The sequence below is a fragment of the Streptomyces sp. NPDC056222 genome (assembly GCF_042264065.1).
GTDB lineage: Bacteria > Actinomycetota > Actinomycetes > Streptomycetales > Streptomycetaceae > Streptomyces.
In genome coordinates this window covers 1-51,094 of the sequence record NZ_JBHJTL010000058.1, presented here as the reverse complement: position 1 = coordinate 51,094, position 51,094 = coordinate 1, and the positions used below count along the sequence as shown (strand labels likewise).

Below are 51,094 nucleotides of genomic sequence, written 5' to 3'. Positions count from 1 at the left end.
GGTGGTTTGTTTAGACTATACTAACCCCCCCGGTTTCGCCCCCCGGTACACCCGCCACACGTGTTAACCCGCCATTGTTATAACGGGGCCCGGCCGGCCCCACCGCGGCTACGCGGACGACCCTGCCGGACCCGTGAACTCCCTTGCGGTGACGGTCGACCCGGCGGGCCTGGGCGCGCAGCAGGCACACGTAAGGAGTGCGACGGGGCGTCGTACCGCTGCCGGGCGCTTCGGCGAAGTACAGGCTGTGCTCGATGACGGCGTCGTGCAGGGGCGCCGGAACAGCAGCCGGCTCAGGCGGGCCAGGCCGGTGCCCCGCATCGCCAAGGTGCGCCGCAGCACGATGCGTTCGGCGTCCCGGGCGGACGCCTCAGTGTTCGGAGCCCGGCTCCGCTGCCCCCGACGACGCGACCGCCTCGACCACGGCACGCGCCCGTCTCTCCGGCACTCCGGCCGCGACGAGGGTGGAGACGGCCGCGCGGGTCCCGTCGTCCTCCAGCTCCCCGGAGGTGACCTCCTCCAACAGGGCGACCGTCATCGCCTCCAGTCCGGCGCTCAGTACGGCCGGCGGCAGCAGGGTGTGGAACGCGCCGTCCCGCTGTCCCCGCTCCAGGATCGCCGTGGCCTCGCTGCGGGCCGGTGCCAGGACCTCGGCCACGCGGTCCGACCCGAGGTCCCGCCGGGCCAGCGACAGCAGGAACCGGTAGCGGTCCCCCAGAGACCACATCGAGAACACGAAGTGCGCGAGCGCCTGCTCAGCAGGCTCCTCGGGCCGCGCAGCGGTCGCCAGAGCGCTGTCGAGAGCCTCCGAGGCTTCGTCGGCGAGCGCCTCGAGGAGGGCCGTACGCCCCGGGAAGTGACCGTACAGGGTGCGGCGCACCACGCCGGAGGCTCGCGCGAGCTCCTCCAGGGTGAGATCCGGGTTCCGTCCCAGCTCCTGGCGGGCCGTGGCCAGGATGCGTGCCCGGTTGGACCGCGCATTGCTTCTCTGGGGAACGCGGCCCACGGGCTTGGTCACGGCAACCTCGGTGCGTCAGTGCGGTGAACGACGGAGAACGACAGAGAAACCGACGAACGGCCGGCCCATTCTGACACGCAGGTCATCCAGCAGGTCATCCACGCGATCCGAGCCCTGGGACCGAGTCCCCGGGGGCCCGGCTCTACACCGAGTCCCACACGGGGAATTCGGCGGACTCCGACAGTTCGGCCCACACCGTCTTGCCCTGACGGGCATGCCGCGTTCCCCACCGCTCGGCGAGCTGGGCGACCAGGAGCAGGCCACGGCCGCCCTCGTCGGAGACGGCGGCGCGGCGCAGATGCGGCGTGGTGCTGCTGGTGTCGGAGACCTCGCACATGACGGCGCGATCGTGGATGAGGCGCAGCCGGATGGGAGGCCGGCCGTAGCGGATGGCGTTGGTGACGAGTTCGCTGACCACCAGTTCGGCGGTGAAGGCGAGCTCTTCCAGCCCCCAACTGCTCAGTTGCCGGGTGACGTTCGACCGGGCCCTGGATACGGCGCTGGGGTCGGCTTCCACGTCCCAGTCGGCGACCTGGCGGTCACCGAGGGTGCGGGTGCGGGCGATGAGCAGTGCGACGTCGTCGTCCGGACGTGGCGGCAGCAGCGCTTCGAGCACGCTGTCGCAGGTGTGCTCCAGGGAGGGAGCCGGCTGGGCGAGCGTTCGACGGAGCAGGGCGAGGCCCGTCTCGATGTCACGGTCACGCGCTTCGATCAGGCCGTCGGTGTACAGGGCGAGGAGGCTGCCCTCGGGCAGGTCGAACTCGGCGGCCTCGAAGGGCAGACCGCCCAGGCCCAGCGGAGGGCCAGGCGGCAGGTCGAGGATTTCCACGGTGCCGTCCGGGGCCACCAGGGCGGGCGGCGGGTGCCCCGCGCGGGCGAGGGTGCACTGGCGGGTGACGGGGTCGTAGACGGCGTAGAGACAGGTGGCTCCGATGTCCCCCGCGGATTCGCTGTCGCCGGCTGCGTCGGTGCCTTTGTCCGGGGCGGCGTCCAGGTCGGCGTCCGGGACGGCGTTCAGGCCGGCGTCCGGGACGGCTTCCCCGTCCGGCTCGGCGTCGGGCACGGCTTCGGCCGACAGGCGCAGGACGACGTCGTCGAGGTGCGTGAGGAGTTCGTCGGGCGGCAGGTCGACGTCGGCGAGGGTGCGTACGGCGGTACGCAGCCGCCCCATGGTGGCTGCGGCGTGGATGCCGTGGCCGACGACGTCGCCCACCACGAGCGCGACGCGTGCTCCGGACAGCGGGATGACGTCGTACCAGTCGCCGCCCACGCCCGCCTGCGCGCCGGCGGGCAGGTAGCGGAAGGCCACGTCCACGGCCGACTGCTCCGCGGTGTCGTGCGGGAGCAGGCTGCGCTGCAGGGTGAGGGCGGCGGCACGCGCGTGCGTGTACCGGCGGGCGTTGTCGACGGCCACCGCCGCCCTGGCGGCGATCTCCTGGGCGAGGAGCAGGTCTTCGTCGTCGTAGAGGCCTCGGTGGCGGACGAACTGCGCGACGCCCAGCGTGGAGTCCCGGGCCCGCAGCGGCACCACGATCGTCGAGTGGTTTCCGTCGCCGTCGGCACCGGGGCCGGGTGCAGGGGCTGCCGACCCATCGGTGTCGAGGTGGTGACGCGAGGGCCGGCCCGTGATCAGGGCGCGGGCCGACGGCGTGTCGTCCGCGCAGATGAAGAGCTGCTGCGGCCGGATCGTCGTGTCCCCATCGCCGTCGACCACCGAGCGCCGAGCGGCCCGTCGGAGGGCGAGAGGCGGCTCCATCGGGGTGTCCTGTCCGCGGAGCACCGAGTCGAGCAGGTCGACGGTGACGAGGTCGGCGAAGTGCGCGATGGCGAAGTCCGCCAGTTCCTGCGTGGTGCGGGCGATGTCCAGTGTGGTGCCGATGCGCATACTCGCCTCGTTCACCATCGACAGCCGCCCTTGCAGACGTCGGTCCCGCTCTTCCTGATAGGCCGCGACACCGTACTCGGACGCGAGGTCGACGTACCCGGTCATCGTCGCGATCAGCTTGCGCGCGGCCGCGCTGACCAGCGCGGCGTCGCCGGTCAGCCGGGGCAGCTCCGACAGCATGCCGTCGAGAACGACGCCCTGCCCGATGCGGAAGGCGCGCAGCATCACGCTGAGGGGCGTCCCGTGCCGTGCCAGCCGGCGGGCGCGCTCCAGGTCGGCGGACGGGGATTCGATGCGGTCCGGCTCGATGCCGCGCTTGAGGCCGTCCAAGGCGGCGAGCACGTGCTCGGCGACGTTCTCCGCCGGATCGCCGTCGACGTCCGCGTGCGCCCACATCTCCGGAACGTCACGTCGCAGTGCCCGCTCCACGTCTTGGATCAGCTGATCTGCTCGCAGGCTGAGCTCACGCGCGGCGCGGGACACGAGACTGTCCGCAGTGAAGTCCACAAGGACGACGTTACGCCGGACCGGCGTGCGGGCGCCGCCGAAAGGCTGTCGCACGCTCCACCGATGGTCGCGGCACTCTCCACGAACGGTGACGCCGCGCCGTTCTCCGACGGCTCCGCGCCGCCTCGCTCCCGGCGGACCATGAGCACGAGCGGTCAGTCGGCTTCCGTCAGCGCCGCGCGGGCGGCGGTGAGGATCTCCTCGGAGAGGGGGGAGCCCTTGGTGGCGCGGGACAGGACGAGTGCGCCGACCATGGTGCACAGGCGGGTGATGCCGTCCTCGTCCTCGGTGGTGAGCGACTCCGCGAAGTCGCTCACGCCCTGGCTGTACACCCGGCCCGCCTCCTGGGCGCTCAGGCCGCGCGCCATGTCGGTGGCGAGCGCGGCGGTGGGACAGCCGTCCGCCAGGTCGTCGCGGTGCTCGACGGAGAGGTACGCCTCGATCAGCGCCTGCCGTCCGGCCTCCGGCTGCCCCGCGTACCGCTCCGATCCCGCCGTGCGGCGCTGGGCGAGTTCGGCGAACGCGTGGGCCGTGGCCTCGTCGATCAGCGCTTCCTTGGAGGCGAACTGCTTGTAGAAGCCGCCGTGGGTGAGACCGGCCTCCTTCATGAGGTCGGCGACGCTGACGTGCGTCCCCTGCTCCCGGAAGAGGCGGGAGGCGGTTTCGACGACCCGCCGGCGGTTCTCCTGCGCTTGCGCCTGCGATACGCGGCCCATCGGGCACCTCCACATTTGGATGTCGCTTGGCATCTATTCTAGTGTACGGTTTAGATTGTTTCCGTAATCTAATTGGCGGCCACCCTCACCGGAGCCGCCCCGCCACGCTGGGAGCAGACATGGAACTGACGAACGCGGTCGCACTGGTCACCGGGGCGAACCGGGGGCTGGGGCGTCATCTGGCAGAGCAGCTGGTGCGGCGCGGGGCGAAGGTGTACGCGGCGGCGAGGCGGCCCGAGACCGTGGATCTGGCGGGCGTCGTCCCGCTGCGTCTGGACGTGACCGACGAGGAGTCGGTCCGCGCGGCGGCCCGCATCGCGTCCGACGCCACGCTGCTGGTCAACAACGCCGGGATCTCCACCGGCACTTCGCTCATCTCGGGCGACCTGGACGCGGTGCGGCTGGAGATGGAGACGAACTTCTACGGGCCGCTCGTCATGACGCGCGCCTTCGCTCCGGTCATCGAGAACAACGGCGGCGGCGCCGTGCTGAACGTCCTGTCCGTCCTGTCCTGGTTCCACCCGGCCGGCCTCGGCTCGTACGCGGCGGCCAAGGCGGCCGCATGGGCCCAGACCGACGCGGCCCGCGAGGAGCTGGCGCCCCGGGGCATCACCGTCTCGGCGCTGCACGTCGCGTACATGGACACCGACATGGCGGCCCGCGTCCCCGCCGAGCAGAAGGTCGACCCCGCCGAGGTCGCCGCCCAGGCCTTGGACGGCATCGAGAAGGGCATGCCGGAGATCCTCGCCGACGAGGTCACGCGCCAGGTCAAGCAGGGACTTTCCGCGGCACCGACCCCGGCGTGAGGGACTCCCCGAACCGGTGGCGTGACGCACCTCCGGCTGAGCCGCGAGTACGTCCACCACGTGACCGGGCCCGTCAGCGGCCCGTGCTCCAGCAGTACGTCAAGGCACGGCACCGCCGCACACAGGGTCCGTAAAGGCACTGGGCCGGACCACCTGCTCGGCCCTACCGTCCCCTTCATGGAACTCCCCTTCGTACCGCCGGAGTACCACTCGGCCGGCTCCGTACACGACACGGGCTGGCCCTCGGAAGCGCGTGCCGCCGCCGGTTTCGCCCTGGTGCTGCTCGCCGTGTCCCTCACCGTCGAGGCGGGGAACGGCACGCTGAGCCTGTTACGGGCCCTGCCGTGGTCCGGGCTGGCCGCCCTGGTGTTCGCGATACTCCTCCCGCCTCGGGTCGAGGCGTCACCGGGGCGGCTGACCGTCCGCGGTCTGACGGCCCGAAGAACCGTCCACACCGACCGACTGGCCTCCGTGCGCTGGTCCGACGGTGTCGCGCAGAGACTGATCCTCTACGACACCACGGGCGCACGGGCCGAGATCGACCCGCGTGTGTTCATGGCCAACCCTCCGCTGTGGCACCTGCTGAAGACTGACGCCCGGGTCTCGCTGGCCCGAGGCACCCTGCGCCACGGCAGCGCGGAACTGGAGCGGCTGGCCCGATGCGTCGACCGGGAGACGGCCCTCACCGTCTTCCGGATCTCGGGCCTTCACTAAGACCGCGGCGCGCAGCGTTCACCGTGACTCGGTCCCGAAGTCCGCCGGCAGGCGACTTCGCCAGCCGACCCGGCGCCTCGGCAGCCCTTCCTCGACCACGACCACACGCACGAGTCGACCCCGACGCCCCCGCCTCAGGTGGCGAGCGTCAGTGGGGTGTACGGACTCGATCCATCGCCGTCAAGGTGCCGTCAAAGCCCTGCCCTGGAGGCTGGGCGGCGGGGATAGCTTCGATGACGCCCCGGCCCGCCGACTCGGCAGGCCGGGGCGTCATCAACCGTTCGCGGCTCCTCAGGGAGGGCCCCATGTGTCTGTTCCAGTACGCCGACGATCCCGAGCCCGAAGAACAGGTCCCGGCCGGACCGCTGTACGTGCCCGTCCGGCCGGGAAGCGGCGCGGAAACCGTGATCCGGCTGTTCCGCACACCGCTCGGCACACGTACCGCCGTCGGCTTCACCCGCACGGACCGGCTGACCGAGGTGCTGGGCGAGGCCCAGCCGTACATCCGGCTGTCGGAATCCGTCCTGCGGGCGCTCTGCGAGCCGCTCGGCGCGGACCTGGTCACCGTCGACCCGGCACTGTCCGCTCCCGCGGTCCCCGCGCACACGCCGGACCGCCGGTCGGACCGACAGCCGGACCGGGCCTCCCGGGCCGCCAAGGCCGTCCGGGCCGTCTGAGAACGGGGAGGAGTTCCATGACCATTGCCCTGGTCTCCGAGATCGCCGCGGAAGCGGACGACCTGTCGGTGTGGCCGGCGTCCACGACCCGTCTGCCGCACGGTGGCCTCGCCGTCGGCGGGGTGTCGTTGGCCGACATCGCCGACCGCTTCGACACACCCGCGTATGTGCTGGACGAGGGTGAGGTACGGGCCCGCTGCCGCACCTACCGGGCCACCTTCCCCGACACCGAAGTGCTGTACGCCGCCAAGGCGTTCCTGTCCCGGACCATGGTCCGCTGGGTCGCGGAGGAAGGCCTCGGACTGGACGTCTGCTCGGCCGGCGAGCTCGAACTCGCGGTCACCGCGGGGTTCCCACCGGACCGTATCGTCCTGCACGGCAACGCGAAGTCACCGCACGACATCGAGTCGGCCCTGCGCCTCGGCGTGGGCCGGATCGTCATCGACAGCCCGTCCGAGATCGCGCGGCTGGCCGCGCTCGTGGGCCCCCGCGGCCGGCAGAAGGTGCTGGTCCGCGTGGTCCCCGGTGTATCCGCCGGCGGTCACGAGAAGATCCGCACCGGCACGGACGGCCAGAAGTTCGGTCTGTCGCTCACCGACGGATCCGCGCAGCACGCCATCGCCCGTCTGCTGACCCAGCCTCAGCTCCAACTGGTGGGCCTGCACTGCCACATCGGCTCCCAGATCACGGACGTCAAGCCGTACGTCGCCGCCCTGCGCCGCATGGTGGGGCTGATGGCCCGCGTCCGCGACACCCACGGTCTCGTGCTGCCCGCACTCGACATGGGCGGCGGCCACGGCATCGCGTACCGGCCCGGGGAACCCGCCCTCGACCTGACGGCCCTGGCCCGCAGGCTGCGGATCGAACTCGCCGCGAGCTGTACGGCGGCCGGGCTCGAGCCGCCCCGGCTCACCATCGAACCCGGCCGTGCCGTCGCGGGCCCCGCGGGAGTGGCGCTCTACCGGGTGCTGGCCGTGAAGAACACCGGTGCCCAGGTGTTCGTGGCCGTGGACGGAGGCATGAGCGACAACCCCCGCCCGGCGCTGTACGGAGTGCGCTACGCCCCTCGACTCGTCGGCCGCCACTCCACCGTCGACACCCGCGCGGCCACGGTGGTGGGCCGGCACTGCGAGGCGGGCGACATCCTCGCCGCCGACGCGAAGCTGCCCGGCGACATCCGCCCCGGCGACCTGCTCGCGGTGCCCGTGGCGGGGGCGTACCAGCTGTCGATGGCCTCCGGGTACAACATGGTCGGCCGTCCCCCGGTCGTCGCGGTCGACGGCGGCACGGCCCGCCTCCTCGTACGACGCGAGACACTGGACGACCTCCGCAGCCGGGACATCGGCGAATAGGGCCCGAGCCCGAACACGATCCCGCCGGACGGGTGCCCAGGCACCGGTCCGGCGGGATTTCCGTACGTCCGCGTCGCCCGCCGTCCGCCGGCGTGGACGTGCGGGCGGCGGGCAACGGTCCGGCTCTGCGCCCCGCCCGCCGACGGAACGGCGGGTGGGGCAACCGGGCGCGGCAGACTGTCAGTTCGTCTCGTCGGTGACGCGGAAGCGAAGCCGGCAGATCACGGCATCGGTGTCGCGGCGCACGGCATGCGCCACGACCGAACCGCGCTGGTTCTGGAGCAGGCGCTGCCAGAGGTGCGCGGGCTCGGTCTCCGGGATCAGTACGGTGATCTGGGAGGCGGGCTGGGCGGCGGCGAGCTCGCGGACGTAACCGGAGACGGGGCGGCCGAGGGCGCGGGGCGGTGGGCGAGGACCAGGGAGCCGGCGGCCACGAGGCCGGTACGCCGTCCCAGGTGCCGCTTGGCCACGGCGTACGAGCCGCCGCCGTCCGGGAACGCGGCGATCACCTGCCGGTACGAGGCCACCAGTACGACGAGGAGCGCGGCGATCGCGAGCGTGACGGGGAGCGTGAAACCCATCCCGTACGCACCGGCGACCGCCGGCACGAGCACGATCGACTCCGGCCCGTACGCCACCGATGCCATCGCGTCCAGGGACAGCGCGGCGAGCCCCTGGAGCGCGGTGAGTCTGTGCCGGTGACCGGCTCCGGGGGCACCGGCTCCGGTATCGGGGGGTTCCTCCGTGCCGGTGCCTTCTGCCGCCGTGGTCGGCTTGCCCGTGTGTATGGCCATGGTGCTGGTTCCTCCGAGTGAGCAGGTCGAGGAACAGGTTGGCCGCCGCGCGGTACGGGTCCCGGACTCCTTGTCGCCGTCCATACGCCCACCGGCTGCCTCTTCACGCACCCCTGACGGCCGGGCCGGAAAGGCGAAAGGGGGCTCCGGTCCTTGCGGAGGCCGTTGGGGATGAGCAGGTCGGACCGGGTGGCAACCGCCATGGGTGAGGGCCGATCAGGTGGTCACGTAACGGAGCCTCCCCGCCTTGACCTGTGGTGACGTGACGGGAAAGGCCCCCGGTGGCGGTGGGTGACCGGGCGAGGGGGCGTGGTGTGTGGCTGGCTGGGGGAGGCACGATTCCCACCACCCCGAAGGGACCGCACGGCGATGACCTTCCCCGCCGAAGCCGGGCTGAGATCGGTCTCAACAGCCGTTCGCGTGCCGGCCGAGTAGTGCTGCTGTCAGCGCTTGCCGCGCTCCGAGCCGGCCTGTGCACGCCAGCGGCCATCGCGCCTCTCACACCAATCATCCAGGGACCGAATGATGCCCAGGTGAAGCCTGAACGTGCTTCCTGAGAGTGCAATCATCCGGTCCTGCAAGGAGCAACTCATGAGTTCTGAGCACAGGACCCCCACCGTCATGGGGCCCCTCCCCATAAAGGGCAGGCGGATCGCCGAAGGAGCGATGGCAGCGCTGGCCCTCATCACGCTGGGCCTTTCCAGCCCCCAAGCGGCCGCAGAAACGGCAGAGCGCCCGCCCTCGCACTCGTCGGCGCCGTACGGCGATCACGACAAGTGCAAGGACAAGAGTGACGACAAGCATGTGGGCGCCTCAGGGACGCTCGACGACGCGAAGGACAAGGACAAGGGCAAGGACAAGGACAAGGACAAGTGCAAGGGGGCTACGGGCGCGACCGGGCCGACCGGCCCGCCCGGCCCCGCGGGTGACACCGGAGACACCGGCCCCGCAGGCGACACGGGCCCCGCGGGCGACACCGGTCCCGCAGGCGACACCGGCCCCGCAGGCGACACCGGCCCTGCGGGCGACACCGGTCCCGCGGGCGACACCGGCCCTGCGGGTGCCACCGGAGACACCGGTGCAACCGGAGACACCGGAGACACCGGCCCGAGCCAGTGCGGCGCCGACGTCGACTCACTGCTCCCCAACGGCACCGAAGAGTTCAGCATCATCCTCCGCGACGGCGCCGCATTCGGGGCCCACCGGCCGACCCGCACGGGGCCGGTGTACTACGAGCAGGACCTCACCACCTACCCCAACTACCCCGAAGAGAGCACTGTCTGCGGCGCGACCGTGTCGTCACAGGCCAACGACCTGAACTACAAGGTGACCACCACCACTGGAGCCGTATGGGAGCTCCAGTGCCCGGTGAACAACATGAATCGGATCGACTGCACCGGCAAGTCCTGGACACAGATCACCTTCACGAACGTGCCCGTGGGGCCGTTCAGGAACGGCGAACCCGTGACCGAGGGCCAGCGGTCCGGCGTCGACAAGAGCCTCTCGAAGAGTCTGAAGGGATCGTAGAAACGATCGAGGGGGCGGGCCTGCCATTCACCCGTGCTGCGTCGACACCCGGGACCTGCGGGTACGACGGCGAGTAAGGCGCCCCCATGCAAGTGGCCCCGCGCCGTGCGAAGGGAACGCGGAGCCACCGGCAACCACACCACCATCGGAAGGTGGTGTCACTGTGACCGTACGAGCCGCGCGCCCCGGTGGCCCGCCAGGCGCCCGCGCACGGGTGACCGGCCGAGCCGTTCACCGTCGCGGCCGCCACGGGCAGGGGCGAAGCGGTCGGTGTGTGGCGCTCCTCCCCCATCGGCTCGGGGATCAGCCGGGCGCACCAGAAGTGATGTAAATGCGGTGCATGATCGGCGCGTTCGTGGTGCAATTCCGGTACGCATTGGTCGTCAGGAAGGCATCGCCATGGATCAGCTCCCCGCCCACCCCGACAGCGAGCGGTACTCGGTGACGTTGTGCCCTCCGGCTGTCACCGCGATCGCGGAGCTCACCGCCGCGACCGGCGTCAGCAAGGCCGACGTGATCAACCGGGCGGTCCTGCTGCTCGGGTTCGTCGAAGGCGAACGCGCCAAGGGCAGCGACCTGATGATTCGCGACAGCGCGGGGTCCCTGGAGCGCATCCACATTCTCTGAACCTCGGGGCAACCCCGCTCGGAGGCACCCGGATCGGCTTCCGGCGTCCCCCTTCCGCATGGTCCTGAGGCGGCGCCGGGGGTGGTTACGGGGATTCGGGGTGTGGTGGAGCAATGATTCCCGGGCCGCCGGACGGCGGTGACACGAGATCAGGAGAACGCCATGCCCCGGATCACCCCCAACCTCTGGTTCGACACACAGGGTAAGGAGGCCGCGGAGTTCTACTGCTCGGTCTTCCCCAACTCTGAGATCAAGAACGTGTCCTACTACGGGGAGGCGGGCCCCCGCCCTGCCGGGACCGTGCTGACCGTCGACTTCGTCCTGGACGGCACGCGCTTCACCGCCATCAACGGCGGCCCCGAGTTCACCTTCGACGAGGCCGTGTCCTTCCTCATCGACTGCGCGGACCAGGGGGAGGTCGACTACTACTGGAACAAGCTGTCCGAGGGTGGACAGGAGGGCCCGTGCGGCTGGGTCAAGGACAAGTTCGGCCTGAGCTGGCAGGTCGTGCCCGCCGTCCTGGAAGAACTGCTCAGCGATCCGGACGAGGCGCGCGCCCAGCGGGCGATGAAGGCGATGCTCACCATGGGAAAACTGGACGTCGCCGCGCTGCTCGCGGCCGCGGACGGCTCCTGACCCCACGGCCCCCGAGGACCATGAGGACCCGGCGGACCCGAGGACCCGGATCCCTCCGACGGAACGCGCCTCGGACCGAGCCCCCCGGCAGCCGTTACGATCTTCCTGGGGGAGGAACCATGATCCGGATTCTGCTGGCCGAGGACATGCACCTGATCCGCGGGGCGCTGGTCGCCCTGCTGGGTCTCGAGGACGACATGGAGGTCGTCGCCGAAGTGGCCCGCGGGGACGCCGTCGTCCCCGCCGCGCTGGCCCACCGGCCCACCGTCGCCGTCCTCGACCTGGAGATGCCCGGCGCGGACGGGCTCTCCGCCGCCCGCGACCTCTCCGTCGCGCTTCCCGAGTGCCGGATCATGATCCTCACCGCGCTGGGCCGTCCGGAGGCGCTGCGGTCCGCACTCGCCGCACGGGTCGGCGGGTTCATGCTCAAGGACGCCCCGCCGGACCAGCTCGCCGCCGCGATCCGCCGCGTGGCCGCCGGGGATCACGTCATCGACCCGAAGCTCGCCGCCGCGGCGCTCACCGCCAAGGAGAGCCCTCTCACGACCCGCGAGACCGATGTGCTGCGGCTGGCCGCCACCGGCGCCGAGCTCGACCACATCGCCCGTGAACTGCACCTCACCCAGGGCACCGTACGGAACTACCTCGGCGCGGCGGTCACCAAGCTCGCGGCCCGCAATCGGCTCGACGCGGTGCGGATCGCACGGGAGGAAGGCTGGCTGGGATGACGCGGAGTCATCCTCCGGCCCGCGAGGGCGCCGAGACGGGCTCGGTCACCAGCCGGACGGTCAGGACGTAGCCGCGTCCGTCCGGGGCCGACCCGGCCTCCAGCCGCCCGCCGAGCGCCGCCGCGCGCTCACGCAGATTCCTCAGCCCGTTGCCGCCGACGCCGGCCACCGCGGTACTTCCCTCCGCCAGCGGCCCACCGCCGTCGTCCGCCACCCGCAACAGCCTCTGACCGAACTCCACTTCGCACCGTCGTGCTCCCGGGGCGTGCCGCAGCACGTTCGTCACCGCCTCCCGCAGCACCGTGGCGAACAGCGCCTCCGACACCTCGTCGACGTTCTCCACCTCGCCCCGCACCCGCACCTCGATGCCGGTGGCGGCGAGCACGTTCCGGGCGGAGTCCACCTCCTCGGCAAGCGTGAGCTCCGTGCCGTCCCCCGGGATCGCCCGGAGGTCCGCGAGCGCTCGGCCCGCCAGCGCCGCCGCATCGGCGAGATGGCCGTCGGCTCGCACCGGGTCGGGGTCGCGGTCCGCCAACTCGCCCTTCAGCGCGATCGCCGACAGGCCGTGGCCCAGCAGATCGTGGACGTCCCTGGCGATGCGCCGACGCTCTCGGGCCACCGCCAGCGAGGCGAGTGCTCCGCGGGCCTCCCGCACCTGGTGGACGAGGCCGGTGAGCAGGGCCAGACCGTAGAAGACCAGAGCGATCACCACGACGTCCAGGACCAGGACCGCGGCGCCCCGGGCTCCGGGACCGTCGGTCCGTACGAGCGCCACGACCGCCACCAGGCCCGTCAGCGCTGCTGCCGCGGGCCAGGCGATGCGCCCCGGGAGAACGATCAGCACCGAGGCCGCCGCGAAGGCCACCAACTGGGGGTACGGGCCGTCCGGAGCCGCCAGTACACCCAGGGCGAGGGCGAGTTGGGCGCCCAGCGTCCAGGCCACGTGCCGGGGACGTACGCCCGGCGGACGCGGCAGGGAGTGGTACGCCTGCAGACCGACGACCGCCGTCAACGCGGCCGTGTACGCGGCGAACCGCCCACCCGTCACCCCGTCGTCTAGCAGGAAGGCCACGCCCACGATCAGGTACTCGAGGTGGGTGGCGACGACGATGGGCCACGCCAGCCGGGGCGTCAGGGCGCCCGGTGGGATGTCCGCGCCGTCGGCGGAGTGCGCGGACGGCGCGGCTCGTACCCGATCCGTCGCCGCCCGCGCCACCGTCACCAGCTGCCGCGCTCCCCGCGTTCCCTGTCCGGCCAGCCGGACGATCTCCGCCAGTGCCGTTCCCAGCACCGCGTCGAGGTCCCGGCCGGCGCGCTCCCGCTCGGCCGCGACCCGGGCCTGCGCCAATGCGCCGCGGGTGGCGCGGAGTTCGGTGTAGAGGTCGGTGAGCCGGGTGAGTGCGTAGATGATCAGACCGTGGGCGAGAGCGTTGCCGATGCCGTTGAGTACGGAGTGGACACCGCCGTCTCCGGGGGCGAGCAGCCCGCCGGCGAGCACCACGACCGCGAACAGGGCCCAACGGACCGGCCGTTCGACGACGAGCAGTACGGAGGCTCCGAGGAACCCGGGCAGGCCGGACCAGGGCGCGAGCAGGATCTGCGCGGCCAGGGTCCACGCCCCGCGCAGCCGCCGCGTCGAGGGCAGGCAGGTGACGATCTGGAGCAGCAGCATCGGCACGGCGGCCGGGCGCGGCAGGAGGACACCGGGCTCGAAGGAGAATCCGAGAATGACGACGACGAGGACCACGGAGACGACCGCGGGCGTCGGACCGGCCTCTGAGCCGTCGGCGGTGCTGTCGGCGGTGCGGTCGGCCTGGCGGGCGTTCATGAGGTCACGGTAGACGTACACCTGGGCACCGCACCCGGCCCACCCATGTGAAATACACACAGGTCGATGCGGCTCGCACTGGAGCGGCCCACGTCCGGACGAGATCGTCGACGTATGCGTACGACGCCGATACGGGCCCTCGCCACGATGGCCGCCACGATCATGATGACGGTCACCTCCGCCGCGCTGGTCTCCCTACCCACATCCGCTCACGCGGCCGTTCCGACCAGCCCCGCCACCCTCCCTGACGCCCGTGATTCCCGCACCCCCGGCGCACTCGACTCCCTCGTCGACACCGCCGTCGCCGACTACCTCGCGGACGACCGCATCCCCGGCGCGGCCGTCTCGGTGGTCTCCGGCGGCCGGACCGTCCTGACCAAGGGCTACGGCGTCGCCGACACCGGTACCAGGGCGCCGGTGGACCCCCACAGCACGGTCTTCTTCCTCGGCTCGCTCGCCAAGCTGTTCACTGCGCAGGCCGCCTCCCAGCTCGTCGCCGAGGGCAGGATCGACCCGGACGCCGACGTCAACGACCGCCTCCGCGCGGTCACCGTCCCCGACACCCATCCCGGACGCCCCGTCACCCTGGACCAACTCCTCACCCACACCGGCGGCTTCGACAGCGACCTCGTCGGCCGCAGCAGGGCCCGTGCGCAGGACGTCGAACCGCTCGCGGAAAGCCTTGTGACGCGCCGCCCGCCCCGGGTCCGCGCCCCCGGCACGATCGTCTCGTACGACAACTACGGCTACGCGCTCGCGGGCCAGATCGTCGCCGAGACCTCGGGCCGGTCCTTCCCCTCCTACGTCGACGAGCACATCCTCAGGCCGCTGGGCATGAGGAGTTCCACGGTCGCCCAGCCGCAGCCGGAGCCGATCGCAGAGCGTCTCGCCCACGGCTACCGGCCCAACGGTACGTCCGGCTGGACCGAGGACAAGGGTCAGTACGGTGCGTGGAGCCCGACCGGGCCGGGGGCCGTCAGCACCGCCGCCGACATGGGCCGTTGGATGACCGACCAGCTCGCCGACGCGGCTCCGGCGAACCGCCTGATGCAGCAGGTGCACCACCGGCAGGATCCCCGGCTGCCCGGCGTCGGCTACGGCTTCGAGGAGTGGCGGCGCGACGGACGGACCGGCTGGTTCAAGGACGGCGACATTCCCGGATTCCACTCGAACCTGCTCCTTGTCCCCGGCCACGATCTGGGGGTGTTCGTCGTCTTCAACGGTGACGGCAAGGACGGCCGGGCCGCCTGGGACGGCAAGGACCTGATCAATCGCATCGTGGACGCCCTGGTACCGGGCCGCCCGGCGGCCGCGGCCCCGAGCGCGGCCGGCGATGCCGCCACGGACCCCGCCCTCGACTCGTACACCGGCACGTACCGCCCCGCCCGGGTCAGCCGGACCAGCCTCATGGCGGTCGAAGGCCTGGTCTCGTCGGTCACCGTGGAGAGGGACGGCGCGAACGGACTGCGCACCACCGGTCTCTCCCTCGATCCCGACCGGCCCGCACAGAGCTGGCTCGCCCTCGGTGACGGCCTCTTCCGCGAACGCGGCGGCCATGGTGCGACGCTCGCCTTCAGCAGGAGCGGGGTACTGGTCTCGTCGGCGACGCCGTCGACGGCGTACGAGAGACTGACCTGGCGTCAATCTCCTTCTCTGCACATGGGACTGCTCGCCTTCGGCGTGGGCGGGCTGGTCATCGGCGCGATCGCGTTCCCGGCAACCGCCCTGCTGGGGCGCACCCGTGGCCGGATCCCGCATCCGCCCGCCGCGCGGGCCACCCGGGCAGCGGCCGCGGTGACCGGTCTGATCGCGGCGGCCTTCACCGCCGCACTCGCGGCGGTCGTCGCGGACGGCAACGCGATGATGGAGATGGTCCCCCTGGGGTCGCCGCTCCTGTCCGCCGTCACCATGCTGGGTACGGCGCTGGTGGCCTTGACCCTGGGCGTGGTGGCGGGGGCGGTCGCGGCCTGGCTCCGCGGATGGTGGACCGTCGCGGGCCGCCTGCTGTTCACCATCACGGCGGCGGCCGCAATCGCGACGACGAGCATGTTGCTCCACTACCACCTGGCGGGGTTCCCGGTCGCCTGACCGGCCGGGTGGCCTCGTGCGGCAACCGGGCGTCGTACGTGCGTTGCGCGTGCGGCGGGCAGATCGGCCGCGCATCCTCGAAGTATGTCCCTGGTGACCACGACCGAGCTCTACGAGGTCACGATGGCGCTCTCGTACCTGCGGGAGGACATGCGGGCACCGGCCACCTTCAGCCTCTTCGTGCGCGACCTGCCGCCGGGGCACGGCTTCCTCGTGGCCGCCGGGCTCGAACCCGCGCTCGACCACCTCTCGCGGTTCCGGGTGGGCCTGTCCGATGTGCGTGCGTTCGCGGAGGCCCTGGGGCGGCCGGTCGAGGAGCTCGAACCCCTGCACGGGCTCTCCTTCGACGGCCAGGTCCGCGCGGTTCCGGAAGGGCGGCTCGTCCTCGCCGGTGAACCCCTCCTGGAGGTCACCGCGCCCCTGCCCCAGGCCAGGCTCGTGGAGACGTATCTGGTGGCGCTCGTCTGCCATCAGACGGCGGTCGCCGCCAAGGCGGCACGCTGTGTGCTCGCCGCCGCCGGGCGGTCCCTCGTGGACTCCTCCTCGCGCCGGACCCACGAACCGGCTGCCGGCCTGCAGGCGGCGCGGCTCTGCGCGCTGGTCGGCTTCGCCGGTACGAGCAATGTCGCGGCCGCCGCCCAGTACGGCATTCCCTCGTCCGGCACCATGGCCCACTCGCACATCGAGTCCTTCGCCTCCGAGGAGGACGCCTTCCGGGCGTTCGCGCGCGCCCACCCGGGCCCGGTGACCCTCCTGGTCGACACGTACGACACGGACCGTGGGGTGGCGACGGCCGCCCGCGTCCTGACGGACCTGGGGCGCGGTCCGGGGTCCGCGATCCGCATCGACAGCGGTGACCTGGGAGCGCGCGCTCACCGGGCCAGGGCCACTCTCGACGCGGCGGGGCTGCGGGACGTGCGGATCATCGCGGGCGGTGAACTCGACGAGTACGGCGTGGCCGCTCTCGTACGGGACGGGGCACCGATCGACGTCTTCGCCGTGGGCGCGAAGATCGGCGTCGCCGCCGACGCCCCGTATCTCGATGCTTCCTACAAGCTTGTGGAGTACGACGGGCGTCCGGTCATGAGGCTCGCGTCCGCGCAGACGACGGCACCCGCACCGAAGCAGGTCTTCCGCGGCCCGGGGCTTCGCGACACGGTGGGCCTGGCCAATGAGGAGCCGCCGGACGGTACGGAGCCGCTGCTGCGGACCGTGATGCGCGGCGGGCTCCGCACGGAGCCGCCCGACACCCTGGTTGCCGCGCGTGCCCGATTCGAGGCCGACCTGGCGCAGCTCCCGGAGGCGGCCCGGCGCATCGAGAACCCCGTCGCCCCGGTCCCCGCGACGTCGACGCGGCTCACGGTCCTGACGACGGTCGTCCGCCACCGGATCGAGGCGCGACCGGAGGGCGGGCAGGGGGCGGGGGCGTGAGGACGCCTCCGGCGGGCTCGTGCTCCGGTGGGCCGGAGGGCGGAACGGGGTGATCCTGAAGATGGGGGCACATGACCGGCTCCCGCACGAAACTACCGGTCCGGCGAGGAAGTGACGTTCATGGACACCTCCCGTTCCTACCCTCCGGTCACGGTGACGGCCCGGCTCGACACCCCGCTGTCCCGCTGGTTGTGGCTGGTCAAGTGGCTCCTCGTGATCCCCCACTGGATCGTGCTGATCTTCCTCTGGATCGCGTTCCTGATCGTGACCGTGATCGCGTTCTTCGCGATCCTGTTCACCGAGCGGTATCCGCGACCACTGTTCGACTTCAACCTCGGGGTGCTGCGCTGGTCCTGGCGCGTCTCCTACTACTCGTACAGCGCCCTCGGCACCGACCGCTATCCACCCTTCAGCCTGGGGCCGGAGCCCGACTACCCCGCGCGGCTGGACATCGCCTACCCGGAGCGGCTCTCTCGCGGCCTTGTCCTGGTCAAGTGGTGGCTGCTCGCCATCCCCCACTACCTCGTGATCGCCATTTTCGCCGGTGGCATGAGGGCGAGCTGGTGGAGCGGTGGCCTGATCACCCTGCTGACCCTCTTCGCCGCCATCGCCCTCGCGTTCACCGGCCGGTATCCGCGCGATCTGTTCGTCCTGGTGGTCGGCCTGAACCGCTGGGTCCTCCGGGTCGCGGCCTACGCGGGCCTCATGACGGACGCCTACCCGCCGTTCCGTCTCGACCAAGGGGGCGAGGAGCCCGCCGAGAAGCTCTGGCCCGCCGACGGATCGTGATCCCGCGCCCACCGGACGACGGGCGGGCACGGGTGCGGTGACGTGAGCTAGGGGCAGCTCTCCTCGAACTTCACGGCGGTGAAGGCGATGGGCCGGCCGTCCAGCCCGGCGCCCGCCTTGGGGCTCTGCGTGCACACCTTCCAGTTGGACTCCATGAGCACCATGCGGTCCTCGGCGGCGTCGGTCACCGTGATGCTCGCGTTGGAGGGCAGTGCGCCGCGAGCGACCTTGACCGACTTGCCGACGAAGTCGGGCATGGTTCCACCCGCTTCGGCGTCGGGCTGTGCTCCCACGTCACTCTTCGGGCAGCTCTCCTCGAGCTTCACGGTGCCGAAGTCGATGGTGACGTCGGTCTTGTGCGTTCCCGGCGCGGGTGTCTGGGAGCAGATCTTCCAGTTCCGGTCGAAGGCCTGGTTGCGGCCTCGGCCGAGGGAGTCGTGGGAGCGGAGGCTGTGGAAGCCGAGGGACTGGGCCTCGTCCTGGGCGTACTGGAGCCCCTTCCCCACGAAGTCGGGAAGCTTCCCCGACTCCGCCTTCTGGCTGGGCTCGGCGGCAGGGACACTGCCCTTGGCACTCGGCGTGCTCGCGGAGGTGGCGGACACCGTGGGCGTCGGCTTCTTCGCCGAGGCCTTGTCGTCCGTTGTCCCCTCTCCCCCGGCCACGGCGCCGAGAATCACGAGGAAGGCGAATACGCCACCGAGGCTGATACCGACGACCGCCCCGGTGGACAGGCCCTTCTTCCGGGGCGGCGGCCCGTAGGGACCCGGTTGCCGAGGCTGTCCCCACGGCGGCGACTGGTCGGGCCGTTGCGGCGGGCCGGGGTGCTGCTGACTCAAGGTGTCCCCTCGTGCGCTCTGTGTTGATTCTGTGTACGAGACGTGAAGATACCGTCACACCGATGGGAAGGGGAGGCCTGTCCACCGGAACCGACTCCGCACCGTCGAGAGAAGATCATTTGCGCTTCTGTGAACTGGGGACGACGGACGTGCGGGTGACGGCTCCCGAGAACCCCGGGGCGACGCCGGAGACGGCGGGCGACTGGGTCGGATCCGTGATCTGATGCAGCCAGTCCGTGCCGCAGTCGAACCCGCCTCCGGATGGCCCGATGAGCACTCCGCACACCACGGCGCCGTCGCCCTCGCCCTCGCCCGAGCCCCGGCACGCCGGATGGCTGGAGCTCTTCTTCGACCTGGTGTTCGTCGCTTTCGTCGCCCAGCTCTCGCACGGTCTCCACGGCGATCCCAGCTGGCGCGATTTCGGCGTCTTCCTCGCCCTCTACTTCCCGCCGTGGTGGATGTGGGCGAACCTCACCGTCTCCGCCAACCTCTTCAAGGACGACAGCGCCCGCCGCCGCCTCGCCATGCTGGCCGCGATGCTGTGTCTGGCGTTGATGGCAGCCGCGGTGCCGGAGGCCGACGGCGACCGGGCCCCCGCGTACGCCCTCGGCTACGCGGGGACGCGCCTCGTCCTGCTGGCCCTGTGGTGGCCGGCCACCCGCTTCCCCGCGCCCCAGACGCTGCCGCGCTGGCGGCCGCTGACCTACTGCCTGCTCTCCGCGCTGCTCTGGGCCGGCTCCGCCGCGGTACCGGCGCCCTGGATCTACCCGGTCTGGGCCGGCCTGCTGATCGCGGAGATGATCCTGCTGCTCACCTCGCGGGGCCGGGGGGTCCCCGGCCGGCTGCACACCGGCCACCTTGTCGAACGGGTCGGACTGTTCGTGATCATCGTCCTGGGCGAGTCCGTGCTGGCGCTGATCACCTCCACCGACCACGTCTGGACCGCTGCGGCCGGTGTGGTGGCGGTGCTCGGGTTCGTCCTGCTGGCCGCGCTCTGGTGGTCCTACTTCGACTTCGCCTCGACCGCCGCGGAACGGGTCATCGGCACCGCCGGCGGGCGGGACGCCTATCTGCTCGCCCGTGACGTGGCCGGCTTCCTGCACTTCTTCGTGACCGCCGCCGTCATCTCCATGGCCGCAGGACTGGCCACGGCGGTGGAGGAGTCCGGTCACGACCACCTGGCCCGGGGCGCGGTCTGGGCGCTCTGCGGAGGCCTGGCGCTGTACCACGCGGCGCACGCGCTGATCGCGTTGCGGTTCGGCCGGCCCCTTCGCCAGGTGGCCGTCTGGGCGGTCCCGGGGATCGGGATCCCGCTCCTCGTCGTCCTCGGCGCGGACACGCTCGCGCCCTGGCTCGTGGTCCTGCTGCTCGCGGCCGAGGCCATCGTCCATCTGCTGTACGCCAAGGCCCTGGCGCGCCGACGCACGGCCCTCCCCGGCTAGGTCGGGGCAATCGGGGCCGTTCTCGGCCGTCCGCACTTCTTCGTGGCGGAGCGGTGCTTGGCGACCGCTCGACCGGGTAGCCGCGCCGCAGGCGCCTCCGGCAGACGCGCCCGGCCACTCGATCGGGGGAAGTACCTGGACGGAGGAGGCGGGGACGATGACGGAGACGCGCATTGTCACCGTGTTCGGCGCGACCGGGCGCCAAGGCGGATCTCTCGCACGCGCGATCCTCGGGAAGCACGACGGCGACTTCACGGTGCGTGCCGTGACCCGCAAGCCGGAATCGGAGCCCGCGGTCGAGCTCGAGCGGCTCGGATGCGAGGTGGTCCGGGCCGACATGGACGACGAGGAGAGTCTGGGGCCGGTGTTCGAGGGTGCGTACGGAGCGTTTCTGATGACCAACTTCTGGGAGGGCATGAACGCCGAGCACGAAAAGGCGCAGGCAGAGGCGCTCGCCAGGGCGGCCGGTCACGCCGGGGTCCAGCACGCCGTCTGGTCGACGCTGGAGGACACCCGGGACTGCATCCCGCTCGACGACACCCGCATGCCCACGCTCCAGGATTCCTACAAGGTCCCGCACTTCGACGCCAAGGCCGAGGCCGACCGGTACTTCGTCGAGGCCGGCGTGCCGACGACGTTCCTGCGGACCACGTTCTACTGGGAGAACCTGTTCGACATGTTCGCCCCGCAGCCGGCCGACGACGGCGTTCTGGTGCTCAACTTTCCGATGGCCGAGAGTCGGCTGTCCGGCATCAGCTACGTGGACATCGGCAGGACGGCACTGGCCGTCCTGGACCGCGGTACCGATCTCATCGGCGCGACCGTGAGCATCGCGGGCGAACACCTGAGAGTCGCCGATATGGCCGCCGCGCTGACCGAGCAGGTCGGCGTGCCGTTCGCGTATCGCCCGCTGACCCCGGACGCCTACCGCGCCCTGGGCCACCCCGGAGCGGACGAAGCGGGCAACATGTTCCAGTTCTACCGTGACTGCGAGGAGCCCTTCACCGCAGCCCGCGACCTGGCTGCCGTACGGGCCCTGTACCCCGGACTCCAGGACTTCAGGACCTGGCTCTCGGCCCACCGCAAGGACTTCCCCCACTCCTGAGCGCGACGGGCCACTGTCACGGAGCGACGAGCGTTCCTCAAGAACGAGGTCCCGCTGCGCCCCGCCAGGTTCTGTCCCGGCCGCCTTTCGGCGGAAGTGATCTTTCCTCCTCGCCTACTCGGGCAGAGGCCGGTCGTCGATCACGTTCTTCATGACGAGGGTGGAGGTCAGCCGCTGGACGCCGGGGAGTCGGGCGAGCTTCTGGTCGTACAGCTCCTGGAAGGCGGCCAGGTCGGCGGTCGCGACCCGCAGGAGGTAGTCGGGCTCTCCGAACAGGCGCTGCGCCTGCAGCACGTGCGGGATGACCCTCAGGGCCTCTTCGAAGGTCGTGACGGTGTCGGGGTCCTCCCAGCGCAGGGTGGCGAAGACGACGGCCTCGAAGGTCAGGCCGACGGCGGCCGGGTCGACGACGGCGCGGTAGCCGCGGATCGCACCTTCGCGTTCGAGATCGCGCAGGCGGCGGTGGCAGGGTGAGACGCTCAACTGCACTCGGGCGGCCAGTTCGGTGATCGTCAGGCGGCCGTCGAGCTGCAGCTGGGTAAGAATCTTCCGATCCAGGGCATCCATGGGGAAGATTCTCCCCCACCAGGCGCGATCATGGGGTAAAGACGCAAACACCTTCGGTCATATCCAACCTAGCCTTCCCTCCAGAGCAAGACGCATGAGAGGGAACGATCGATGGACACCACGACGCTGGCGGCCTTCCTGGCAGTGGACCTGCTGCTGGTTTTCACGCCCGGCGCGGACTGGGCATACGCGATCTCCGCCGGACTGCGGGGACGCTCCGTCGGCCCGGCGGTCACCGGTCTCATCGCCGGACACATGGCGTACGCGTTGGTGGCCGTCGCGGGCCTGGCGGTGATCGTGGCGAGCTCTCCGGCAGCGCTCACCGCTCTGACCCTGGCGGGCGCCGGGTACTTGCTGTGGCTGGGCTGGGGCGTGCTGCGGCAGCCGGCCGTCCCGACGGCCGGAGGAGAGAGTGTGGACGCCTCCCGGCTGCAGGTCATGCTCAAGGGGTTCGGGATCAGCGGTCTGAACCCGAAGGCGTTGTTGCTGTACTTGTCGCTGTTCCCGCAGTTCATCGACCCTGCCACGGGCTGGCCGGTCGCCGCGCAGACCGGGCTGCTCAGCACGGTGCACGTGACCGCGTGCGCCGTCGTCTACCTCGCCGTCGCCGTCCTGGCCCGCACGGTGCTGAGCACTCGTCCCTCGGCCGCCCGGGCCGTCACCCGCATCAGCGGTGTCATGATGATCGCAATTGGTGCCTTCCTGCTGGTGGAACGCCTGGCCGGCTGAGGAACCCGCCCCGCTCCACCCGGCACGAATACGAAGGAGAGCACGCACGTGGCAGAGCGAATCCAGGAACAGGCGAGCCGCGCGGTCCAGAAACGTGTTCAGGACAGCTTCGACGTGCAGGGCCTGATGTCCCACCTCGGCGCCCGCCTGACCCGCATCGGCCCTGGCCGCGTGCACATCGTGCTCCCGTCCCGCCCCGAGGTGACCCAGCAGCACGGTTACGTCCACGCCGGTGCGACCAGCGCGATCGCGGACAGCGCCGGCGGCTATGCGGCGCTGACGCTGTTCGACGAGGACTCGGAAGTCCTCACCGTCGAGTACAAGATCAACCTCCTCGCTCCCGCCGCCGGCGATCACCTCGAAGCGGTCGGCACCGTCCTCAAGACCGGACGCACCCTGACCGTCTGCCAGTTGGAGGTCTACGGCGTCCAGCCCGACGGGGCGCGCATGCTGGTCGCCAACGGGCAGCAGACGCTGATCCGCGTGACCAGGCCTGCCCGGTGACGGCGCAGCCGGCCATGGGGTCGTTGCCGTCCTGGCTGACGTGGTGGCAGCGGCCTTTCCCTGACGCCAACACACTGCTCGTGCACGGCCGTCGTCCGGCCATGGTCGACAGCGGGTTCGTCGGCCACGCCGAGGAGACCGTCACCTGGGCCCGCGCGCACGCGGGGAACGTCGACCTGGTCGTCAACACTCACTGGCACTCCGACCACGTCGGCGCCAACGCCCTGCTCCGGGCGGGCGGGGCCGCCGTCGCGGCCGGAGCGCCGGAGGCGGAGGCCATCGCCCGCCGGGACCCGGGGTGTTGCTCGGCCGAGTACCTCGACCAGCCCGTCGCCCCGTACACCGTCGACATCCCGCTCGACGACGCCCGGGCCGTCCGTCTCGGCGACACCGACTGGGAAGCCATCCACACCCCGGGCCACACGCCTGGACACCTGGCTTTGTGGCAGCCGGAGGAACGGATCCTCGTCGTCGGGGACGCGCTGTCCGACTACGACGTCGGCTGGGTCAACCTGGCCCTCGACGGGCCCGGCGCCGCCGGCTCCGCACTCGCCTCGCTCCAGCGAATGGCCGACCTCGCCCCGCGGGTGATCCTGCCCTCCCACGGCCCGGTCCCCGCCGACCCGTCCGCGGCGTTCGCCTCCGCGCTGCGACGCGCGCAGCGGCTCGTCGACGACCCGGCCGGCGCGGTCTGGTACGGCGCCCGCCGTATTCTCGCCTTCGCCCTGATGATCCGCGGCGGCATCCCCGCCGAGGCGATCGAGTCGTACCTCCACGCCCGGGCCTGGCTGACCGACGCCGCCGCGCTCCTCGGCCTTACGCCCGAGGCGCTCGCCGAGGAACTGGTCACCACCATGCTCACCAGCAGCGCGATCGTCTTGCGCGACGGGCGCCTGCACGCCGCCGCCGACCACACCCCCGTGGCGCCTGGGACACTGCGGGTGCCCTACCCGCGCACCTGGCCGGCAGCCACACCCAGCGTGTAGGTGGGGTATGACGCTCCTGGAACCGTGGCAGCCCACACCTGCCAGGCGGACCGGGCAAGGACCTTGGCACGGGCGTTGGGCCGACCGCTGATCAGGCATGAGACCTGGTTCTACGGTGCGCGGCCCCCGAACACCAACTCCCGCCGCCCCAGCACGCACCCGCACCGGAGCGTCGTCCCCCGGACCACTACTTCACCGAGTCGCACGCACCGGCGTTGAAGCTGCGCAAGAGGGCGTGGATCCGGGATTTCGCAGCCCGGTCGCAGCTGCAACGGCACGCGGCCGAGCCCGAGGACCCCGCCGAGGATCGCGCCGAGGCCGTCCGGCGTCCGTCCGAGCTCGTCCGGTGACCGCTCGGAACGCGCCCGTCAGTTCCGCGCCCGGTCGAGGAAGTGGAAGCCGGGACGAGGGTGCATGAGGAAGTCGTGGTGCGAGATGTTCCATGCGTACGCCCCCGCGAGACCGAAGGCGACGCGGTCGCCCGCTCTCAGCCCCGGCGCCGGCACATCCCGGGCCAGGAGGTCCTTGGGCGTGCACAGCTGGCCGGTGAGGGTGATCCCGTTCTGCCGGGCGCTCGGTCGCGGCCAGGGATGAGGCCAGGAGTCCACCGGAAGAACGGTGCAGGGCTGGTCGTGTCCCTTGGTCGCCGGCGTGCGCAGGTGGTGTGTGCCGCCTCGGACCACGGCGAACTCCCGGCCGTGGCTGTGCTTCACGTCCAGTACGTCGGTGACGTACCAGCCGCAGTAGGCGGTGAGCGCACGCCCCGGCTCGATACGCAGGGTCAGCCCCGGGTGCGCGGCGGAGAGACGGGCGAGGCCGGCACCGTAGGCGGCCCAGTCGAACCGGCGCTCGGCCGCGGCGTAGTCGACGTTCATACCGCCGCCGACATTCACCTCGGCGAGCGGGGTCCGGTGCCGTGCGGCCAGGGTCTCGGCCCAGGTCACCACGGACTCGGCGACGGCCACCTGTTCCGCGGCCTCCAGGCCGCTGGCCAAGTGGGCGTGCACGCCCCGCAGTTCGAGCTGCGGGTACGCGCCGCCGCCGAGGAGACCGACGACCTCGTCGGCCTCGGAGGGGTCGAGGCCGAACGGGCTGGGGAGCCCTCCCATCGCCAGGGAGCTGCCTGCGAGCGAGCCGTCGGCGAGCGGGAGGTTGAAGCGGAGCAGCACTCCGATCGGGCAGGGCGACGGCCTTCGGGCGGCGAGCTCGGCGAGCACACGGAGTTCGTGTGCGCTCTCGACGTGGAAACGCGCCACGCCCTGTTCCAGAGCGGCCATGATCTCGGCCGGGGTCTTGCCCGGGCCGCCGAAGGCCAGGGGACGGCCCGGGACCGCCTTGCCGACGTGTGCGAGCTCCCCGCCCGAGGAGACCTCGTAGCCGTCGACGTACGGGGCGAGAGCGGAGAGGATCTCCGGCTCCGGGTTGGCCTTGGCCGCGTAGTACAGCTCCACGTTCCCGGGCAGGGCGTGACGAACGGACGCGGCGTGCTCGCGCAGCGCCGCCAGGTCGTAGACATACGCGGGCAGCTCTGTGGCGGGAAGTGCCAGGGCGTGGGAGCGAACTGCGGCGGTGGGGTCGGTCATCGGGTCCTCGGGCGGTTCTGGCTGTGGACACTGTCGCGCGGCATGTCGTCGGCGAGCGGGGAGGGGAGGCGGACGTAGTCGGCTTCGCGGTCCGCCTTCCGTTCCCAGCGGGTGAGCAGGTTGGCCTTGGCCGGCAGTGGGACGCCGGCCAGGAGCGCGGCGAGCCGCGGCGGGCAGCCGTGCCGGTCCGCGTAGGACCGGAGGGTCGCGCGGACCTGGTTCCAGAGGTCGGGTTCGATCCGCGGGTGCAGGTCGGCGACGGCGGCGAGCAGCTCGGCGATGTGGTTGACCAGCAGGCAGTACAGCACCCGGTCCCACCCTCGCCGGGCGTCGTAGGTCATCGGCCCGGCGACCTCGAAGGGCAGTGCGGCGAGGGCGTCGGCGTGGTGCTCGGGGAGGAGCTTGGTGCCCTCGAGGTCGCGGAAGAGGACCTGGGCGGGCATCCCGTCGTCGTCGACGCAGACGAGGACGTTCTGGAGATGCGGTTCCATGACGACGCCGTGGTCGAAGTAGGCGGCGAGGACGGGCGGGACGAGCAGATCGAGGTAGGCGGCCCACCAGCGGAGGGCGGTCCGCGGGCCGGCCCCGTCCAGAAGCCGGGAGATGTGGCCGGGGCCGGTCGGGTACTCGTCGGCGACCGCGGCCGCGAGCAGCGGGGTGGTGCCGGGCATCAGGCGCCTGGAGAGTCCCTCGCGGACGATCACTCCGAACCCTTCGAGCAGGGCACGGTCCGGGGTGCCGTCCGGGCCGGGAAGGGAGAGGCTGCGGAAGGCGGGTTCGCGGAGCATCCCGCTGCCGGGGAACCGCGTGGCGAGGTCGGCCAGCACCGGATCCAGGACACGGGTCAGGGCGACCGCACCGGAGAGCTCGTAACTGGCGTTCTTGCGCAGGCAGTTGGTGATACGGATGTTCAGGCTGAACTTCAGGAACGACTCGCCGTCGTACACGGTGCGCAGGGAGGACGTGGCCGCGAACCGCCCTCCGCCCGTGCCCAGGTCGTGGATGTCGCCCCGGTCGAACGCCGCGCGCAGCTCCGGGAGTTCGCGCAACATCTCGTACTGCCAGGGGTGCGCGGGCAGCAGCCGGTAGCCGTCCGGGACATCGGGACGCAGTCGGTCGAGTGCTTCGGTTTCGCCGTCTTCGGCGATGAGCTGCTCCCGCACGGCCAGGTGGCGCAGCGGGAAGGACGCCTCGGCCTCGGGGGCGTACGCCGTCCAGGAGGCGGCGTCGCCGCCGCCGCGGGCCTTGGGGGTGGGGTGGAAACGGTGGCCGAACAGCAGGGACTGTTCGGAGGCGACGTATCGGGAGAACACGCCGAGGGGCGTCGGCCGTGGCCGCGCCGCACGCGTGGCGAGAACGGTGGAGACGGCCTCGTGACTGGAGGCGACCTGGTCCAGGAACTCCTCGTTGCGCACCCCGGTGCGCAGCCACAGCTCTTCCTGGGTGTACGCGGACAGGAGCCGCCAGTCGACCGGCGACCAGCCGCCGCCGGGGCGCCGCTCCAGCACCGGCCCGGCGAAGCGGTGCGCGCCCAGCATGGACGTACGCCGTAGGGCGACCTTCAGCAGCACGCCCGCGCGGGGCAGGCGGAGCAGCAGGTGACCGTCGGCGAGCGTGGTCTGCCCCTCGGGGCCGGAGACCTCACGCACCAGGCAGTTGAGAAGGGTGTGGACCACGGCCGTGTCCGCGGTGGGCAGTTCGGTGGGGGAAGCCGGGACCGCGGGGGCAGGGGCGCCGGGAGGCGGCACGGTGTCGAGCGAATCGATGAGCGACATCAGGGGCTCCAGCACGTACAGGGAGAGCGAAGGTTCGGAAGGCATGGGGCGTTCGGCTCGTCGTCTCCACCCTTGGGGCTTCGAACAGAGCGAGAACGGCGACGAGACACGGTGGCACGGCGGAGATCATCGCGAGATGCCGGTGGTGCGGAGGTAGTTGGGGCCAGTGGTGTAGTGCTTGTTGATGTCGATGGCGCCCGAGCGTTCCTTGGTGAGCAGGGTGCCGGCGGAGACCATGGCCTTGACCGGTAGCTCCGGGGCGTCCAGGACGTGGGTTCTCAGGATCGCGCCCGGCTGCCCCGAGTCCGTACCGAGCCGTTCGACGGCTTCCGCCAGCCGGTCGCGGACGAGCCCGAGCAGTACGTCCAGCGGGGCACGGCCGTGCCGGGCCAGACCGAAGGCGAAGGCCCCCGCGCAGAGGTGGACCGTGATGGTGGCGAACAGGTCGATGACGGGCCTGTCCTCGTCGCCGAAGATCCGGGCGTCGTCGAAGGCGGACGGGGCGGGCGCGTCGCCGGCCAGGGCGTCCCGCATACGGGCCGTGTTGATGCGCGGGCCGTCGTTGTCCTTGAGGAGCAGCCGCAGGCGGGGGCGGCCGTCCGGTCCGTCGTCCAGCACCAGAGAGACGTTCTGCTGGTGCGATTCGAGCGCGATGCCGTAGCCGAAGAGAGTGGTCTGCCAGTCGAAGAGCAGGGTCAGAGCGGCATCGAGCAGGGCGACCGGGTCGCCGCGGTAGTAACGGTCGGCGAGGTGGTCGATCAACGGGCGACCGCCGGGGGCCCGGCTCAGAAGGGCAGCCAGGGGAACGACGACGCAGTCCTCGAGACCGGCCGGGTATCGGCGGACCAGGAAGGCGAGAAGTTCGTGCCCGGCATGGGCGTAGGCCGTCTCGTCGGCGACGAGGACCGTGTCGCGAAAGCGCGGCTCGTGCGCGATCACGGTTTCCAGCAACCGCTGGCCGGCGGCGCCGTCGACGAGTGTGCCGGGCTTGATGGTCCGGCGATTGCGCAGGCCCAGGGTGGAGGTGTCCAGGGGCAGTTTGAGGTGGACGGCCGGGTCGGCCGCGAGGGCCACCGTCCGCATCGACAGCGTCGGCACGACCTCGAGGTACGCGGGCTCGGCGAGGACGGCCGCTTCCTCCAGACCGGTGGCGCGCAGGGCCTCACGCAGGGGGGCGCCGACCGTGAGCGGGTGTACGGGGAGCGCGATGTGCGTGGGGAGGAGGTCCGGCAGCCCGAGCGTCGCCGGCGTCGGCCAGTGGAGGGGAAGGCTAGGGTCCATTCCGGGCGCGGTGACGGCCTGCCGGGGTACGACGATCCAGCGCAGGGCGAAGGAGGGGTGGAACTCCGGTGCGTGGGCGCGCAGTTGGGTTTCGCCGAGTCCGGTGCGACCTCGCGCGGTGGGATAGACGGGATGGTCGATGCGGGCGGCGAGGGTGTCGTGGGCCAGTCCCCCCGCGAGGCCGGTCCACTCGGCGGGGTCGGCTCCGTAGCGGGCGGTGAGAAGTTCGGCGACCTCGCCGCGCGTACGGGCGTGCAACCGCATGGTGGCGAGAGTCTGTCGGCATTCTTCGGCGAAGGCCTCGAAGCCGCCCCGATCGGCCGGGTCCGCGCATGCGGCCAGGGCGTCGACGATCTCCCCGGTGGTGGTCAGCTCACGGCCGTCCGACTCCCGTACGAGCAGGGGAAGTCGAGCGGTGGTCGCGCTCTGGAATCCGTCCTCGGCGAGCGGCAGCAGCAAGGCGTCCTCACCGGCGGAGGCGGCGAGCCGCAGCCACGGGCCGTCCGTCCGTTCCACCCTCACGCCGCGGGTGCGCAGACCCACGACGTCCTCCCGCAGGAACGCACCGAGCACACGCAGGAGCAGGTCGCGTTCGCAGGCATCCGGGGCGTCCGGGGTCTCGGGCGTGAAGGAGGTGGCGCCCGGGGTGGTCGTGGCCGTCATGGGGTGATCTCCCAGCGTTGTGCGGCGAGGAAGCCGGCGATCACCTGGTCGACCGCGTCCTGGCCGGGTCCCATCGCGCGGAGCACCCCGAGGTAGTCTCGGTTGGTCCGGTACAGCTCGTGGCGCTCGCCGAGCTCGCGCAGCGGCCGGTACGTCAGCTTCACACCGTCCTGGAACAGGTCGACGGCGGCGGGCGCGGCGGTGAGCGTCCCGGCGCGATCGGCGCACGGGTAGACGAGCCGGGCGGCCCGCTCGGTGCGGGCGCCGAGATCCCGTGGCAGCGGCTCCCCCAGATGCGTCCGCAGGATGTGCTCGAACAGCGGGATTCCCAGGAGCCGGGCGAGCAGCAGGTCGCATTGGTCCCCCACGGCACGGTAGTTGACCTCGATGATGCGGGCCCGCCCCTCGTGCACCACGAACTCGGTGTGACAGACACCGAATCCGACGCCCAGCGCGTCGAGCTGCGCGAGGACCTGCCCGACGACGGGTTCGGGATGCGACGCCACGAAGGTCATGGCCCGCTCGATGAAGTACGGGGGTGGTGACACCTCGGTGTGGAACCCGCCCAGGACATGGCGTGTACGGCCGTCACCGAGCGTCTCCAGGGTGTACAACTCGCCCGTGAGGTACTCCTCGACGACCAACGCCGCCCCCGGCCGCCGCGCCCGGATCTCCTTGCAGCGCAGCACGAGCTCCGCGGGCCCGTCGACGAGCACCACGTCCTCGCTGGCCACACCCTCCCGCGGTTTGAGCACGCACGGGTACGGGACGTCGGCGAACTCCCCTTCGGTGAGTTCGGCCAGGTCCCGCCCCGGACCGATCTCCCTCGACCAGACCGTGTCGGCGCCGGTGGCGGCGAGGTGACGGCGCATCTGCGCCTTGTCCTTGGCTCGGAGCGCGGCCTGCCAGCTCTTGCCCGGCAGACCGAAGTAGTCGGCGGCCAGGGCGGCCTGGGTCTGCAGGTGGTCGCTGTTCGTGAAGATCCCGTCGGGTGCGTGGTGCGTCGAGATCCGGGTGATGACCGCACGGAAGTCACGTACGTCGCACGCCAGGACCTCGATACCGGGACCGCGGTGGCGGTGCGCCGCGGGCTGGTCCGTGAGCACGGTGACGTCCAGGCCGAGCCGGGCGGCGGCCGGAAGGAAACCCTCGGTGACCGAGTCGGTCGGGTTGAGGGCGAGGAGATACAACCGCACGGGCGGCCCCTTCGGGTCGGGTGGTGAGTGGTGTCGGCGCACGGCGCCGGTCGCGGCGTGGCGGTTCGGCGCGCCCCGGTGTCGCCACCGACTGCGCAGCCTAAGTTAGGCAAACCTAAGTTCTCAACTTCCCCCCGCCTTGAGCGACCTGACCCCCGGTCATGAGCTGGATCGACTTCACGTAAGGTGAGGCTTACCTTATTTCAAACTCGCCGACGCGATGCGTCGTCGACACGCGAAGGAGTGGGATGGCCATGGCACCGGGAACCGCGGCGGCGCCTCACGCCGTGAGCTCGACCGCCGCCCTCACCGGCACCTACGGCCGCGTCATCACGCTGTGCGACGCACTCGACGCCCGGACCGCTCTCCCGGGCAGGCCCCCGGCGGACTGCGTCACCGGCGCCGACCTGGCCCAGGACGAACATGCGCTGGACGCCTTCATCCACGCCGAGACGGTCCGCATCCACGAGCGACACGGACACGCCCCCCGCCGGGACGTCGCCGCGTCCCGCGCTCTCCACGACTACCTGTGGTCCGTCAGCCTGCTGATGAGCGGCCCGTGGCATCTGGAGCGTCGCGTGCCGCGCCTTCACCCGGCGGAGGTCCGGCTGGACCTCACGACGGGCGAATTCGAGGTCGTACCCGGTTCCGACTTCGCCTGCCTGCCGGACGACCCGGCGGCCGGACTGCCCGGCGCCCGGGTGATCGGCCACGAGGAGGCGTTGCGCGCCGAGTTGCGCGCCGCCGTCGTCGATCACGTACGCCCCCTGATCGCCGCGATCGGCAGCCACCTGCGGCGCGGGCCGAGGGCTCTGTGGGGCATGGTGGCCGACGATCTGGTCTCCGGCATCTGGTACCTCGGCCGCATGCTCGACCGGGAGGACGAGGCGGTGCGGGCCGCGACGGAGCTGCTCCCGCACGGCATCCCGCCCTTCCCGGGTGGCGCCGACTTCAGGCGGCTGACCGGCCCCGGCGGCCGGGGCCACCACACGCGCACCCGGCTCGGATGCTGTCTCTACTACAAGCTCGACCGGGCTCAGGCGTGCCTGACCTGTCCGCGCACGTGCGACGCGGAGCGCGTCCGGAGGCTGGAGGACGTCGACGAGTGAACGGTGGACCGCTCCTGGAAGCGGTCCACGGTTTCCGTTCCGCGCCGGGTCTGCAGGCCCCCCGAAGAACGACGCAGGCCGTCCGTGGAGTGATCCACCCACGCCGACGGCGTCACGCCGTGCGGTCGCGCGGAGCCGGGTGGGAATTGCCTGTACCGCGCGCCCGGCGCACGCTGGTCGTATGGCTGCCCACGATGGCCCCGGCCCTACGCTCATCACGTCCGTGCAGCGGGCCTTCCGCCTGCTGGAGGCCGTGAGCGCACACGGGAACGGCGCGCCGGCGAAGCAGCTGGCACGGGAGACGGGGCTGCCCCTGGCCACCGCCTACCACCTGCTGCGGACCTTGGTCCATGACGGATATCTGCGGAAGCTGGACGACGGCGGGTTCGTCCTGGGCGACAAGATGCAGGCGCTCCACACCACCGGCCGCGGGCAGGCGCTGCTGAGCCGGATCCGTCCGGCGCTCGCCGCGCTACGCGACGAATGCGCGACCGCCGCCTACCTCACCTTCTACGAGGACGGCGAGATCCGGGTCGCCGAGATCGTGGACAGCCCCCGGGCGCCCCGGGTCGACCTCTGGGTGGGAATGGAGGACGCCGGGCACGCCACCGCGCTGGGGAAGTCGGTGCTGCGGGAGCTGGACGAGGACTCCCGCAAGGACTATCTCTCCCGGCACCATCTGGCAGATCTCACGCCGCGGACGATCACCCACGTTCCGGAACTGCTCCGGCAGCTCGACTCCACTCCCCTGGCCCCGGCCGTCACGGACATGGAGGAGTACAGCCTCGGCACGGTCTGCGTCGCGGTGCCCGTGTACAGCGGGGACACGCTCGGCTCGCTCGGCGTCTCCCTGCCGGCGGACCGGATCTCCCGCCTCGAGGAGATCCGGAGGCGGCTGCTCCCCGCCGCGAGTCGCGTGACCAGGGGCCTCTCGCTCACTATCTGAAAATCATGCCCTTGTGACACGCGGCACTCATGCCCTTTCCTGAATAAAACGGACATAAGCGGAGCGCACGCTCCGCGCACAGGTGAGGACTGCGGGCGATACATGAGTCAAACGCGAGAGCACAGTGGCGCACACGGGCCGACACAGCCGCTCAGGAAGCACGGGGTCGCCCCCGGGGCGGCGGCCCGGAAGCGCGTCGCGGTGCAGCTCGCCTCCGGCACGCCCGTACTGCCCGTGCTCATCGTTTCCGTCATCGTGGTCGTCGACCTCCTCGGCGGAGCCGGGCTGACCTGGCTGCCGCTGCTCGCCGCCGGCCCCGCGCTGGCCGCCACCACCAACGGGCCTCGCGGAGTCCTGTGTGTCGGTCTCCTCGCCGGGGTGCTGGGCGTGACGCTCGGCATCCGCGACGGCGCGCCGGGGCGTGAGCTGGCGGCCGGACTGTCCGCCCTGGGGGCCGTCACCCTGGCCAGTGGCCTGGCCAGCGTGTTGCGGGGGCGTCGCGAGCGGGTGCTCGCGGCCGTCCGCTCGGTGGCCGAGGCCGCCCAGCACGCACTTCTCCAGCCCGTTCCGGCCGTCGTCGGCCCGTTCCAGGTGGCCGTCCGCTACAGCGCCGCGGCCGCGGAGGCCCGTATCGGCGGTGATCTCTACGCCCTCGTGCCCACCCCGTACGGCGTTCGGCTGATCGTCGGCGATGTGCGCGGCAAGGGGCTGCCGGCCGTGGGGGTCGCCGCGCTGGTCCTCGGGGTCTTCCGCGAGGCCGCCTACGAGGAACCCGATCTCCTCGCCGTCGTCGACAGGATCGAGCGGAGTCTGGCGCGCAACCTCCGCTGCGACGACTTCGTCACCGCCGTGGTCGCCGGTCACCCCCGGCCTGGCGTGCTGGAAGTCGTGAACTGTGGGCACGCACCTCCGCTGCTGGTCCGCGGATCCGCGGTCGCGCCCGTCGAACCCGCCCATCCGGCCCCGCCCCTCGGCCTGCGCGCCCTCACGGGCGAGACCCCCGGCCTCCATGTCCTGCCCTTCGCGGACGGTGATCAGCTGCTGCTCTACACCGACGGGGTCACCGAGGCCCGCGACCGCGGACGCGAGTTCTACCCGCTCGCCGAGAGGCTGGCGCAGCACCTGTCCGACGAACCGACGCGTACCCTCGCGGCGCTCCACGACGAACTGCTGGCGCACGTGGGAGGCCGACTGCACGACGACGCGGCGCTGCTCCTGCTCCGCAAGCCCACGGCTCCGGAAGCAGCGATTGTTCAAGCGGTGTCCTCGGCGGAGGGAGAGGTCATCGACGTCCAGAGCCTTCGGTACGGGCAGGGCCGGATCCGACACGGCCAGGACCGCCTGGCGTGACGCCCGGCCGCGCCACCAGCCGAGCACTCTCAGCCGAACGTCGTCGCAGGGGACGCCAGGGTGAGCTTCCAGAAGTCGGCGTAGCGGCCGCCGCGGCGTAGCAGATCGTCGTGGCTGCCCTCCTCGACGACGCGGCCGGCGTCGAGGAAGACGATGCGGTCGGCATGCTGGACGGTGCGCAACCGGTGAGCCACCATCACCACGGTCCGTCCCGCCATCAGGCGTTCGATGCCGGCGTGGACGGCGGCCTCGTTGACGGGGTCCAGTGCGGAGGTGATCTCGTCGAGGAGCACGATCGGCGCGTCCTTCAACAGGGCCCGGGCGATCGAGACGCGCTGGCGCTCGCCGCCCGACAGGCGGGCCCCGCCCTCTCCGACGGTGGTCGACCATCCCTGCGGCAGTCGCTCGATCACCTCGTCCAATCGCGCCGCAGCCGCGGCTGCCCGTACCTCGGCGTCGGTGGCGCCGGGGCGCCCCAGACGCACGTTGTCCTCGATCGTGCCGTCGAAGAGATAAACGTCCTGGAAGACGATGGCGAACCGTGCCATCAGCGCCTCGGTGCGGATGGCACGCACGTCCGCGCCGCCGATCCGCACAACGCCCGCGTCCACGTCGTAGAACCGCGCGAGCAGCTGCAGCAGGGTGGTCTTCCCCGCGCCCGAAGGCCCCACCACGGCCAGCCGCTGCCCTTCGGGGACGGACAGCGACAGGCCGTCGAACACCGCGCGCCCCTCGTGCCGGAAGGCGACCGACGCGAACTCCAGCCCGTGGCCGGCCGGCTCGACCGGCTCGGGGGCCTGCGGCAGCGGCTCCGTACGCAGCACCGCGTCGATCCTGTCCAGCTCGCCGCGCGCGCCACGCAGCCTGCCGCCGAGCTCGGCCAGCGACAGCAGCGGATCCGCGCATCGTGCGGCCAGCACCAGGACCGTCAGCAGCTCCGCGGCCCCGACACCTCCGCCGAGCGCGAGGTACGCACCCAGCACCAGCACCGCGGTGAACACCGCCTGCACCGTCAGCGTCAGGCCCAGCACGCCGGGCAGCGCGACCAGCGTGGACCGGCGGGAGGCACGCTGGACCTGCCGCAAGGCGTCGTCGAGGAGACCGAACCGTTCGGCGGTCCGGCCGCCGGCGCGCAGCACCGGCTGGGCCCGGAGGTATTCGACGACCCTCCCGGTGGCCTCGCGGTCGCGTGCGGCACGCTCCACCTCCTCGGCCGCCGCGGAACGTCCGGTGAGGATCTGGATCGCCACCACGACGGGGACTGCGGCCAGCGCGGCCAGGCCCAACTGCCAGTTGAGGAAGAGGATCACGACGACGATCGTCAGCGGCGTCACGGCGGCGGAGACCATCGGTGCCAGCAGGTGCGCGAGCACGCTCATGGCCCGGAGGACGCCCTGACCGGCCAGGACGGACACCTCTCCCACCCGTGCCGCGCCGTACCAGCCGAGCGGCAACCGGGCCAGATGGTCGCCGAGGCGGTGGTACACGCCGCGCAGCAGCGCGGTGCCGACGCGGAACCCCGAAAGGTCACTGAGGTAGCGCAGCACCGCGTAGGCCGCCACCGTGGCCCCGAACGCGCCCAGCCAGGGCCAGGCGTGGTCCGGCTCGCCCCCGAGCAGAGCCCGCAGTACCGGTGTCAGTAGAGCGTAGGACAGGCCCTCCAGGACCGCTGTCGCGGCCATCAGGGCGAGGGTGCGGAGCATCGGCCGGGCATGCTGGTGGCCCAGCACGCGCAGCAGTACGCGGATCATCGGGAATCGACTCCTCACTGATGGATGGGGGTTCGCGGACACGTCGCCAACGGATCGGCCGGGCCGTGCGTCCGGGGGTTCACGGACACCTCACCCCCCGGATCGACCGGGCCGTGCGCCGTCACGGCCGCTCCCCCGCTCCGGGCGGGCCCGACGGCCCGAGCGCCACAGCGCGGAGAACTTCCCCTCGGTGGCGAGCAGTTCACCCGGCGCGCCGTGCTCGACGACGACTCCGTCCTCCAGGACCGCAACGGCGTCGGCGCCCGCGACCGTCTCCAGGCGATGCGCGACGACCAGGACCGTTCGGTCCTCCCGCAGTGTGTCCAGGGCGCGGCGGATCGCCTGCTCGGTGAGGGGATCGGCGAAGGAGGTCGCCTCGTCGAGCACCAGGACGGGGGTGTCGGCCAGCAGCGCCCGGGCGAGCGCGATCCGTTGGGCCTCGCCGCCCGACAGTCGGGCGTCCTCGCCGATCACCGTCTCGTACCCTCGGGGCAGTTCGAGGATGCGGTCGTGGACGTTCGCCAGACGGGCGGCGCGCTCCACCTCGGCCTGGCCTGCGTCCGGTGCCGACAGCGCGATGTTGTCGGCGACCGAGGCGCGCAGCAGGTGGACGTCCTGGAAGACGAAGGAGACCTGCCGGTACAGCTCCCGGCTGCCCAGCTCGCGCAGATCGACGCCGCCCAGGCGTACCGAACCGCTCGTCGGGTCGACGAACCGCGGCAGCAGCTGGACCAGCGTGGACTTGCCGCTTCCCGACGGTCCGACGAGCGCCGTGACCGTACCCGGTTCCAGCACGAGGTCGATCCCGCGCAGCACGTCGTGACCCGCTTCGTAGGCGAAGCGGACGTCCCGCAGCTCCACCCGGTGGCCCCGGGGCGCGATCGGTTCGGCCGGCTCCGGCAGTGGCGGCACCGCGAGCACGTCGCGGATCCGGCCGACCGCGCGCCGGGCGGCCTGCAGCTCGTCGAAGCCATGCCCGAGCGCCGCCACCGGGGCGGTCAGCCCGAGTCCCAGCAGCAGGAACGGCAGCAGGTCGGCCGGGGCCATCCCCCCGCCGGCGATCAGTGCCGCGCCGCCGATCAGAACGGTCAGCAGAACGAACGGCGGCGAGAGAACGAGCTGCATTCCCGCGGCAGTCGGTGAGATCCCGCGCACCCAGCGACCGAAGACAGCGACGAAGTCGTCGGCGGCGGCACGGAACTCGCGGTGGGCGCGCTCGCCCCCGCCGAAGGCCTTGACCACGGCGATGCCCTGGACGAACTCCACGACGGAGCGTGCGATCCGCGCCATCGCCGTGTCGAAGTCGGCCTGCTCGCGCAGTCGGGCCTGGGTCATCATCAGCGGGACCAACGCCACCGCCGCGACCACCGGAATCAGTGTGATCAGCGTCAGCCGCCAGTCGATGGTGAACAGGTAGACCAGCGACACCAGCGGCACGACGAAGGCGGATGCCAGCTCACCGGGCGTGTGGGCGATGAACGGGTGCACGGCGCCGACGTCATCGCCCACCAGCTTGGCCAGTTCACCACCATGGCGTCGGGAGAGCCAGCCGATCGGCACGCGCCCCAGGCGAGCGGCCAGCTGCCGGCGCAGCGCCAACTGCACCCGCCCGTCGAGCAGATGCCCGACTCCTGCCGCAGCGGCCGTCAGCAGCAGCTTGACGAGAAGGCCCGCCGCGCCCGCGACCACGACGAGCCGGACATGACCCGGGTCGACCGGACCGGGTTCGAGCAGGAGCCGGCCCAGCTCGACGACCGCGAGCAGCGGCGCCAGCCCCGCGACCGCGCCGACGACCTGCAGGACGATCACGGCGGCGAAGCCCCCTGCGTACGGCCGCAGCAGTCCTGCCGCACCCGGCCCCTCCGGGGGCTGCGTCCGGGCGGGACCGGCATCGTCCGGTTGCCGTGTGGGCTCTTTCCTTGCTTCGGCGGGCTCGGTGATGGTCATCGTCCGCTCGTCCTCTCGTCCCCGTCGAGCCTTCGAGGCATCGATTCTTACGATGTAAGGCTGCTTCGGGACGCTATACTTACAGCGTAAGAATCGTCAATCGGTCCGTGATGGGTACGGCGTGGAAGGAGCGGCGCCATGGCGGCCCAGAGGGCTCCCGGGCAGCGTGCGGGGCTCACTCGGCAGGCCGTCCTCGAGGCGGCACTGCGACTCGTCGACCAGGAGGGGCTCAAGGCTCTGTCGATGCGCAGGCTCGGCGCGGAACTGGGCGTGGAGGCGATGACCCTCTACCACCACGTGCCGAACAAGACCGCCCTGCTCGACGGGATGATCGAGCAGGTCGTCGCCGAGGCGGTCCCCCCGGCGTTCGGTGCCGACACCTGGCGGGAGGACCTGAGCACCTACGCCCACGCGCTGGTCGCCGCGCTCGACAAGCATCCGCACGCCGTGCCGTTGCTGCTCTCCCGGCCCGCCATGACACCCCGCAATCTGCGGACACTGGAGGCAGTGGTGGAGATGCTGCACGGGGCGGGCTTCGCTCTGCCCAGGACCCTGGACATTCTCTACTCGCTGACCAGTTTCGTCGTCGGCCACGCAGCCGCCCAGGTGGGCCGTGTCGACGGGGCCGGCAGCCTGGCCTCGTTGGACCCGGAGGCGTATCCACTCCTGGTCGCGGCGGCCCGGGACGCGGGCGAGGACGCGGCCGCGGCACGCTTCGACTTCGCTCTCGACGCGCTGCTGGCCGGATTCGAGAGAGAGCTCGCGGCCACCTCGCCCGCCGGGTGAGGGCGGTCGATGCCTGTTTCACCCGGGCAAGCCCTCACCTATGCGTAGGTGATGACGACCTTCATGCGCGTGCCGCGGGTGCCGGGGGCGGTTCGGCCCCGGCACCCGTTCCGTGCTCACGTCGCGGCGGGAGCCTTCTCGGGCGCGGTCTCGGCCGGCGAGTCCTGCCGGTAGAAGATGTCGATGTCCACCTCTTCGCCCCCGACGATCAGGGTGTCCCACGCCCCGCTCTCCAACAGGGTCCGCAGGGTGCTGGAGCCGAGGGTTTCCAGGTGGTCCCGGAGCGTCGAGTCGTCAGGCATGCCGGGGACGCGTGAAGACAACCGGTCACGAATTCCCCGCAGCCGTTCCATGAGCGCGTCGGTGTCCGCCTTCCTGTCCAGCTCCTGCCCTTCGGACTCTTCGATGCTCCGTGCGATCCTCTCCTTGATCGCGCAGCTGACTCCGTTCTCGTCGGTGGTGATCATCGTGTTCCAGGCTCGGCTCTTGTGCCGGTACTGGAGCATGGACATGGCCGCCTCGTGGCGTGCGAAGTCGGCGTCCCGGAACGGCCTTCCGTTCCATGCTCCGTTGAGGGACCGAGCCAGCGAGATGGCAGAGCCCAGTCCACTGTTGAGCCCGCGGCCCGGCCAGAAATGGATGGCGTTGGCGGCGTCGCCGAGCAGGAACCCATAGGTCCCCGGAGTGGTCGACGTGGCCGAGCGCAGCCGGGTCGTGAACCTGGGCCGCTGCACCATGTCGAGCCGGAAGGCCGTGACGGCGCTCAGGTCCCTCTCGGCGACACCGAACAGCGCCAGCCCCTCCAACACCCGCTTCCACAGGGCCGAACCCCTGACCATCGCGGGCAGGAAGAGCGTGCTGTGCGTCGAGCACTGGAAGTCGCCGTGATCGTCCCGCCCCATGACGCACGGGCGTGAGGCGATGCAGTCCTCGAACACATGCCGCACCGGATCGATACCGACCACTTCCGCGGCCTCGGCATCGGTGAGCCGCATGTTCAGGAACCCCTGGCCGCGAAGGGCATTGAGGAGGAACCGGTTCTGAGCCACGGTCAGCAGGACCGTCATGGGGTCCGTCAGAGTCGATGTGACGCGCAGGCCCAGGACGACATCCTGAATGTGCTGACCGTGCAGCGAGTAGATGGACTTGTCGGCGTTGCCGAACCTGTCGGTGAAATACTCCCGCGTTCGGGAGCGGCCTCCCTCGCACACAGCGAGCACATGGTCCTTGGACTCGGCCGTGTGGTACTCGGCCGGATCGAACACCTCGGGAACCAGCCGGATCCGATCCGGCTTTTCGTTGGCCAATTCGAGGAGGGTGTCCTCGATGTAGGCGATCCGCAGGTTTCTCGGGTTGTAGCCACGAAGCGAATCGGGACCCACCGGCCACATCTCGGAGTACGCGTCGCCGCGGAACAGCCGCCCCTGCACCTCTTCGGGGAGGTTCAGGTACTGGCGGCTCTGCACGGTGACGACCTGCTGCCGCCGGACGTTGCCCTGACCCTCGCTCTTCCAGACGACCTTCGCCCCGTCCTGCACCCACCGACCGTCGTACACGGTGATGGCCACGCGAGGCCCCATGAGGTGTTCCAGGAGCAGAGCGAAACTCAGGCCGACGGGACCGCCGCCCGTGACCGTGACGTTGAGCACGGGCCCTGCCGCCGGCGTCGCCCGGGCGGGCGTGAGCGGCCGCAGCACGGAGAGGTCGAGGATGGTCTCCATCGCATCGGCCGCTTCGAAGCGGAACGTCTCGGTTCCTATCTCGACGAGATCTCCGGGCTGCAGTTCGTGCGATGTCACACGGACCCCGTTGACTCGCGTTCCATTGCTGCTGCCGCTGTCGTACAGCACGAACCCATGGCGCTCGCGACGCACTTCGGCGTGAAAGCGTGAGACGTTCCCCCCGGTGATCACGACACTGTTGTCGCTGTTGCGGCCCAGGGTTACCGGTGTGGCGCCGATCGGATAGCTCTGTCCTGTCAGTGAGCCTTGATGGCCGACAAGTCGAGGCGGCATGGGTCACCCAATTCCATGAGTCACGGATCCGATGACGAAATGCGGAACCGGTCACGAGCAACAGCACCCTGCACCACACACCGCGAGTCGACCGGCACGCAGAGCAATCTTAATCCGGCCGTGAGGCCGCTGAGAAGGCGTCCGAACCGCCCGACCACCACACGGTCCTCGCCACCGAACACCCCTGTGCCACAAGGCAGGTGCGCCGAGCCCACCGGTGGGTTTCACGCTTCAGCCGCCCTTGTCGCGCATGCCCCGCTTGCCCAGAAACCGGCGCAGCTTCGTCAGCGGCCACGTGTTGATGACGTCGTCCGTCGTCAACCAGCCGCGCTGGGCCGTGGCCACCCCGTAGCGCATGTACGGCAGATGCGTGACGGCGTGCGCATCGGAGTTTACGGCGAACTTCACTCCGTACCGTTTCGCGCGCAGGATGTCCTCGTCGCACAGGTCGAGCCGCTCGGGATGCGCGTTGATCTCCAGAGCCGTGCCCGCCCGCGCGCATGCCTTGAAGACCGCGTCGAAGTCGGCGTCGATGCCCGGGCGTTTGCCGATCCGGCGGGTCGTGGGATGGCCGATGACGGCGACGTACGGGTTCTCGCAGGCACGGATGAGCCGGCGGGTGAGTTCCCGCCTGCTCTGGTTGAAGTGGGAGTGGACGGAGGCCACACAGATGTCGAAGTCCGCGAGGAACTCGTCGGGCCAGTCCAGCGAGCCGTCCGGGCCGATGTTGAGTTCCGTGCCGTGCAGCAGCCGCATCCTGTGGTGGACGCCGTCGAGTGCGCGTACCCGCTCGCGCTGGGCGAGGATCTTCTCGTCGGTCATGCGCTGCATGTACAGGTTCGGAGCGTGGTCGGTGACGGCGTAGTAGGCGTATCCGCGGGCCGCCGCGGCGGCGATCATGTCCTCCAGCGGGGCCAGCCCGTCGGTGAGGTCGGTGTGGGTGTGCAGATCGCCGCGGAAGTCCTTCTCGGTCAGGACCTCGGGGAGTTCGCCGCGCAGTCCGGCCTCGATCTCGCCGCGGTCCTCACGCAGCGTCGGCGGGATCCAGGGCAGCCCGAGCCTCTCGTAGATCGCTTCCTCCGTCGCGGACGTGAGGCTCTCGCCGCTCTCGGCGTCGAAGAGTCCGTACTCCGACAGCTTGAGGCCTTGGCGCACCGCGAGTTCGCGCGTGCGGATGTTGTGCGCCTTGGAGCCTGTGAAGTACTGCAGCCCTGCGCCCCAGGAGGCCGGGGGAAGGACCCTCAGGTCCACCTGGAGACCCGCGACGGTCCGTACAGAGGTCTTCTTCTCACCCTGCGCGATGACCTCGGCCGTGGACGGAAGGGCGACGAGGGCGTCCATGAAGGGGGCCGATCGGCGCGCCGCCACCAGGATGTCGATGTCGCCGATGGTCTCCTTCATGCGGCGGAGGGATCCCGCGTACGTGCATCGGACGCAGCCGCGGATCTCCGAGAGCTCCGCGACGAGCTGCTCGGCGACGTCCATGGCGGCGCTGACGAGGATCCGGCCCTCACCGGCCTTCCGCAGGACCGAGATGCCGTGCAGGATGTTCTCCTCGGTCCGCTCCCCGAAGCCCTTCAGGTCGCGCAGCCGTTCCTGGTGGATGGCGTCGATCAACTGGTCGACGGTGGTGGTGCCCAGCTCCTCGTACAGGACCATGGCCTTCCGTGGCCCCAGCCCCGGAATCGCGATCAGCTCGCGCACTCCTGCCGGCACGGCCGTCCGGGCCTCGTCGACGACGGACATACGGCCGGTCCGCAGGTACTCGAGGATCTTGTCGGCGACGGACCTGCCGACGTTCGGAATCTCACGCAGCCCCTTCGCGTCCAGCGCGGAGACGTCCTGCGGGTAGCCCCCCACGGCACGTGCGGCCTTCTCGTAGGCCCTCGCCTTGAAGGCCTCCCCTCCCCGGATCGCGATGAACTCTGCGTACTCCTGGAGCAGCGCCTCGACCTGGTCGTTGGCTCGGGCCATGCCTCCAGGGTGCCCCGCACGCGCCGGGCAGTCACGCCGGGCGCGTGACGACGCCTCGCACCGACGCCGCGCCGGACGTTCAAGGCCTCCGTTCAAGGCCTCGCCGGGCTGATCGCGCCAGTGACCTTCGCAGCGTTTCCGCATCGTATGGTTGATGGCATGTCCGAGATGGCTCACGGGATCACGACCGGCGCCGTGGCACGGCGCCTGGGAGTCTCCCCCACGACAGTGCGCTCCTGGGACCAGCGGTACGGCATCGGCCCTGCCGTACGCGCGAACGGACGGCACAGGCGGTGGAGCCCCGCGGACGTCGCCATGCTCGAGGAGATGTGCCGTCTCACGGCGTCGGGCGTTCCGCCCGCCGAGGCGGCACGGGCCGCCCAGCGGGAACGCCCGGCAACGGACACGGCCGAGCCCGAGGCGACGGCGGGGCCGATCACGACCCCGGAGCCCCAGGAGCCCACGGAAGCCGCGCCTCCGGGAAAGACCCGCCGCGCGGGGCCCGGCAGCGGGCTGCCGCTGGGCGACGTACGTCATGAGTGCCGCGGGCTGGCCCGTGCCGCGGTACGCCTCGACGGTCCGGCCATGGAAGGGCTGCTCCAGGAGGTTCTGGCGAAGTACGGGCTGGTCACCGCGTGGGAAGAGATCATGGCCCCGACGCTGCACGCGGTGGGCCGGAAGTGGGAGTCGTCCGACGACCGCTACGTCGAGGTGGAGCACCTGCTCTCCTGGCACATCTCCACCGCACTGCGGCGAGCCGCCGTCACGGGCCCGGCGACCGCCTCCTCGGCCGCTCCGGTCGTGCTGGCCTGCGTCCCCGCGGAGCAGCACACGCTGCCTCTGGAGGCGCTTGCGGCGGGACTGACCGAACAGGGCCTGCCGACCAGGATGTTCGGCGCGGCCGTGCCCGCGGAGGCCCTCGACGCGGCGGTACGACGGTCGGGGCCGGCCGCCGTGGCCCTCTGGTCCCAGGCGAGATCCACCGCGAACCACTCCTTGGCCCGACACGTCGCGGGTACGGCGTTCGGTGTGCTGGGAGCCCGCACGGCTCCCCTCGTTCTTCTCGCGGGGCCCGGCTGGCTCGGCCGGACGCCCGCGCCCGGCATGGTGCGTCCCACCGGACTGCGCGAGGCGATCGGCGTGATCTCCCGGCTGTACGGGGAGCCGGCCGGGCGCGCCGCAGGCTGACGCACGTACAAGAACGGCCCGTGGATCATCCTCGGGTCCGGTCGTCGCCGGATCGCCCCACGCCCGTCCGCCGGCGGGGAGGACGGGGGACGAAGCCGCTCGTGCGCGCCCGGTATGCCGCGTAACCGGGGCGGTCCGCCATGTGGGCCTCCAGAAGCCGCTTGCCGCTGCCCCGGATGAGCAGGCCACTCATGACGAGCGGGGAGACGAGGGTGAGGAGGGCGGTCTGCCAGGTGGCGCAGGCCGTCAGGTAGAGGCCCCACCAGACGAGGAAGTCGCCGAAGTAGTTGGGGTGCCGGGTCCAGCTCCACAGCCCCCGGTCCATGACCCGACCCCGGTTCGCCGGATCGGCCTTGAACCGGGCGAGCTGCTGGTCCCCCACCGCCTCGAAGGCGAGGCCCACCGCCCAGACGCCGAGGCCCAGGAAGGCGGTCGCGTCCAGCGGTCCGGGCAGCAGGACCGCGACCTGCACGGGAAGCGAGACGAGCCAGACGAGGGCGCCCTGCAAGAGGTACACCGTCCGCAGTGCGTAGAGGGTGGGGTTGCCTCGGGCGCGGGCGAGCATCCGCGCGTACCTGGGGTCCTCCCCGTGGCCGCGTCCGCGCCGGGCGATGTGGGTCGCGAGCCGCAGTCCCCAGACGACGGTGGCGAGCGCGACGACGGTGCGGCGCGCGTCGTCGCCGTGACCGTCCGCGAGGATCCACGCCACGACGGCGACAGCCGCGAAGGCGATCCCCCAGGCCACGTCCACGATCCGGTGCAGGCCCTTCGCGGTGCCGATCGCGAAGGTCACCAGCATGACGGTGAACGCGGTGGCCGCCGAGGCGGCGGAGACGAGGCCGAGGGCCCCGGTGTCGATGGCGCTCACGACGCCTCCCCGTACCGGCCGGTGGGGCAGCACGGCCGACGCGGCCGGTGGAGCCGGGCGGCGAGGTCGGAGCGGGCCTCGTCGCCGACGTGTTCGCCCGTCTCGATCGCGGTCACCGGGTCGTAGCCGCCGTCCGCGCGGGCGCGGAGGGCGCGGACGATACGGGTCAGGGGTTCGGCGGGGCCTGCCTCGCTGGCGCCCCGGGCGCGCAGGCGCACCGGCGGCGGGCAGGGGCGGCGTGCTCCCGCCGGGTGGGCGGCGCCGCTCGGAGCGGGCGGCGCGGGCGTGTTCCGTCGCGGAGGCGCCGTTGCGGCGACGGAACGTACCGCCCTCTCCACTGGGTCCGGGTTCGCGGGGTTCATCGGGTCGCCTCGGAGTCGTCGGCGGTGAGTTGGAGTTGGCGGACGTCGAGGTACTGGGCGCGGAATCCGGCCTCGGAGTAGGCGAGGTAGAACTCCCACATGCGCCGGAAGACGGGGTCGAAGCCGAGCGCGTCGACGGCGGTCTCCTCGCGGAGGAAGCGCGTGCGCCACTGGCGGAGGGTCTCCGCGTAGTGGTCGCCGTAGCCCGTGTCGTGGGTGACGCGCAGGCCGGCGGCGGTGCTCTCGCGGGCGATGGCCTCCGGGGAGGGGATCAGGCCGCCGGGGAAGACGTACTTGCTGATCCACGTGTGGGTGCGGGCGGTGGTGAGCATCCGGTCGTGCGGCATCGTGATGGCCTGGAGCGCGACGCGGCCGCCCGGGGCGAGGAGGCGGCGGAGCGCGGCGAAGTAGTCGGGCCAGAACTCGGCGCCGACGGCCTCGATCATCTCGACGCTCACGACGGCGTCGTATCGGCCCCGGACGTGCCGGTAGTCGGCCGGCTCTACGGTGACGCGATCGGCGACACCGGCCTGCGCCACGCGGCGGCGCGCGAGGGCCAGTTGTTCCTCGGAGAGGGTGATCGTGCGGACCCGGGCGCCCCGGGCTGCGGCACGGATCGCCAGTTCGCCCCAGCCGGTGCCGATCTCAAGGAGTTCGGTGCCCGGGCCGGTCCCGGCGAGGTCGAGGAGCCGGTCGATCTTGCGGTGCTGGGCGGCGGTGAACTCCGCGTCGGGCAGGAGCACGGGCTCTGCCGGGAGGGGGTCGAAGACCGCCGAGGAGTAGCTGAGACCGGGGTCGAGGAACAGGGCGAAGAGTTCGTTGGAGAGGTCGTAGTGGCGGTGGATGTTCTCGCGCGCCCCGTCGGGGGTGTTGCGGTCGGCCCGGGGCCTGCGCCGGACCCATGCTCCCCGGAACCGGTGCAGCGTGGCGGGGACGAGGTCGTCGACGTGCCGGGCGAGAACCGTGAGGACGTCGACGAGGTCGTCGGCGTCCCATTCGCCGGCCATGTACGACTCCCCGAAGCCGATCAGCCCGTCGGCGCCGATCCGTCGGTGGAACGCGTCCGGATCGTGGAGCGTGAGGGTCGGTACGGAGCTGTCGTGGCCGGTCCGCTGGTGCCCGAGGGGAGTGGCCCGGACGGTCCGTATCCGCAGGGGCAGCCGGGCGAAGGCCCGCTCCACGAGACGGCGGGCGACGGCGGTGCGCACGGCGGAGGCACGCGGCAGCCGGGCGATGTCCGGCCAGTGGTCGGGGTCCGCCGGGATGTGGCCGGTGCGGGCGGCGGGCGGCGCGGTCGGAGGAAGCCGGAGGGTCACGGGGCACCTTCCTGCGGGGTCGTGGCGGGACGGGGCCGGACGCGGAGCCCCTTGAGGTAGAGGCGGATGCCGTGGCGGCGGATACCGAGGGACACGGCGGCGGTCGACCAGGGGTGGTGGAGTGCGGCCGCGAGCAGGGTGCCCGGGCGGGCGGCCCTGCGGGCGCCGCGGACGGTGGCTGTCAGGGGGCGGGCGCCGTCCGCGTGGCGCAGTTGGACGGTCAGGTCGAGACGGTCGCCGGGGAGCGGAAGCCGCATGCGATAGGTGCCTTCGACATCGAGGAACGGCGAGACGTAGAACTCCTTCGCCGCCTCGGCACGACCCCGTCCATCGGGACGCAGCAGGTACGCGTGGCGGCCGCCGTAGGTGTTGTGCACCTCGGCGACGACGCAGACGGGGCGGTCGGAACGGTCGTGGCACCAGTACAGGGTGAGCGGGTTGAAGACATGCCCGAGGACGCGCGCGTGAGCGAGCATCAGCACCCGCCCGTCCGCGTCCGGTACGCCATGAGCGGCGAGGCAGGCGTCGAGGCCGGCCCGCAGGGTGGGGGCGTCGCCGTCGAAGTGGTCGCGCGGGTCGAAGCGGGCGAGGGGGCGCAGCGGCCGGGGCAGGACGGGGAGGTCGTCGAGGTCGACCAGCCACATGTACGTGCGGTGGCGGAGCGCGTATCGGAAGGGGGTGACGCGGGTGTGGGCGACCTCGGTCTCGTACAGGGCGGGGACGGGTGGCGGGGCGGCGGTCATCGCGGGTCCACCCCCAGATGGCGGGCGGCCTCGACGCCGGATCGGCAGCCGTCCTCGTGGAAGCCCCAGCCGTGGTAGGCGCCGGCGTAGGCGGTGACGGAGGTGCGGAGGGTGGGCAGGAGGCGTTGGGCGGCCACGGACTCCGGGGTGTGGACGGGGTGTTCGTACGTCATGCGGGCCAGGACGGTGGACTCGTCGACGCGGTCGCCGGGATTGAGGGTGACGATGTGGGGCTCGCCGGTGGGGAGGCGCTGCAGCCGGTTCATGTCGTAGCTGACCTGGACGGCTTCAGGGCGGGCGGTGCAGGAGGGCAGCCAGTAGTTCCAGGAGGCTCGGGCGTGCGGCGAGCGCGGCAGGAGGGTGGTGTCGCGGTGCAGAACGGTCGGGTTGACGGAGTAGGTGAAGGCGCCGAGGACGCGCCGCTCCTGTTCGGTGGGGTCGGCGAGGAGGCGCAGGGCCTGGTCGGGGTGGACGGCGATCACGACGGCGGCGTGCTCGTCCGACTCGCCGTCGGCGGTGACGACGGTCGCCCGGTCGGCGCCGCGCACGACGGCGCGCACAGGGGTCGCGGTCCGTACGGAGGCCAGGCCCTTCGCGATCCGTTCGACGTAGGCGGCCGATCCCCCGGTGACGGTCTTCCACTGGGGCGACCCGGTCACCGACAGGAGGCCGTGGTGGTCGAGGAACCGGAACAGGTACCCGGCCGGGTGGCGCAGCGCGGTGTCGGGGGCGCACGACCAGACGGCGGAGACGAGGGGGATCGCGAAGTGGCTGACGAAGTGGGTGGAGAAGCGGTGGGCCCGCAGGAAGTCGCCGAGCGTGTGCGTGGTGTCGTCGGTGGACAGCAGGCGGCACGCGGCGCGGTGGAAGCGGGGGACGTCGGCGAGCATCCGCAGGTGGCGGCCCCGGCGCAGGTTGCCGCCGCCGAGGAGCCCGCGGGCCCCGCGCGCACCGGCGTACTCGAGGCCGCATCCGTCGCAGCGCACGGACATGCTCATCTCGGAGTCCTGCGTGGTGACGCCGAGTTCGCGGAAGAGGCGCAGGAGGTGGGGGTAGGTGCGCTCGTTGTGGACGATGAAGCCGGTGTCCACGTGGAGCGTCCCGCCCTCGGGAGCGAGCAGCTCGTGGGTGTGCGCGTGGCCGCCGAGCCGGTCCTCCGACTCGTACAGCACCACGTCATGGGCACGGGAGAGTTCGTGGGCGGCGGTGAGTCCCGCCACCCCCGCCCCCACCACCGCGACGGTTCGTCCGTTCATCGTCTCCACCCCTCGTGCGCGGCCGTCGGCCGGTCGAGGCGGCGGCCTGTGCTCTGCTGTCGGTTGTTCGGAGCCCCTGGGTCTGTGGGATGTGCCGGTCAGCCTCCGGAAGCGAGCGCGAGGCTGTGGCGCATGCGCTGGAGGCCGCGGCGGGCGTGGCTCTTGACCGTGCCCAGAGGCATGCCGGTGCGGTCGGCGATCTGTACCTGGGTCAAGTCGGCGAAGTAGGCGAGTTCCAGGACGTCGCGCTGGACGCGGGGCAGCCTGGACAGTTCCTCGGTGACGACCAGCCGGTCGAGGACCCGCTCGGGCTCGTCGACCGTCCGGTCCTCGTGTTCCAGGGAGGCGCCGAGGGTCGTCGCCAGCTCGATGCGGCGGGTGCGGGCGGTCAGCGCGTCGGCGATCTTCCGGCGGGTGATGCCGGTGAGCCACGCGGGCAGGGTGCCCCGCTCGGGACGGAAGTTGGCCCGCCCGCGCCACGCGGCGACGAACACCTGCTGGGTGACGTCCTCCGCCTCGCGGTGGTCCCCCAGCCCCCTGGCCGCCAGTGTGTGGACCAGGCGGCCCCAGCGCCGGTACGCCGCGGCCAGGCAGTACTCGTCGCCGCGGACCAGGCCGCGGGCGATCCAGTGGTCGTCGGCGTCGTCGTGCGGCGTGGGGCGGGAGCGGAGCTCCGACGCGGCGGCGAGGTCGTCGGTGATCCGGTGTCCGGTCATGACGCTTCCTCCTCCAAGCGGTGGCGCTGGCCTCCACCGGGGGTGCTTCCCCGCGGCGAGGGCGGCGGCGTCGGGACCTCATCGGCCCCGTGCACCCTCACGTTCCGGCCGACGCGCCCCACCGGACAACTCGCATCGTTTTCGCATCGAAACAGCGCCGCCTCGGCCGCGCTCCCGTACCACGTGGTGCGAAGCGGGCGATCGGATCAGGCAGTACGCGAGGCCTGCCGGAAGCGCGCCAAGGCGTCGGAGAGTCCGACCAGCGGGTCCGGGTAGTCGAAGGACGCCCGGTCGAGTCCGGTGAGCCGCCAGGGCTCGTGGACGGCCGGTCCGTCGAGGCCGGCGAGCTCGGGGACCCAGCGGCGGATGTAGCTGCCGTCGGGGTCGTACCGCTTGCCCTGCACCACCGGGTTGAGGACGCGATACGGCCTGGTGTCCGTGCCCGTGCCCGCCACCCACTGCCAATTGAGCTGGTTGTTCGCGACGTCGCCGTCCACCAGCAGATCGAGGAAGTGACGTGCCCCCTCCCTCCAGTCGATGCAGAGGGTCTTCGTCAAGAAGGAGGCGGTGATCAACCGGCCGCGGTTGTGCATCCATCCCTCGTGGGCGAGCTGCCGCATGGCGGCGTCGACGACGGGATAGCCGGTTCGTCCCTCCCGCCAGGCAGCGAGGTCTGCTTCCGCGTCGGCACCCCGCCTCCAGAAGTCCTGACGCGGACGGTAGTCCGCGACTGCCGCCTCGGGTCGCGCGGCCAGGACCTGATGGTGGAAGTCGCGCCAGCACACCTGCCGCACGAAGGCATCGGCCCCCGCGCCGCCCCGCCTGCCCGCCCTGTACACCGCCTCGGTCGCGGAGACGGCACCGAAGTGGAGATAGGGCGAGAGGCGGGACGTGACATCTCCGGCCAGGTCGTCGTGGCGCTCCTCGTACGTGTCGATGTGCTCCGCCAGCCAACGACCGAGCCGTTGACGCCCCTCGCGCTCCCCTCCCACGGCGAGGGCCGGCGACACGTCCGTGACCGTGGAGCGCCGCGGGACGCGCTCGGACCGCACGCCCGAGGGCACGCGCAGCGCTCTCGGGGCGGGCAACGGCGTCCGGAGCGGCTCGGCCGTCCAGCGCCTGTAGTAGGGCGTGAACACGGCGTAGTGGTCCGAGCCGTGCGGCAGGACATCACCGGGCGGAACGACGGTGACCACACCGTCGTGCACGTACAGCCGGCAGCCGTCGTCCTCCAGCACCCTGCGCAGTCGCTTCTCCCTCGCCCTCGCGAAGGCCGTCACCCCGGCGGCCATGTGCACCTCGTCGGCCTCGGTCTGCCGCACCAGGCCCTGCACTTCGGACACCGTGTCGCCCTCCCGCACCACAAGGCGGCCACCGCGGTCCTCGAGCCCCCGGTCCAGATCCGCGAGGCAGTCGGCGAGAAATGCCAGCCGATTGGGCGCCGCGAACCCCGCCCGGTCCACGGCCGGGTCACGGACGAACACCGGAACCACCTCCTGTGCCCCTTCGAGCGCGGCCCTGAGGGGCGGATGGTCGTGGACCCTGAGGTCAGAGGTGTACAGAACGACGGAGACAGTCATCGCGCCCTCCCTGCTCGGCCGCCGGTCGCGAGCGCGCCGCGCCGGCGTACTGGTTTCGGACTCCTACATCCGCGGTTCCCCGATGCCGCGTGTGCCGGATGCGCGCGGAAGGGTCACCTCACCGGCCCCGGCCGAGCGGTTTCCGCGGTCGCGGAGGGCGCGAGGGGTCCGAGGACGACGCATGTTGCCGCGATGGGGGCGGCGCAGGTGGCGCGACCCGCGACGAGCAGCGTCGATCCCTCGCGGAGGCGAGGAAGCCTCGGGACGGACGGCGCCCCCGCCGCCGCTGGGTTCAGGGCGAAGGGGGCGTCCACGGCAGGGGGGGGGGGGGGGGGGCCGGCCCGCCCCGGAGGCCCGAGGGGGGGGGGGGGGGGGGGGCACCCCCCCCCCCCCGCGC

The 51,094-nt window shown here is 71.8% G+C and carries 42 protein-coding genes and 1 pseudogene; 21 read left to right on the top strand and 22 right to left on the bottom strand.

Annotation, left to right across the window (positions count from 1 at the left end; translation table 11 throughout):
- Positions 1-370: 370 nt before the first annotated feature.
- The 3 genes from ACFC0D_RS24930 to ACFC0D_RS24920 all read right to left on the bottom strand — a co-directional run bounded on the left by ACFC0D_RS24930 (position 371) and on the right by ACFC0D_RS24920 (position 4,126).
- A complete protein-coding gene (locus ACFC0D_RS24930) occupies positions 371-1,018 on the bottom strand; it encodes a TetR/AcrR family transcriptional regulator (RefSeq protein ID WP_376439918.1) in 648 nt (215 codons plus the stop codon).
- 142 nt (positions 1,019-1,160) lie between these two features.
- On the bottom strand, positions 1,161-3,410 hold the full coding sequence (locus tag ACFC0D_RS24925) for a SpoIIE family protein phosphatase (RefSeq protein ID WP_376439916.1): 2,250 nt from the start codon (positions 3,408-3,410) through the stop codon (positions 1,161-1,163).
- 155 nt (positions 3,411-3,565) lie between these two features.
- Positions 3,566-4,126, bottom strand: a complete 561-nt coding sequence (locus ACFC0D_RS24920; protein WP_376439913.1) for a TetR/AcrR family transcriptional regulator — start codon at positions 4,124-4,126, stop codon at positions 3,566-3,568.
- A gap of 119 nt (positions 4,127-4,245) precedes the next feature.
- Here ACFC0D_RS24920 and ACFC0D_RS24915 point away from each other — a divergent pair, with 119 nt between their 5' ends.
- From ACFC0D_RS24915 to lysA, 4 genes are all read left to right on the top strand, one after another.
- Positions 4,246-4,932, top strand: a complete 687-nt coding sequence (locus ACFC0D_RS24915; RefSeq protein ID WP_376439911.1) for an SDR family oxidoreductase — start codon at positions 4,246-4,248, stop codon at positions 4,930-4,932.
- 177 nt (positions 4,933-5,109) lie between these two features.
- Positions 5,110-5,646 (top strand): hypothetical protein, encoded by a 537-nt coding sequence (locus tag ACFC0D_RS24910; RefSeq protein ID WP_376439908.1) that lies wholly within the window; start codon positions 5,110-5,112, stop codon positions 5,644-5,646.
- Positions 5,647-5,951: 305 nt separating this feature from the next.
- The gene (locus ACFC0D_RS24905; protein WP_376439905.1) at positions 5,952-6,323 is read left to right on the top strand and encodes an SAV_915 family protein; all 372 of its coding nucleotides are present in this window, start codon (positions 5,952-5,954) and stop codon (positions 6,321-6,323) included.
- Positions 6,324-6,340: 17 nt separating this feature from the next.
- Positions 6,341-7,675, top strand: a complete 1,335-nt coding sequence (gene lysA / locus ACFC0D_RS24900) for a diaminopimelate decarboxylase (RefSeq protein WP_376439903.1) — start codon at positions 6,341-6,343, stop codon at positions 7,673-7,675.
- Positions 7,676-8,085: 410 nt separating this feature from the next.
- Here lysA and ACFC0D_RS24895 read toward each other — a convergent pair.
- Positions 8,086-8,469: pseudogene (locus ACFC0D_RS24895) on the bottom strand (amino acid permease); the annotation flags it as partial.
- A gap of 591 nt (positions 8,470-9,060) precedes the next feature.
- Between ACFC0D_RS24895 and ACFC0D_RS24890 the strand changes: the two are divergent.
- The 4 genes from ACFC0D_RS24890 (at position 9,061) to ACFC0D_RS24875 (ending at position 11,987) form a co-directional block, all read left to right on the top strand.
- Positions 9,061-9,996 (top strand): hypothetical protein, encoded by a 936-nt coding sequence (locus tag ACFC0D_RS24890; protein ID WP_376439900.1) that lies wholly within the window; start codon positions 9,061-9,063, stop codon positions 9,994-9,996.
- Between the two features lie 399 nt (positions 9,997-10,395).
- Complete coding sequence (locus ACFC0D_RS24885) at positions 10,396-10,623, top strand: hypothetical protein (RefSeq protein ID WP_376439898.1); 228 nt, start codon at positions 10,396-10,398, stop codon at positions 10,621-10,623.
- A 162-nt stretch (positions 10,624-10,785) separates the two neighbouring features.
- Positions 10,786-11,259, top strand: coding sequence for a VOC family protein (locus ACFC0D_RS24880; RefSeq protein ID WP_376439895.1), 474 nt, complete (start codon positions 10,786-10,788; stop codon positions 11,257-11,259).
- Between the two features lie 119 nt (positions 11,260-11,378).
- Positions 11,379-11,987, top strand: coding sequence for a DNA-binding response regulator (locus ACFC0D_RS24875; RefSeq protein ID WP_376439893.1), 609 nt, complete (start codon positions 11,379-11,381; stop codon positions 11,985-11,987).
- Between the two features lie 7 nt (positions 11,988-11,994).
- On the opposite strand, the gene ACFC0D_RS24870 is transcribed toward ACFC0D_RS24875, so the two are convergent.
- Positions 11,995-13,815, bottom strand: a complete 1,821-nt coding sequence (locus ACFC0D_RS24870; RefSeq protein ID WP_376439890.1) for a sensor histidine kinase — start codon at positions 13,813-13,815, stop codon at positions 11,995-11,997.
- Positions 13,816-13,929: 114 nt separating this feature from the next.
- On the opposite strand from ACFC0D_RS24870, the gene ACFC0D_RS24865 reads away from it, so the two are divergent.
- The 3 genes from ACFC0D_RS24865 to ACFC0D_RS24855 all read left to right on the top strand — a co-directional run bounded on the left by ACFC0D_RS24865 (position 13,930) and on the right by ACFC0D_RS24855 (position 18,123).
- Positions 13,930-15,903 (top strand): serine hydrolase domain-containing protein, encoded by a 1,974-nt coding sequence (locus ACFC0D_RS24865; protein ID WP_376439887.1) that lies wholly within the window; start codon positions 13,930-13,932, stop codon positions 15,901-15,903.
- An 84-nt stretch (positions 15,904-15,987) separates the two neighbouring features.
- A complete protein-coding gene (locus tag ACFC0D_RS24860; protein WP_376439884.1) occupies positions 15,988-17,334 on the top strand; it encodes a nicotinate phosphoribosyltransferase in 1,347 nt (448 codons plus the stop codon).
- A gap of 120 nt (positions 17,335-17,454) precedes the next feature.
- Positions 17,455-18,123, top strand: coding sequence for a DUF4389 domain-containing protein (locus tag ACFC0D_RS24855; protein WP_376439881.1), 669 nt, complete (start codon positions 17,455-17,457; stop codon positions 18,121-18,123).
- A gap of 47 nt (positions 18,124-18,170) precedes the next feature.
- Here the strand turns inward: ACFC0D_RS24855 and ACFC0D_RS24850 are convergent, their stop codons facing one another.
- A complete protein-coding gene (locus ACFC0D_RS24850; RefSeq protein WP_376439879.1) occupies positions 18,171-18,959 on the bottom strand; it encodes a hypothetical protein in 789 nt (262 codons plus the stop codon).
- Between the two features lie 269 nt (positions 18,960-19,228).
- On the opposite strand from ACFC0D_RS24850, the gene ACFC0D_RS24845 reads away from it, so the two are divergent.
- Together ACFC0D_RS24845 and ACFC0D_RS24840 are read left to right on the top strand one after the other, a co-directional pair.
- Positions 19,229-20,401: a low temperature requirement protein A gene (locus tag ACFC0D_RS24845; protein WP_376439876.1), complete on the top strand. Its 1,173-nt coding sequence runs from the start codon at positions 19,229-19,231 to the stop codon at positions 20,399-20,401.
- A 157-nt stretch (positions 20,402-20,558) separates the two neighbouring features.
- A complete protein-coding gene (locus ACFC0D_RS24840; protein WP_376439873.1) occupies positions 20,559-21,506 on the top strand; it encodes an NmrA/HSCARG family protein in 948 nt (315 codons plus the stop codon).
- 114 nt (positions 21,507-21,620) lie between these two features.
- Here the strand turns inward: ACFC0D_RS24840 and ACFC0D_RS24835 are convergent, their stop codons facing one another.
- Positions 21,621-22,073, bottom strand: coding sequence for an Lrp/AsnC family transcriptional regulator (locus tag ACFC0D_RS24835; protein ID WP_376439871.1), 453 nt, complete (start codon positions 22,071-22,073; stop codon positions 21,621-21,623).
- Positions 22,074-22,184: 111 nt separating this feature from the next.
- Between ACFC0D_RS24835 and ACFC0D_RS24830 the strand changes: the two genes are divergently transcribed.
- From ACFC0D_RS24830 to ACFC0D_RS24820, 3 genes are all read left to right on the top strand, one after another.
- Positions 22,185-22,802 carry a LysE family translocator gene (locus tag ACFC0D_RS24830; RefSeq protein WP_376439868.1) on the top strand — a complete coding sequence of 206 codons (618 nt, stop codon included), beginning with the start codon at positions 22,185-22,187 and terminating at the stop codon, positions 22,800-22,802.
- 126 nt (positions 22,803-22,928) lie between these two features.
- Complete coding sequence (locus ACFC0D_RS24825; protein WP_376439920.1) at positions 22,929-23,306, top strand: PaaI family thioesterase; 378 nt, start codon at positions 22,929-22,931, stop codon at positions 23,304-23,306.
- Entirely contained in the window at positions 23,303-24,292 is a 990-nt protein-coding gene (locus tag ACFC0D_RS24820; RefSeq protein ID WP_376439865.1) for an MBL fold metallo-hydrolase, read from the top strand. Before ACFC0D_RS24825 ends, ACFC0D_RS24820 begins: the two co-directional genes overlap by 4 nt.
- 368 nt (positions 24,293-24,660) lie before the next feature.
- On the opposite strand, the gene ACFC0D_RS24815 is transcribed toward ACFC0D_RS24820, so the two are convergent.
- The 4 genes from ACFC0D_RS24815 to ACFC0D_RS24800 all read right to left on the bottom strand — a co-directional run bounded on the left by ACFC0D_RS24815 (position 24,661) and on the right by ACFC0D_RS24800 (position 30,790).
- A complete protein-coding gene (locus ACFC0D_RS24815) occupies positions 24,661-25,875 on the bottom strand; it encodes a type III PLP-dependent enzyme (RefSeq protein WP_376439863.1) in 1,215 nt (404 codons plus the stop codon).
- Positions 25,872-27,695 (bottom strand): IucA/IucC family protein, encoded by a 1,824-nt coding sequence (locus ACFC0D_RS24810; RefSeq protein WP_376439861.1) that lies wholly within the window; start codon positions 27,693-27,695, stop codon positions 25,872-25,874. The genes ACFC0D_RS24815 and ACFC0D_RS24810 overlap by 4 nt, the downstream gene beginning before the upstream one ends.
- 81 nt (positions 27,696-27,776) lie before the next feature.
- On the bottom strand, positions 27,777-29,594 hold the full coding sequence (locus tag ACFC0D_RS24805; RefSeq protein WP_376439858.1) for an IucA/IucC family protein: 1,818 nt from the start codon (positions 29,592-29,594) through the stop codon (positions 27,777-27,779).
- The gene (locus ACFC0D_RS24800; RefSeq protein ID WP_376439855.1) at positions 29,591-30,790 is read right to left on the bottom strand and encodes an acetyl-CoA carboxylase biotin carboxylase subunit family protein; all 1,200 of its coding nucleotides are present in this window, start codon (positions 30,788-30,790) and stop codon (positions 29,591-29,593) included. Before ACFC0D_RS24800 ends, ACFC0D_RS24805 begins: the two co-directional genes overlap by 4 nt.
- A gap of 248 nt (positions 30,791-31,038) precedes the next feature.
- On the opposite strand from ACFC0D_RS24800, the gene ACFC0D_RS24795 reads away from it, so the two are divergent.
- The 3 genes from ACFC0D_RS24795 (at position 31,039) to ACFC0D_RS24785 (ending at position 34,195) form a co-directional block, all read left to right on the top strand.
- Positions 31,039-31,899 carry a (2Fe-2S)-binding protein gene (locus ACFC0D_RS24795; protein ID WP_376439853.1) on the top strand — a complete coding sequence of 287 codons (861 nt, stop codon included), beginning with the start codon at positions 31,039-31,041 and terminating at the stop codon, positions 31,897-31,899.
- Positions 31,900-32,080: 181 nt separating this feature from the next.
- Positions 32,081-32,845: an IclR family transcriptional regulator gene (locus tag ACFC0D_RS24790; RefSeq protein ID WP_376439850.1), complete on the top strand. Its 765-nt coding sequence runs from the start codon at positions 32,081-32,083 to the stop codon at positions 32,843-32,845.
- 102 nt (positions 32,846-32,947) lie between these two features.
- The gene (locus tag ACFC0D_RS24785; RefSeq protein ID WP_376439849.1) at positions 32,948-34,195 is read left to right on the top strand and encodes a PP2C family protein-serine/threonine phosphatase; all 1,248 of its coding nucleotides are present in this window, start codon (positions 32,948-32,950) and stop codon (positions 34,193-34,195) included.
- A 29-nt stretch (positions 34,196-34,224) separates the two neighbouring features.
- Here the strand turns inward: ACFC0D_RS24785 and ACFC0D_RS24780 are convergent, their stop codons facing one another.
- Complete coding sequence (locus ACFC0D_RS24780; RefSeq protein ID WP_376439846.1) at positions 34,225-35,946, bottom strand: ABC transporter ATP-binding protein; 1,722 nt, start codon at positions 35,944-35,946, stop codon at positions 34,225-34,227.
- Positions 35,947-36,036: 90 nt separating this feature from the next.
- A complete protein-coding gene (locus ACFC0D_RS24775; RefSeq protein ID WP_376439842.1) occupies positions 36,037-37,893 on the bottom strand; it encodes an ABC transporter ATP-binding protein in 1,857 nt (618 codons plus the stop codon).
- A 138-nt stretch (positions 37,894-38,031) separates the two neighbouring features.
- On the opposite strand from ACFC0D_RS24775, the gene ACFC0D_RS24770 reads away from it, so the two are divergent.
- Positions 38,032-38,679 carry a TetR/AcrR family transcriptional regulator C-terminal domain-containing protein gene (locus ACFC0D_RS24770; RefSeq protein WP_376439840.1) on the top strand — a complete coding sequence of 216 codons (648 nt, stop codon included), beginning with the start codon at positions 38,032-38,034 and terminating at the stop codon, positions 38,677-38,679.
- A gap of 116 nt (positions 38,680-38,795) precedes the next feature.
- Here the strand turns inward: ACFC0D_RS24770 and ACFC0D_RS24765 are convergent, their stop codons facing one another.
- Complete coding sequence (locus tag ACFC0D_RS24765; RefSeq protein ID WP_376439838.1) at positions 38,796-40,694, bottom strand: FHA domain-containing protein; 1,899 nt, start codon at positions 40,692-40,694, stop codon at positions 38,796-38,798.
- A 231-nt stretch (positions 40,695-40,925) separates the two neighbouring features.
- A complete protein-coding gene (gene polX / locus ACFC0D_RS24760; protein WP_376439836.1) occupies positions 40,926-42,668 on the bottom strand; it encodes a DNA polymerase/3'-5' exonuclease PolX in 1,743 nt (580 codons plus the stop codon).
- Between the two features lie 159 nt (positions 42,669-42,827).
- Between polX and ACFC0D_RS24755 the strand changes: the two genes are divergently transcribed.
- On the top strand, positions 42,828-43,856 hold the full coding sequence (locus tag ACFC0D_RS24755) for a MerR family transcriptional regulator (RefSeq protein WP_376439833.1): 1,029 nt from the start codon (positions 42,828-42,830) through the stop codon (positions 43,854-43,856).
- 25 nt (positions 43,857-43,881) lie between these two features.
- Here the strand turns inward: ACFC0D_RS24755 and ACFC0D_RS24750 are convergent, their stop codons facing one another.
- The 7 genes from ACFC0D_RS24750 to ACFC0D_RS24720 all read right to left on the bottom strand — a co-directional run bounded on the left by ACFC0D_RS24750 (position 43,882) and on the right by ACFC0D_RS24720 (position 50,697).
- Positions 43,882-44,724, bottom strand: coding sequence for a DUF1295 domain-containing protein (locus ACFC0D_RS24750; protein WP_376439831.1), 843 nt, complete (start codon positions 44,722-44,724; stop codon positions 43,882-43,884).
- On the bottom strand, positions 44,721-45,086 hold the full coding sequence (locus tag ACFC0D_RS24745; RefSeq protein WP_376439828.1) for a hypothetical protein: 366 nt from the start codon (positions 45,084-45,086) through the stop codon (positions 44,721-44,723). Before ACFC0D_RS24745 ends, ACFC0D_RS24750 begins: the two co-directional genes overlap by 4 nt.
- Positions 45,083-46,402: a class I SAM-dependent methyltransferase gene (locus tag ACFC0D_RS24740; protein WP_376439825.1), complete on the bottom strand. Its 1,320-nt coding sequence runs from the start codon at positions 46,400-46,402 to the stop codon at positions 45,083-45,085. The genes ACFC0D_RS24745 and ACFC0D_RS24740 overlap by 4 nt, the downstream gene beginning before the upstream one ends.
- The gene (locus ACFC0D_RS24735; protein WP_376439822.1) at positions 46,399-47,145 is read right to left on the bottom strand and encodes a DUF1365 domain-containing protein; all 747 of its coding nucleotides are present in this window, start codon (positions 47,143-47,145) and stop codon (positions 46,399-46,401) included. Before ACFC0D_RS24735 ends, ACFC0D_RS24740 begins: the two co-directional genes overlap by 4 nt.
- Entirely contained in the window at positions 47,142-48,401 is a 1,260-nt protein-coding gene (locus ACFC0D_RS24730) for an NAD(P)/FAD-dependent oxidoreductase (RefSeq protein WP_376439819.1), read from the bottom strand. The genes ACFC0D_RS24735 and ACFC0D_RS24730 overlap by 4 nt, the downstream gene beginning before the upstream one ends.
- A gap of 98 nt (positions 48,402-48,499) precedes the next feature.
- Entirely contained in the window at positions 48,500-49,117 is a 618-nt protein-coding gene (locus ACFC0D_RS24725; protein WP_376439816.1) for a sigma-70 family RNA polymerase sigma factor, read from the bottom strand.
- Positions 49,118-49,323: 206 nt separating this feature from the next.
- The gene (locus ACFC0D_RS24720) at positions 49,324-50,697 is read right to left on the bottom strand and encodes a cryptochrome/photolyase family protein (protein WP_376439814.1); all 1,374 of its coding nucleotides are present in this window, start codon (positions 50,695-50,697) and stop codon (positions 49,324-49,326) included.
- Positions 50,698-51,094: the final 397 nt, after the last annotated feature.

What these genes read in the sequence shown, in the direction of transcription:
- ACFC0D_RS24805 (WP_376439858.1), bottom strand. Translation starts at nt 29,594, where the DNA reads ATGACGGCCACGACCACCCCGGGCGCCACCTCCTTCACGCCCGAGACC.
- ACFC0D_RS24810 (WP_376439861.1), bottom strand. Translation starts at nt 27,695, where the DNA reads ATGCCTTCCGAACCTTCGCTCTCCCTGTACGTGCTGGAGCCCCTGATG.
- polX (WP_376439836.1), bottom strand. Translation starts at nt 42,668, where the DNA reads ATGGCCCGAGCCAACGACCAGGTCGAGGCGCTGCTCCAGGAGTACGCA.
- ACFC0D_RS24770 (WP_376439840.1), top strand. Translation starts at nt 38,032, where the DNA reads ATGGCGGCCCAGAGGGCTCCCGGGCAGCGTGCGGGGCTCACTCGGCAG.
- ACFC0D_RS24915 (WP_376439911.1), top strand. Translation starts at nt 4,246, where the DNA reads ATGGAACTGACGAACGCGGTCGCACTGGTCACCGGGGCGAACCGGGGG.
- ACFC0D_RS24830 (WP_376439868.1), top strand. Translation starts at nt 22,185, where the DNA reads ATGGACACCACGACGCTGGCGGCCTTCCTGGCAGTGGACCTGCTGCTG.
- ACFC0D_RS24755 (WP_376439833.1), top strand. Translation starts at nt 42,828, where the DNA reads ATGTCCGAGATGGCTCACGGGATCACGACCGGCGCCGTGGCACGGCGC.
- ACFC0D_RS24865 (WP_376439887.1), top strand. Translation starts at nt 13,930, where the DNA reads ATGCGTACGACGCCGATACGGGCCCTCGCCACGATGGCCGCCACGATC.
- ACFC0D_RS24890 (WP_376439900.1), top strand. Translation starts at nt 9,061, where the DNA reads ATGAGTTCTGAGCACAGGACCCCCACCGTCATGGGGCCCCTCCCCATA.
- ACFC0D_RS24725 (WP_376439816.1), bottom strand. Translation starts at nt 49,117, where the DNA reads ATGACCGGACACCGGATCACCGACGACCTCGCCGCCGCGTCGGAGCTC.
- ACFC0D_RS24845 (WP_376439876.1), top strand. Translation starts at nt 19,229, where the DNA reads ATGAGCACTCCGCACACCACGGCGCCGTCGCCCTCGCCCTCGCCCGAG.
- ACFC0D_RS24910 (WP_376439908.1), top strand. Translation starts at nt 5,110, where the DNA reads ATGGAACTCCCCTTCGTACCGCCGGAGTACCACTCGGCCGGCTCCGTA.
- ACFC0D_RS24875 (WP_376439893.1), top strand. Translation starts at nt 11,379, where the DNA reads ATGATCCGGATTCTGCTGGCCGAGGACATGCACCTGATCCGCGGGGCG.
- ACFC0D_RS24815 (WP_376439863.1), bottom strand. Translation starts at nt 25,875, where the DNA reads ATGACCGACCCCACCGCCGCAGTTCGCTCCCACGCCCTGGCACTTCCC.
- ACFC0D_RS24840 (WP_376439873.1), top strand. Translation starts at nt 20,559, where the DNA reads ATGACGGAGACGCGCATTGTCACCGTGTTCGGCGCGACCGGGCGCCAA.
- ACFC0D_RS24905 (WP_376439905.1), top strand. Translation starts at nt 5,952, where the DNA reads ATGTGTCTGTTCCAGTACGCCGACGATCCCGAGCCCGAAGAACAGGTC.
- ACFC0D_RS24835 (WP_376439871.1), bottom strand. Translation starts at nt 22,073, where the DNA reads ATGGATGCCCTGGATCGGAAGATTCTTACCCAGCTGCAGCTCGACGGC.
- lysA (WP_376439903.1), top strand. Translation starts at nt 6,341, where the DNA reads ATGACCATTGCCCTGGTCTCCGAGATCGCCGCGGAAGCGGACGACCTG.
- ACFC0D_RS24720 (WP_376439814.1), bottom strand. Translation starts at nt 50,697, where the DNA reads ATGACTGTCTCCGTCGTTCTGTACACCTCTGACCTCAGGGTCCACGAC.
- ACFC0D_RS24785 (WP_376439849.1), top strand. Translation starts at nt 32,948, where the DNA reads ATGAGTCAAACGCGAGAGCACAGTGGCGCACACGGGCCGACACAGCCG.
- ACFC0D_RS24885 (WP_376439898.1), top strand. Translation starts at nt 10,396, where the DNA reads ATGGATCAGCTCCCCGCCCACCCCGACAGCGAGCGGTACTCGGTGACG.
- ACFC0D_RS24825 (WP_376439920.1), top strand. Translation starts at nt 22,929, where the DNA reads ATGTCCCACCTCGGCGCCCGCCTGACCCGCATCGGCCCTGGCCGCGTG.
- ACFC0D_RS24775 (WP_376439842.1), bottom strand. Translation starts at nt 37,893, where the DNA reads ATGACCATCACCGAGCCCGCCGAAGCAAGGAAAGAGCCCACACGGCAA.
- ACFC0D_RS24780 (WP_376439846.1), bottom strand. Translation starts at nt 35,946, where the DNA reads ATGATCCGCGTACTGCTGCGCGTGCTGGGCCACCAGCATGCCCGGCCG.
- ACFC0D_RS24765 (WP_376439838.1), bottom strand. Translation starts at nt 40,694, where the DNA reads ATGCCGCCTCGACTTGTCGGCCATCAAGGCTCACTGACAGGACAGAGC.
- ACFC0D_RS24870 (WP_376439890.1), bottom strand. Translation starts at nt 13,815, where the DNA reads ATGAACGCCCGCCAGGCCGACCGCACCGCCGACAGCACCGCCGACGGC.
- ACFC0D_RS24920 (WP_376439913.1), bottom strand. Translation starts at nt 4,126, where the DNA reads ATGGGCCGCGTATCGCAGGCGCAAGCGCAGGAGAACCGCCGGCGGGTC.
- ACFC0D_RS24860 (WP_376439884.1), top strand. Translation starts at nt 15,988, where the DNA reads ATGTCCCTGGTGACCACGACCGAGCTCTACGAGGTCACGATGGCGCTC.
- ACFC0D_RS24855 (WP_376439881.1), top strand. Translation starts at nt 17,455, where the DNA reads ATGGACACCTCCCGTTCCTACCCTCCGGTCACGGTGACGGCCCGGCTC.
- ACFC0D_RS24880 (WP_376439895.1), top strand. Translation starts at nt 10,786, where the DNA reads ATGCCCCGGATCACCCCCAACCTCTGGTTCGACACACAGGGTAAGGAG.
- ACFC0D_RS24730 (WP_376439819.1), bottom strand. Translation starts at nt 48,401, where the DNA reads ATGAACGGACGAACCGTCGCGGTGGTGGGGGCGGGGGTGGCGGGACTC.
- ACFC0D_RS24795 (WP_376439853.1), top strand. Translation starts at nt 31,039, where the DNA reads ATGGCCATGGCACCGGGAACCGCGGCGGCGCCTCACGCCGTGAGCTCG.
- ACFC0D_RS24745 (WP_376439828.1), bottom strand. Translation starts at nt 45,086, where the DNA reads ATGAACCCCGCGAACCCGGACCCAGTGGAGAGGGCGGTACGTTCCGTC.
- ACFC0D_RS24735 (WP_376439822.1), bottom strand. Translation starts at nt 47,145, where the DNA reads ATGACCGCCGCCCCGCCACCCGTCCCCGCCCTGTACGAGACCGAGGTC.
- ACFC0D_RS24790 (WP_376439850.1), top strand. Translation starts at nt 32,081, where the DNA reads ATGGCTGCCCACGATGGCCCCGGCCCTACGCTCATCACGTCCGTGCAG.